Raw genomic sequence first — 57,274 nt, forward strand, 5'->3', positions numbered from 1 at the left:
CAGCCGCCGGTCACATACCGACAGCTGGCTGCTTAAAGGTGTTTTGATCCCTGTCTCAAAAACGGGGGTCAGTCCCGAATGGCTCTGCGTTTTTTTTCATCATACCGTTGCGTTTTCATGCCGGATTAAATCGTAGGTTAAGCAGACCGGTTTGTTCGTGCGCGGATCTTTTACAATCTGTGCGTCAATTTGGAAAACGTCTTCCAATATGCCGGGAGTCATGACTTCCTCCGCCGTTCCTTCCTTGATGACGCGCCCTTTTTTCAGGGCGATCATGTAATGGGAAAAACGGGCGGCATGGTTCAGATCATGAATGACCATTAAAATGGTGCGGCCCTGCTCCTTGTTTAATTTGTCCAGCAGCTGCAAAATTTCAAGCTGATGGGCGAGATCTAAATAAGTGGTCGGCTCATCAAGAAGCAGCAGCTCCGTTTCTTGAGCGAGCGCCATGGCGATCCACACACGCTGCCGCTGCCCCCCGGAAAGCGCTTCGATCGGCCGGTCGTAAAATTCGGCCATCCCCGTCTCTTCCAGCGCCCATTTGATCATGTCACGGTCTTTATCACTCAAACGGCCCATTCCGGACTGATGCGGAAACCTGCCGTAAGAAACAAGTTCGTACACCGTCAGCCCGCTCGGCGCTTCAGGCGTCTGCGGAAGAATTGCCATTTCCTTGGCGATGTCCTTCGTGGATTTTTGCATGATCGCCTGTCCGTTTAAATAGACGGCGCCGGATTTCGGTTTCATGATTCTTGACATCGTTTTGAGAACCGTCGATTTTCCGCAGCCGTTCGGACCGATCAGCGTTGTAATTTTTCCTTTCGGGATGGCGATATCCAATTCTTTCGCTATCAAACGGTCGCCATAACCGACAGTAAGCTGTTCCGCCGATAATGAGTTCATCGCGGCAGTCTCCTTCCTCTATTTCGTTTTCATCAGCAAATATACAAAATACGGCGCTCCGAGCACGGAAATCACCAGGCCGACGGGAACTTCCGACGGTGCAAGCACATTTCTCGCCAGCGTATCGGCAAGCAGAAATAAAAATGCTCCGATTAAAGCCGAAACCGGGATTAGCGTCTGGTGGCGCGGTCCGGTAAGCCTTCTGGCCAAATGCGGCGCAATGAGTCCGAGAAAAGCGATTCCGCCGGCTGCCGCAACACATGACGCGGTCAGGGCAACGGCGCACATCAGCAGAACGCGCCGCTCCTTTTCAACCCGGGTGCCAAGCCCCGCCGCCAGCTGATCACCGAGCTGGAGCACATTTAAATACCTGGCTTTATAGAGGCTGAACGGTAAAAGAACCAGCAGCCACGGCAAAATGGACAGCACCATTTTCCAATTGGCGTTCCAAATCGAACCGGAAATCCATACAAGCGCCTGCATGAAATCCCGCGGGTCCATTTTCAGCTGAAAAATCAAGAGAAGCGCATTAAACCCCGCATTGACGCCGATCCCGACCAAAACGAGCCGGACAGGTGAAACGCCTTTTTTCCAAGCCAGCACATAGATGAGCAGCGCAGCCAGAAAAGCCCCCGCCAAAGCGCTCACCGGAAGCAGCCATGTACCGGCCATGCTTAAATCAACAGCTGATCCTTGGAAAAAGAAGATAAACAGAACGACCGCCAAAGACGCCCCGGCGTTAATACCGAGAATGCCCGGCTCCGCCAAGTCATTTTGAGACACGCTTTGAAAAATCGCGCCTGAAACCGCGATTCCGGCGCCGACCAGCAATGACAGCACCATGCGCGGCAGTCTGAATTCAAATAAAACGAGCTGATCCCGGGCATCCCCTTGTCCGAAAAAGACACGTAGCGTATCAAGAGGCGCAATCCGGATCACGCCCATGTTTAAGCTGATAAAAAAGACGATGCATATGAGCAAAAACGTAACGGCCATGACCGCCAGCGGTTTTTTCGATTTTACATTCATTACAGCCCTCTCCTTTCCCTGCGCGCCAAATAAAAGAAAAAGGGAACGCCGATAAGGGCGGTTAAAGCGCCGACCGGTGTTTCAAACGGCGCATTGACGAGTCTTGCGGCAATATCACTGAAGACTAACAGAACGGCGCCGAATACCGCCGAACAGGGAATGATCCACCTGTAATCTACCCCGACTAAAAATCGGGTGATATGCGGAATCACCAAGCCGATAAAAGAAATGGCTCCGGCGACTGAGACTGAAGCCCCCGTCAAGAGGACAACGACAAACATTCCGATTACTTTCACAAGCGATGTGTACTGCCCGAGCCCTTTGGCCAGCTCCTCACCCAAGCTCAGCACCGTCACTGAGCGCGCAATCAGAAATGCCAGCAAAAGTCCGATAACCCCGACCGCCAACAGCAGCTGCACGCCTTCCCATTTCACGGAAGCAACTCCTCCGGCATACCAGAACTTCACATCCTGGGCGACATCAAAACGGATCGCAATCGCGCTTGAAAGCCCCGTTAAGAAATAGCCGACTGCCGTACCGGCCAGCGCGAGCTTCACCGGTGTCAGACCGCCTTTAGAAAACAGGCCGATGCCAAACACAATAAGCGCTCCGATTCCCGCTCCCGCGAAGGACCACAAAACAAGTCCCGCCGCAGACAGGCCCGGAAAAAAAGCAAACGCCAATGCGATCGCAAATCCTGACCCCGACGTCACGCCCATAATGGAAGGCTCAGCAAGCGGGTTCCGCGTCAGCCCCTGCATAATCGCCCCGGACACAGCTAAAAAAGCCCCGACGAGCGCGGCGGCGGCGGTTCTCGGCAGCCTCAGATCGCGTATGATTTGATGAGATGTATTTTGCGGCTGAAAGTGAAAGAGAGCATCCCACACCGTCCGCAGATGAATATCGGCAGCTCCGATGGAAACAGACAGGGCCGCGCCGATCAATAAAACCGCAATCCCGGCACACAGCAGCACAGCCGCTCTGAATGAACGCGCCGTCCACTGGATTTCACTCCCTGATGCCCCTAGAGCCGTCATTGTCTGTTTCTTTTTCAATAGACCCAACACTCGTTCTTCCTTTCTCAAAACAAGAATGGTAATGATAATGATTATCAATGACTTGTTTCAGTATAGCACTTTTATCTTCTCTTTTAATAGACCTAATTTCATATAAAAAAAGAAAGTTTTTCTTAAAAAAGAGCGTGCTTCTCTATGAAAGCAGTGATATAATCACACTGATAATGATTCTCTTTATCACTAATACTCATGAAAGAAGGAATGTCAGATGTTCCATACATACAAGAAAATCGGCGCAGCGCTGATTGCCATGCTGCTCATCGCCGCTTTGGCCGCATGCGGCAATTCTTCAGACACGAAAGGTTCTTCTGAAAAAGAAGAAACCATCACGTATAAAGCCGAAAACGGCAATATTAAAATTCCGAAGCACCCGAAACGGGTCGTCGTCATGGCTGACGGCTACTACGGCGACTTTAAACAGCTCGGCATCAATGTTGTCGGCGCGCCGCAAAACGTATTTAAAAACCCTTATTACAAAGGGAAAACAAAAGGTGTGACAAACATCGGCGACGGCACGTCCGTTGAAAAAATCATTGACTTAAAGCCGGATTTAATCGTTGTCTGGACGACACAAGGCGCCGATATTGAAAAACTGGAAAAAATCGCGCCGACCATCGCCATTAAATATGACAAGCTCAGCAACATTGATCAATTCAAAGAGTTTGCGAAAATGACAGGCACTGAAGATAAAGCAGACAAATGGCTGGCTGAATGGGACAAGAAAACCGCTGCCGCTAAAACAAAGGTTCAAAAAGCGGTCGGCTCAAAAACCATCTCCATCATGCAGACAAACGGAAAAGACATCTATGTATTCGGTAAAGACTTCGGCCGCGGCGGAAGCATCATTTATGACAAACTCGGGCTGAAGGCCACAAAACTGACGCAGGAAAAAGCCATTAATCAAGGACCGGGCTACGCCAGCATTTCACTCGAGAAACTGCCTGACTTCGCGGGAGACTACATCTTTATGGGGCCATGGCAGGCCGGCGGTGACGACAAAGGCGTGCTTGACAGCTCAATCTGGAAGAACCTCGATGCCGTCAAACAAAACCATGTCTACCGCATTGATCCGATCGGCTTCTATTTCTCAGACCCGATCTCACTTGAAGGCCAGCTTGACTACATCACAAAAAGCTTAACGAAGTAATCCCGAAGCCGCTGTCACAGCGGCTTTTTATTACGCTTTACACTTGACCGTTTTTTCAGCGGACGCACTGACCATTTAACCGCATTCGAGACCATTCATTATATACACGCCGTCAAAACGTAACCCGCCGCCGCAAATAAAAAAGACATCTCACAGACGTGAGATGTCTTTTTGTCATACCGATTGTCTGTTGTTTGCAAATTTCTTTGAGACGAAAGGATATAACAGCAAACCGACGAAGAACAGCCCGATACCGAGAATAAAGGTCGTTAAATCGGCCGTTCCGGTAATAATGACATAAAAAGAATAAATGCAGGCAAGGATGGCGATGATACCGTCTCTTACTCTTGAACCCTTTATCTCGTCATACGTTTCACCCGTAAAAATGAGCTTCAGGCTGTAAAACGCTGACACGAGATACGGAATCAGATAAGCGAGCGTCGCCGCCGTCGTTAAAAACGTAAACGCGTCACTGATCGTCCGGGAAATAACCGAAAAGATAAAGATCTGTGACATCACGTTCGTTACGATTAACGACACAACCGGGCTTCCCTGTTTATTCGTTTTTGCAAAAGCAGCGGGAAAGTCTCCTGATTTCGCCGCTTGATACGGAACTTCAGAGCCGAGAAGAATCCAGCCGAGCATCGTTCCGAACAGACACAAAATCGCCAGAATCGCCATGATGACGCTTCCCGCATTGCCGACGATCGCGTACAATACGTCAACAAACGGTTTTTCCGAGCCGACAAGCTTACCATGCGGAAGCACGCCCATCGTAATCAATGTTACGATGATATAGATGCTGAGCGCGATCAATAATCCGGTAATGGTGGCGCGTTTCACGTCGCGCTGCGAACGGGCGCGCCCGGATAAGATGACTGCCGATTCAATTCCGACGAACGCCCATAATGTTGAAATCGCCGCATTGTGGATCTGTCCGCCGATTCCCTCAACTGTGTGAGGACCTGTTTGAACCGGAAAATAAAAATGATCGAAAAACGACGTTTGAAACACAAATAAACCTGCAATGATAAAGAAGATAAATCCTAATACTTTTGAAAACGTCGTGACAAAATTTAATTTACTCGCACCGTTAATGCTGGTGACGAGAATCGTGTGAGTGCCCCATAATAAAACCGTACATACGGCAAACGTCAGCAGCTGGCCGAGCGTAACCGCCTGACCGCCGATCGAAAACATTTCACGCTTATCCGTTAAAATCGGGAAAAATGATGTTAAATATCCGGCAAGGCTCGTGATGATCGCCACGTTGCTGATCCAGCTCGCCACCCAGTAGCCCCAGACCATCGTGAAGCCCGCTGCATTCCCTTTTTTCCGATCGCTGAACAGCGCACGCGCATAGCTTTGCGGCCCCGCCGTCAGCTCAGGCTTGCGGATGGATAAGTGGCCGAAGACCAGCGCGATCATTAACACACCGGCTCCCGTTAAAAGCCATGCCGATGTGGCGCCGAACGGGCTCGCGATTTTTGCGAGCGTACTCGGAAGCGAAAAGATGCCCGAGCCTACCATATTTCCTACGACAAACGCCGTTAATAACCAAAAACCCCATTTTTTCGTCTGTTCCATTCCTGTACCTCCTGGTTGTTCATTCGTACGGACCAGACCCCGAGACCATATTTACACGCAAAAAAAGCCTGAACAAAAGTCCATGCTTAAAGAAACACACACCCTTGATCTCCGGATAGCCCTCCGCGAAAAAGCACGCGGCAGTCCTGCACTTATTCAGATACAGTCCCAGCATAAAGAAGGATCGGCTTTCTTTACACTTCGGCGCTGATGCCTTTAACACATGTTTTGCGGCCCCCTATCAGCCTGGCATGTGCGACTCATCATCAAGCGCAACCTCTACCTCACCGAGAAAGAGTGAGGATTTTTATCATTCAATTCTACTCAGAGGTTATCAGAGATAAAAAGATCTGTCAAAGGGAAAAATTAGATGGAAAACGGATAGAGCGTTCGCCCTACCCGTCTTATATGGTCAGCGGTTGTTTTTTTTCTTTTGAACAGCTTCTTGAAGCGGATCGTCTTTCAGAGCTGCACCGGCGTCTTCAAGCGCGCCTTGAATGACGTTTTTGTTTTTATCGCTGTTTTTTCCTTTTTCTTTGTTAAAGAAAGCCATCTGTATCACCTCTTTATCAAATATAGGTACACCTATAATGTGTCTTTTTCCGCGGCAGAATATGCGGAATCCGCGTCTCCTTCCTTTTGGCGGAACAGGTAAAGTTTGTTGATCAAACATGCATTCTCTTGATATATTTGTAATTCAGGGGATTTTGGCAAAAATAAAAAGGAGAAGCGAAAAATGACAGGAAAAACACACATCATGGGAGGCATCGCTTCTTGTTCCGCAATTGCGTATTATTACGGGTATGATCCGGTCCTTATGACCTCAGCGGGTGCCCTCGGGGCGCTGATTCCCGACATATGCCATACGAAAAGCAAAATCGGCAGGACGCTGCCCGTTCTGTCCAAAATCGTAAGCACGGTGTTCGGCCACAGAACGTTTACACACAGCCTGCTGTTTATGCTTATTATGTTTTTCATTACGGCAACCTATATTCCGAATCCGAGCATTTCCGCCGGACTGATGATCGGAATGGCGAGCCATCTTGTGCTTGACGCATGGACCGTCAACGGCATTAAACTGCTGTTTCCGTCCGCCATCCGCTTCCGTCTTCCCCTTTATATGAGAACGGGGAGTTTTTCGGAGCAGCTTGTGCTGGCCGGCTTAACGATTGTATCCTGCTATTATTTATACGAACTGGTTCACAGCCGCATCTCTTAAACAAAAAGCATCTTTCGCTTTTAGGGTGAGGAGTCATACATATGAAGAAAACCTTTTTCAGCAATCATCGGTTTTTATGCCTGTCCATCCTGTTCATGTGGATGAAAACCTATGCCGTTTATAAGCTCGGTTTTGATCTGCAGAACAATTCGGTTCTTGAGGAATGTCTGCTTCTCATTAATCCGCTGAGCTTCATTGTGCCGCTGTTCGGCATCGCCCTGCTGCTGACAGAAAAAAAACAGCGGATCTTTCTGCTTTCGGCAAATGTGATGCTGACGGGAATTTTAATCGCGAATACGGTGTTTTACGGGTTTTATATTGATTTTATCACCATACCAGTTTTGTTTCAGGCGAGCAATATGGGTGATATGGGAAGCAGCGTCCAAGAGCTGTTTCACCCGCTTTATATCGCTTTATTTTTGGATATTGCGGTTTTGTTTTATCTTGGTAAAAGGCATAAAGCTGGTAAAGGTAAAGCCAGCACCCGTACCGTTAAAGCGTATGCGTGGGCATCAGCCGGCCTCATGCTGTGCAACCTTGCGCTGTCTGAGGCTGAGCAGCCGAAGCTGTTCAAGCACCCTTTTGATCGTGAAGCGCTCGTAAAAGGAATCGGCCTGTTCCACTTTCATTTGTATGACACCATTTCGCAGACGCTGAATGCAGGGGCTAAAGCGTTTGCCGACGAAGACAGCCTTGCGGCGGTCGCGAATTACACTCAAGCCGACTACAGCAGGCCGTCCGAATCAAAGTTCGGGCTCGCAAAGGGGCGCAATGTGATTTTTGTTACGCTCGAATCAACACAGCGTTTTGTAATGGATGAGCGGGTCAACGGGCGGGAGATTACCCCGTTTTTAAATAAACTGCGGAAAAAAAGTTATGACTTCACTCATTTTTATCAGCAGACTGAACAGGGAAAAACCTCAGATTCAGAATTCATTACTGCGAATTCGCTGTATCCGTCTTCAAGCGGCGCCGTTTTTTTCACAAAAAGCGGCCACCGGTTCAATACGATGTACCATATGTTAAAAGACCGTCAATACTATTCAGCCGTTCTGCATGCCAATCATAAGGCCTTTTGGAACCGGGATGAGATGTACGGGGCATTCGGAATCGACCGTTTTTTCGACGCGGATGAATTTAAGGTGACACAGGAAAATTCAACAGGCTGGGGCCTGAAGGATAAGGAATTTCTCGAACAGTCAGCGGAAAAATTAAAGAAGCTTCCGCAGCCGTTTTACGCGAGCCTGCTGACTTTGACCAACCATTTTCCTTTTGAAATTGATAAACAGGATCAGCTCATTGAGGAACCGGACACAAGCAGCGAGTTATTAAACCGCTACGTGACGACGGTCCGCTATGAAGATGAGGCCCTGAAACACTTTTTCAAGAAGCTGAAAAAAGAAGGACTGTATGACAACGCGATGATCGTCCTGATGGGAGATCATTACGGTATATCCGAAGCCCATAATCAAGGACTTGCCGAATTCTTAGGGAAAGAGGAAATCACTCCGTTTGATACGGTTCAGCTTCAGCGCGTGCCGTTTATCATTCATATTCCCGGGGTGACCGACCGTGAGCCGGAAACGATTGCTTCCGCCGCGGGACAGGTTGATGTAAGGCCGACGCTGCTTCACCTGCTCGGCATTGAAACGAAAGGCAGCATTCAGTTCGGCAATGATCTGTTTTCCGGAGAGCGGACCCCGTTTGCGGTGCTGAGAAACGGCAGCTTTATCACGGATGATCATATTTATACGAAAAATACGTGTTACAGCCGTAAAACGGGTGAACCGCTTTCTGACATGAGCGCGTGCAGCGATGAGAAAGAAAAAGCGGAACAAGAGCTGATGCTTTCCGATAAAATATTAAACGGCGACCTGCTGCGGTTTTATAAGCAATAAAAAAATCCCTCCGTTATATGGAGGGATTTTTCATGTTTCATATATAAGCCGTCCGGTCATTTTCGTATCATATCCGGATAATTGAGAAAGCTGAGACTTGAATTCCTCAGAATTAAGAATGTCCTGCACGCTTTGAACAAGCTCCCGGTTTTGTTTTAAGACGACCACATCGTACTGCTCACTGATCACCGGGATAAAGTCCGTGCCCGCCATATGCGCCGCATGCTGCGACCCGACTCCGATATCCGCCTTTCCGCTTGATACTTGTGAAGCCGCTGACAGATGATCCGTGACAATGTCATGATAGCCGACGACATCAGACGGCGTAATGCCGAAAGATCTGAGCTGTTCATCCAGCAGCACCCTCGCGCCTGATCCTTTTTCGCGATTGACGATGCGGACATCTTTTCGGCTCATGTCCTGAAAACCCTGAATGTTCAGCGGATTACCTTTTTTCACATATAATCCGGCCTGCCGAAGCACGACATGAAAAAGCGCAAACGGCTCCCCTGAAAGAATGCGCTTCACGTACGGGATGTTATACTGCCCCGTCTCCCCATCGTATAAATGCAGACTGACGATGTCACAGGCCCCGCGGTACATCTCGATCAGGCTGTTCAAACTGCCGCTGTACTTGCGGAGCGGAGCCGCCTGTATTGTTTGTTCCAGCTGTTTGCTGAGGAGGTCCATCGACACATCCTGCCCGCTGATGATAACGGACTGCCTTTTTTCCGACTCCCGCCCGCGGGACGGGTCAGGCGCTTCTGCTGCGGATGGCTTTTTTGACATTCTCATGTTTGCTTTATATTGTTTTAAGTCCTCTTCATCGACCCTCATCTGTCTTCCGACCCTGTACGCCGGAATGAGTCCTTTTTTTATCAAATCATATACTGTCAGTTTGGAGACCTTCAAAAGGCCCGCAACTTCTTCTATTGTATAGGAAGTGGCTTCTGTCATATTATCACGCTCCGTTTTTATTATAACTGTTCAGATATTGAAAAAAAACCGCACCATCACGTTCAATTGCGTTATAATTAGTTTGATCTAATGATATTTAGCTATAAGGGGTGCACAATGTTGAAAAAGAAAGCGACACTACTCACAACTGCGGCTATGGCCGTTTTCCTGGCAACTGCGGGCTGCTCATCCGGACAATCGTCCAAAGGCGGACAAAACGAAAAAGTCACGCTGACCGTTTCTGCGGCAGCCAGCGCTCAGGATGCACTTGAAGAAATCCAGACCAACTACGAAAAATCACATTCAAACGTAACCATTCAAGACAACTTCGGATCATCAGGCACATTGCAAAAACAAATTTCACAAGGCGCGGGAGCTGATTTATTCTTCTCGGCAGCCGAAGATAAATTCGAAAAGCTCGTTCATGACGGAGATATCGACAAAAAGGACAGCACGGATCTTTTGAAAAATGATCTCGTCATGATCGTACCTGAGAAAAACAGCGCACACCTGACACATCTGAATGACCTGAAAAAAGACAGCGCGGAAAAAATCGCGCTCGGCACGCCTGAATCCGTTCCGGCCGGACAATACGCCAAACAGTCATTGACGGCATTATCCCTGTGGGACAAGGTAAAAGATAAAGTCGTCTATGCAAAAGACGTTCGCCAGGTGCTTTCTTATGTTGAAACCGGAAATGTCGATGCCGGGCTTGTCTATAAAACAGACGCGCTGATTTCGAAAAAGGTGAAAATCACCGATGAAGCGCCGGCGAAAACGCACGATCAGATCGTTTATCCGCTCGGCATCGTCAAGGATACAAAGCACCGTAAAGAAGCAGAAGCGTTTTATCAGTATCTGCAGTCAGATAAAGCGATGAAAGTGTTTAAGAAATATGGATTTACTGCCAAGTAACATTACGGCTTCGGAGTTTTTCACTCCCGTCGTACTGTCGTTTCAGGTGGCTTTGACATCAGGCATCGCCGTCATCATTCTCGGGACGCTTGCCGGCGCCTGGATGGCGAAAGCGCGATTTCCCGGAAAAACGGCTGTGGAGACCCTGTTTATGCTCCCGCTCGTTCTTCCGCCTACCGTTGTCGGCTTCATTCTCATTATTATTTTCGGGAAACACAGCTTTATCGGCCGGGCGATTGAGCGGATTTTTCACCAGCCCGTCATTTTCACGTGGTCGGCCGCGGTGATCGCTTCGGCCATTGTCGCCTTCCCGCTTATGTATCAGTCCGCTAAAACGGGCTTCGCCGCGGTTGATGCCGACATTGAGGGAGCGGCGAAAGTAGACGGAGCCGGCAGGTGGCAGGTGTTCACCCGTATTTCCGTCCCGCTTGCCTTTCCCTCCCTCTTGACCGGAAGCATTCTCAGTATTGCAAGGGCGCTAGGTGAATTCGGGGCGACTTTAATGTTTGCGGGAAATATTCCCGGCGTCACCCAAACGCTGCCGACAGCGATTTACGTCGCGATGGACTCCGGCAATGAAACACTCGCCTGGGTGTGGGTGATCTGTATTGTGATCATTTCTTTCCTGATGCTGTTTTTCATTCAATTGAAAAAACCCGCTTGACCGATCCGCCTTCCGCGCACCTTTCGCCGGAAGGCTTTTTGATTTAAAATCGGATGGTATATAATGAAACAAAAAACACACAAAGGGTGCGGCCATGAAGATTAATGTCATTATCGCGGATGATAATTCTTTCATCAGAGAAGGAATGAAAATCATTTTGCATACATATGAGGAATTTACTGTATCGGCAACGTTGGAAAACGGACTCGAGGCGGCAGAGTATTGTAAACACAATCCCGTCGATATCGCCTTGCTGGACGTCCGCATGCCGGTGATGAACGGTGTCGAAGCCGCAAAACGGATCGCGGAGGAAACGGATACGAAGCCGATGATCCTGACGACATTTGACGACGATGAGTATATTTTAGAAGCGATTAAAAACGGCGCGAAAGGATATTTATTAAAAAACACCGAACCGGAACGGATACGCGATGCGATCAAAAGCGTTTTCAACGGACACAGCATTCTTCAGGACACCGTGCTGGATAAAATAAAAGACAGCCTTTTCCGGCCGGCGGAAGCCGCGCATCAGATTGATGAAAGCCAGTTTACTGAAAGAGAGCTCAGCATCATGTCGCTTATTGCGAAAGGACTGTCGAACAGGGAAATTTCAAAACAGCTTTTCATTTCTGAAGGGACGACGGCCAATTATATTTCATCTATTTTAGGGAAAACGGGGCTTGAGCACAGAACGCAGATCGCGATTTATTATATCACCGGGAAGGTGGATAACGGGCGTTGAACGGTATGGATTTTTGGATGCTGATGAGCAGACTGATCGCCATTTTTTATACGGCTTTTTTGTTCGTATCGGCAGACCGCCCTTACACGCCGTACGCCGTCTTGTTTCTGCTCGCTTATCTGTCTTTGGGCATTGCGGTCTGCATGATCAGGCCGCCCGCTTGGAGGCGCGGGATCACCCTGCTTTCGCTTGCATTGACTGCCTGGCTTTCCGCCTTAGGCCATCCGGCGTTTCTATTTCTTTTGCCGCCCGCCATTTTTGCCGTTCTTGCCGAATATCCGGTTCACCGCTATGTGTTCTGCCTGCTCGTGTTTTTGCCGTTTTTATTTATCCCGTACGGCGACCTTCCGACTTATATCGTCATGACCTTGTTCTGCTTGGCGATATTCGTTTTGGCCGCCCGGTCCAGCGACCGGCTGAAAAAATATGAAGAGCAGTCAGACAATATGCGCTCAAGCATTGAAAAACTGACGAAACAGCTGCACAGCAGCACGGAATATATCAAACAATCGGAGTATACCGGCAAACTCGAAGAAAGAAACAGATTGTCCCAAGCCATCCATGACAAAATCGGCCATTCCATGACAGGCGCGCTCATTCAGATGGAAGCGGCGAAGCGGATGCTCGGCTCCCATCCGGACAAAGCGGCTGAACTGCTCCAAAACGCCATTACCATTTCCAAAGAGGGCATTGAGGATATCCGCATAACGCTGAAAAATATGAAACCGCCCGCTGAACAAATGGGCATTCACAGATTAAGAACGTTTATTGATGAATTTTCGGCCAAAAACGGGATGCCGGTTCCGTTTACGCATCAAGGCGATTTGGACAGGCTGACGCAAATGCATTGGAGAGTCATTCAGGAAAACGTAACCGAAGCCTTGACCAATGCAATGAAATACGCCGATGCCACGCAGATTTTCATTGATATCCATGTGCTGAATAAAGCCGTGAAAGCGGAAGTGAAAGATAACGGAAACGGCGCCGTCCGCTTTAAAAAAGGCCTCGGCATGCTCGGTATGGAAGAACGGGCAGCCGTCCTGCACGGAACCGTTATTTTTGACGGCACGGCCGGTTTTTCCGTCACGACATTGCTTCCGGTTGAATAAGTGAATGTTTTCATGTGAAAAATATGAAGATTCTCATGTCAAAGGAATGAACAGCTGCACTAACGGCCGTTCATTCTTTTTTTTATAATAAGAGCATCATAAGACATAGAGGTGGAAACATGAACATTTTGGAGCTCAAACAGCTGAGTAAGAAATTCGGTGATTATGCCGCCGTTGACCAGATGTCGCTTGCCGTAAAAGAAGGTGAGATTTTCGGGTTTCTCGGCGCAAACGGAGCCGGAAAAAGCACGACGATCAATATGATCTCAGGCCTTTTAAAACCTTCAGGCGGAGACATTCTGTTTCTCGGAAAAGATATTTTCAAATATAGCAAAGCAACGAAAATGAATATCGGCATCGTCCCTCAGGACCTCGCGATTTACGAAGAATTAAACGCCTATGAAAATGTGAAGTTCTTCGCCGGGCTGTACGGCCTGAGAGGGGCGGCTCTGAAAGAACGGGTCGAGGAGGCCCTGACATTCGTCGGCTTGAGCGATAAACACAAATATTTGCCGAAGCATTTTTCCGGCGGAATGAAACGCCGGCTCAATATCGCCTGCGCCCTTGCCCACCGGCCGAAACTGATCATCATGGATGAACCGACGGTCGGCATTGACCCGCAATCAAGAAATTATATTCTGCAATCAGTGAAAAAGCTGAATGAAATGGGCTGCACGATCATCTACACGAGCCACTACATGGAGGAAGTGGAAGAAATATGCACACGCATCGCCATCATCGACCACGGAAAGGTCATCGCAGAAGGCACAAAAGAACAGCTGACCTCCATCATTACCGACACGAAGGACGTCGTGATTGAGCTGTCATCCGGAAACGGCATCAGCCTCGGCGATATTCAGGAGCTGCCCGGCGTCAGAGCCGCCACACTGGAAGAAAACAGCGTAAAAATCAGCTCTGACACAGGGGTCAACAATTTAAACCGCCTGATCCGGTACTTCATGGACAAAGGAATTGAAATCCGCTCCTTGCAGGAACAGGCCCCTGACTTAGAAACGGTATTTCTCACGCTGACAGGCAGAAGCCTGCGCGACTGACCTCACTGAAAGGAGGATTGCAAATGAATATTCTGCACATCGCCGGGAAAGAAATCAAAATCAGCTTCCGCGACAGACGGACTTTTATTTTCATGCTTGCTTTTCCGATCGTCTTCATGCTGATTTTTACTGCGGCATTATCAAACGCCTTTGATTCAGAGGTGACGGTCGGGAACATCGAGGTCGTATATACGGACCAGTCAAACGGCCCTCTTTCTCATGATTTTACTGAGTTTATGAAAGCCGCAAAAAAAGAGCATGTCTATTTTCAAAAAGCGGCCACGGAGGCAAAAGGCAAAAACGAGGTTAGAGAAAATCAGGCGGATGCTTTCGTCACTGTTAAAAACACCGGTTTTCAAGTCTTTACAAATGACCGGAGCGGCATAAACGGCACGATCGTCCAAGGCATGCTGACCGCTTTTACCAATCAATACAAAGCAGGCGCCGCCGCTTACAAGGCGCATAAGGCGCCTTCCGCCGGACAAATCAAAAGCGATTATATGAAGCAGACGTCTTTACACAAAGCGAAAGAACCGAAAGCGAAAGATTTTTATGCGATATCCATGACGACGATGATCGGGCTGTACGCCTCGATTTTTGCAAGCACCTTATTCCGCGGGGAAAGAATACGGCACACCGCAGATCGCCTGATCGCCGCCCCGCTCCGGAAAAGCGATATCTTTCTCGGAAAGATGCTCGGCATTTTGGCTGTGAATGTTCTGACGATTCTTGCCGTTGTCGCCTTCAGCAAATTTATCTTAAAAGCGAATTGGGGCAGCCACATGGGACTTGTGCTTTTGATTCTCGTTTCTGAAATTCTTTTGGCCGTCAGCTTCGGGCTCAGCCTGAGCTATTTGACCAGAAAACCCGAAAGCGCCAGATTAATCACCGTCATCATCGTTCAGGTGATGTCCATTATCGGCGGCGCCTATTACAAATATGAAGGCGGAGGAATTTCCGCTCTGTCGCCCTTATCCTGGATCAATAAGGCGATTAACAACATCATTTACGCAAATGATGTATCAGCGGCATGGCCTGCACTCGGTTTAAATACAGCATTAGCGGCACTCTTTTTGCTGATCGCCGCATTTACGTTTCAAAGACGGGAGGGACTGTAATATGAAAAACTTCTGGTGGCTGTTTGCACACACTCTCAAAGGGATTACAAAAAGCAAAAAACAGCTCATTCTTTATATCGGGGCTCCGCTGATCGGCGTCTTCCTCTCCTTCATGACCAATGCCAACGGCGGAGCCGAAACGCTCAATATCGGCATTCTCAATCAAGACGGCGGAGAAGTGGCACAGGATACGGCCGCGTTTTTAAAAGGACTGGATCATGTGAGGATTTCAGAGGAAACGGCTGCGTCCGCCACATCCAAGATCGCTTCAGGAAAAATGGAGGCGCTCATCACGTTTGAAAAAGGCTTCTCCCAAAGCGTAAAAGACGGGAAACCGTCTCACATCGGCATGACCTCGCTGAAAGGCGCCCAGGTCACCGGATATGTCAGCTCTTATTTGTACAATTATATGAACAGCGTCGCCTCAATCGGCAAATCCTCCGGCGGAGACGCAAAGGCCTTTCAGGAGATGTACGCCGATTTCAAGCATTCTCCCATTCAAACGGAGTCCGCTGTTTTACAAGATACATCGAACCATAAAGAAATGACTTACTCAGTCATCGGGTATCTCATTATCATTATGCTCTATTCCGCCGGCAACCTGACGGAACTAATGATTAAAGAGAGAGAAAACAGGACATACTACAGGCTTCTGTCAACGCCGATCACATCAAAGCAGTATGTATTGGCGAACGCGGCGGTGAATATCATTATCATGGCCGTCCAAATTCTATTCGCCGTTCTCTTTATGGGCGCCGCTTTTCATATTCATCCGTCATTCCCGCTGTGGCAGCTGTTCGTCCTGATGATGCTGTTTGCATTAAGCGCGATCGGGGTCGCCTTTATTGCCGTCGGTTTTTCCAACAGCAGCGCTTCGGCATCGGCGCTTTTGAATTTGATCGTCGTGCCGACATGCTTGCTGGCCGGCTGCTTCTTTCCGGGCAATATTATGCCGAAAACGGTGCAGACAATCGCCGAATTTCTGCCTCAGCGCTGGGTGCTCGATACGGTGGATCAATTGCAGCAAGGCCGCACGTTCCAAAGCCTGATGCTGAACATCATCATTTTGGGAGCCTTTGCCGCCGCCCTGTTATTAATAGCCGCATACAGGTTCAGCGTAAAACGTCAGACACAGACATTTATGTAAAGAAAAACAGCCCCGTAAAGGGCTGTTTTTTCTTAGAACAGAAGCTCGTCCGGATTCGGGCCGACACGCTCGTCTTTGTTCAATGCGCTGATCTTTTCCATTTCTTCCTGTGACAGTTCGAAATCAAAAATATCGGCATTTTCTATGATGCGGTGCTCTTTAATCGATTTCGGAATGGTAACGACTTCGTTTTGAAGATCCCAGCGCAAAATCACTTGAGCAACCGATTTGTTATGTTTTTCCGCAATTTGTGACAGCACTTCGTTATCGAGAAGCTGTCCCTGCATCAATGGAGACCATGCTTCCACTTGAATGCCCTGCGCTTTGCAGAAATCTCTTACTTCTTTTTGAGTCAGGCGCGGGTGGAATTCAATCTGGTTGACCATCGGCTTGATTTCAGCATCTTTCAGCAGTTCTTCTAAATGATGCACTTGGAAGTTGCTGACGCCGATTGCGCGGATTTTGCCGTCTTTGTACAGCTTTTCAAGAGCGCGCCATGTGTCTTTATATTTATCCTTGCCCGGCCAGTGAATCAGGTAAAGGTCGAGGTAATCAAGGCCGAGGCGCTCAAGGCTTTTCTCAAACGCGTCAAGTGTCGTTTCGTATCCTTGATCTTCATTCCACACTTTTGACGTGATGAACAGCTCTTCTCTTGCAACGCCCGCAGCTCTGATGCCTTCGCCGACACCCTCTTCATTTTTGTAAATAGCCGCCGTATCAATGCTGCGGTAGCCGTTTCTGATTGCCGCTTCGACGGAGTCCGCCGCTACGCTTCCGTTTTCCACCTTGAAGACGCCAAGGCCGAACCACGGCATTTCAACGCCATTATGAAGCTTTACAGTATCTTTTAAGCTTTTTGCCACGTTGAACCATCCTTTCTAGTCATTATGTAAACGGTTATTATTATCTCACATTTCCGCCGTAAGAAACCAATTATACGCTCATCGTCATCACAAAAACCATCTTTAGTGCCCAAGCACCACTACCGTTATTATTTTCCTATTTTTCAAAAATCATGGTTAACTGGATAACTGTCCGGGTAAATCGCTACTGTAGCCACCACACAATTGAAGGAGGAAATCATATGAAACGTATGCGTATTCCGATGTCCGTTGCCCTTGGCGCCGCTTTGTCTCTGACTCCTCTGTCCTTTGTATCCGCAAAAGAAACCCCGGTCCTTCAAAACATGGCACAGCAATCATCAGATGTCTCAGCAAAAGATGTCGGATTAAACATTGACGTTGACCTGCTCGGCATCGGCAATTCGATTGCTGACGCGATTAAGTCGGCGCAAAACCGTGACGGCTTCGTCAAAAACTTAATGGAATCTTCATTCTACGCTTCCGGACAAAAATATAACGTCATGGTGTTTAATTTAAGCCAGGAATATGAAGATCATTTTAACGGTGTTCAGTTTTACGGTTCCGCCGTTTATGACGGCATCACGTACGGCATTTGGGTGTTTGAAGACGGAAGCTTCACCAATAAAGGTGATGGCGGCTGGATCAACTGGGCCTTCAGAGGCTGGTTTGACCGCGACGGCAATTCAGTTGAATTCCATCGGCCGTAATATGCAAAAAAAGCCGGCGCCTTGTGCGCCGGACTTTTTTTATTCTCCTCCGTCAAGCATGGCCGCTTCCACATCATTGATGTATTGGCGAAGCTCATGTGACATATCGCGGGAAATTTCCCGCTCTTCGAATAATGTTTGGATTTCATTGCGGATGGCCTGCACGGCCCGCAGTTTGATTTCGAGTTTTTGATTTTCAAAACGGCGGCTCGGATTCTGTTCGTGATACGAGTGCCCCAGCCTGAAAATCAGGTGATTGTAAAAGGAAATGACGGCAAGCGTCACATCTTTATTTTCTTCGGTCATGTGTTTTTTCAGGCTTTCAATGGCCGCTTTTGCCGTTTTAACCCTTGTGGCGCGGATGAGGCCTTCTTCATTTAAAATCGTCATTTCCGGCTTTTTATGTTCACCGAAAAAGATCCAGTACATCAGGCGTTTCAGCTTTTTCTTAGATAAGCCGACTTTAAACGGATTCGTATACAGCACTTCCAGTTCATCAAACCGTTCCTGAAGGCTGTCAGCCGTTTCTTCCGGTATGTCGCCCCGCTCAATCAGCCGCAGCAATTCTTCCTGTTCAGCCTGTATCCCTTGGGCGCGGACTTTCCGCTCATCTTTTTTCGTGCGGTTTTTGACGGTGAACTGCTGAAATCTGAGATTTTTCATTTTCTCATTGTATTCGGCAATGACCGCAAAAGAAGCCGTTTTGTTTGTCTCATTCATATTTTCTTTAATGGCGGTTAAGGCAGCTTTTATCAGCTTCCGTCTCGCTGTCAGCAATTTGACTTTCTTCTCTTTCACATTATCTTCGGGCTTATCTGTCAAAATCGGCAGTACGATTGTCGCCAGCACCAATGTGCACATAATAACACCCGCGGCTAAAAAGAGAATCAAATTCCGTTCAGGAAACGGTGAGCCGTCAGAGAGCACGTAAGGAATGGAAAAGGAACCCGCAAGCGTGACCGCTCCCCTGACGCCTGAAACCGAAATCAGCAGGGTCGAGCGCAGGCCGGGTTTATAAATGCTCTGATCCTTGTTAAAAAACCACTTGCCGTTCCAAAAAAACAGCACCCACAAAAACCTGAGAATCATTAACGTCAGCGTAATGACGATAATGTACCCGATGACCATCATATTGTTAAACGCGGTATCATTAAATATGACAGAAACCACATCCGGTATTTGCGCCCCTAAAATAACGAAAACAAGACCGTTCAGAATGAACAAAATAATATTCCACGTACTTGAAGAGACGATTTGCAGTTTGACCATCGTTGATTCAAGACGGTCCTGCTCCACCGCATGCGTGATGCCGCCGGCCACAACAGCTAAAATGCCGGAAACGCCGATTTCTTCAGCCGCGAGATAGATGACGAACGGCGTCAGAATTTGAATCAGCATATGCATCGTGACATCCTGCATGCCGAGGCGGCGCAAAAACAGCCGGAAACGGATAATCAAAAAAGAAATGACGACACCGCTGAGTAAACCGCCGGCTGAAATCAGAACGAAACTGAAGGCGGCCTGCGCCAGCGAAAATGCGCCCGTCACGGCAGCCGCAATCGCAAATTTAAAAGCGACCAGGCCGGATGCGTCATTCATCAGTCCTTCTCCTTCAAGGAGACGCAGAATGCCTTTTGGCATCTTCACTCGCCCTGACAGCGCGCTGACCGCGACAACGTCAGTCGGTGACAGTATCGCCGCCAGCCCGAACGCGGCAGCCAGCGGGATGCTCGGAATCATCCAATGAATCGTGTAACCGCCGACAATCACCGTGGCAAACACGAGCCCGAGCGCAAGCAGCAGAATCGGCGCTCTTAAATTCCAAAGTTCCGCACGCGGCGTCCGTTTTCCATCGTTAAAAAGCAGCGGAGCGATAAACAAAACAAAAAACAATTCGGTATTCAGTTCAAAATGAAGCCCCTGCGGAAATGACGCCGCAATGATACCGAGCGCCACCTGAATCAGAGGCACTGGGATAAAGGGGACAAACCGATTTACGATATTTGAGATCGCGATGATGGTTAAAAGTACGAGTACGACTAAAAATATGTCCAAAGCATGACCTCCTTCATCTGCTGCATCATATCATTATTGCCTGTTCTCTGCCTTTGCCAAAGGCCGGAGCCGATGATCGGGCAGATTCAATATATTTTCCGCACGCAACCATTCTTCTTTTATTTTACCCGTTTTTATTTAAAATTTCTCATAACGTGCTCACGGCGAACTTTTTTTGCCTTCAGCTACATTTTTTCTAGAAAAAGAAAAAGCCTGTTTTCTCTGAAAACAGGCTTTTTCGCAAGCTGCGTCATCTGTTTCATGACGCGGTGCAGCGTTTATGCTGCTTAGTAAAGGATAGAGAACGCACCGTCAGTGTGTCTCTATCCTTGGTTTTAAGTGCTCATCTTATTCGTGAAAATTCGTGCCGTCTGTCGTCGCTTTAATGATGCCGGCGCGGATGACGAAATCGCCGAAGTGTTCGCCTTCCTCACGCTCTTTCGCGTAGCGCGGGAGAATGGTGCGAAGCTCATTCAGAATTTCCTCTTCACCGATATTTTCCCGGTACATTTTGCTCAAACGGCTGCCGTCAAACGCCGCTCCTAAATACATATTATATTTTCCGGGTGCCTTTCCGATAAATCCGATTTCGCCGAGCGCATGGCGGGCGCAGCCATTCGGGCATCCGGTCATACGGATGGTGATTTCTTCATCCCGCAGCCCGTTTTCGTCAACAATGTCTTCAATCTTATCAATCAATTTCGGCAGATAGCGCTCGGCTTCGGCCATGGCGAGCCCGCATGTCGGAAGCGCGACGCAAGCCATTGAACTGCGGCGGAGGGCGGAATGCTGCCGGCCGTCTGTCAGACCGTATTGTTCGATTAATGCGCTGATTTGTTTCTTTTTCTGGCTCGAGACATTGCCGATAATCAGGTTTTGATTAGAGGTGAGACGGAAATCTCCCGTATGGACTTTGGCGATTTCACGTAATCCCGTCATCAGCTTATAATTCTCATAGTCCGTGACGCGGCCGCCTTCGATAAACATCGTAAAGTGCCATTTACCTTTTACACCCTTCACCCATCCGTAACGGTCGCCGTTATGGTCAAAATGATAAGGTTTCGCTTCATCCAGCTGCCAGCCGAGGCGGTTTTCCAGCTCGGCTTTTACGTTTTCCAGCCCGAGACGGTCAACGGTGTACTTGAATCTGGCATTCTTTCTGACGGAACGGTTTCCGTAATCGCGCTGAATCGTAATGGTTTTTTCCGCTACATCATACAGCTGCTCCGGTTTGCAGAAGCCGATGACTTTTGAAAGCTGCGGATAAGTGGCCGTATCGCCGTGCGTCATTCCCATACCGCCGCCGATTGCAACGTTGAATCCGATAAGACGGCCTTCCTCCACGATGGCAATGAAGCCGAGATCTTGAGAAAAGACATCGATATCATTGGACGGAGGCACGGCGATTCCGATTTTGAATTTCCGCGGCAGGTACAGCGGCCCGTACATCGGTTCCGTTTCCGTGTCAGGAGTGCCCGCTACACGTTCCTCATCAAGCCAGATTTCATGATAGGCTCTCGTGCGCGGAAGAAGGTCATCGCTCAATTTCTTCGACCATTCGTATACTTCCGCATGAATTTCAGACTGGTGCGGATTTGAAGCGCACATGACGTTTCGGTTGACATCTCCGCAGGCCGCAATGGTATCAAGCAGCGCCGCATTGATTTTCTGAATCGTTTTTTTCATGTTCCATTTTAAAATTCCGTGCATTTGGAACGTTTCACGCGTTGTCAGCTTCAATGTATTGTTTCCGTATTTTTGCGCCAGTTCATCCATGACAAGCCATTGTTCCGGAGTTGACACGCCGCCTGGCATCCGAACGCGCAGCATGAACTGATAAGCCGGTTCAAGCTTTTGTTTTTGACGTTCATTACGGAGATCGCGGTCATCCTGCAAGTAGCTTCCGTGATGCTTCATCAGCCGGTTGTCATCGTCCGGGATGCCGGCTGAAATCCGGTCGAGCATGACTTCTTTCAATGTGCCGCGCAAATAATCACTTTTTTCTTTAATTTCCTCAACATCACTTGGAGGGCCTTCCGGCGCTTTTAAAATGTTGTTCACCATGCTGAATATGCTCCTTTCAAACCAAAATCAATATACGTCACGCTGATAGCGTTTTTTCTGCTGCATGTCTGCCAGGAAGCTTTCCGCTTTTTCACTGCTCATGCCGCCTTCTTCCTGAATGATATCGAGAAGCGCCTGGTGCACGTCATGCGCCATATGCTGTTCATCACCGCAGATGTATACGGCGGCTCCCTGCTGCAGCCATTCATAAAGCTCTTTGCTTTGTTCTTTCATGCGGTGCTGCACATATACTTTTTCCTCCGAATCCCGGGAAAAAGCGACGTCCATTTTTGTGAGAACACCGTTTTGCAGCCATTTTTGCCATTCCGTCTGGTACAGAAAATCAGTGACAAAGTGCTGATCCCCGAAAAACAGCCATGTTTTCCCTTCAGCTCCGGTTTCTTCACGCTCCTGCATAAAGGAACGGAACGGCGCGATGCCTGTCCCCGGCCCGACCATAATGACCGGTGTATCCGGATTGTCCGGCAGCTTGAAGTTTTGGTTGTGCTGAATGTAAATCGGAAGCGTATCTCCCGGCTGGAGTCTTTCCGCACACAGAATGCTGCAGACGCCTTTTCGTTCTCTGCCGTGCGCGTCATATCTGACCGCTCCGATTGTCAGATGCACCTCTTCCGGATTCGCTTCTAAACTGCTTGCGATCGAATAGAGCCGGGCCGGCATTTTACGCAGGATGGAAAGAAAGTCTTCCGCTGTCGCTTCCCACGGCCCGAAATCCCGGACGAGATCAAGCAGATCACGGCCGTTGATGTACGCTTTCAGCTGCTCTTCGTTTCCTTCGGCCAGAAGTTCACTCAGCTTTTGGTCAGCCGTAAACTGTGCGGCCTTTTGCAGGAACGGTTTTGTTAAGACGGTTATTTCAAAATGAGAAGTAAGCGCATCTTTCAGCGGGAGGCGCTCTCCTTGTTTATTCACCGCCACTTCCTGTTTTGGGTCCCATTTCAGCTCATTGATCAGCTCATCCACGAGCGCCGGATCATTTTCCGGATAGATGCCGAGGCTGTCTCCGGGCTGATACGCGAGGCCCGACCCTTCAAGCGAAAGCTCGAGATGGCGTGTTTCTTTATTCGAACCGCGTCCGTTCAGATTGATGTTCTCAAGAACCTCCGCCCGAAACGGGTTCGTTCTGGAATAAACGGATTCACCGAGAGCCGGCGTCTCGGCAGGCGCTTCGGCTGTTTGATTTCCCGCTCCTTCGTTCAAACCGCCGATGACCGCGTCAAGCCATTCAGAAAACGGCTCATCATAATCAAGATCGCAATCAACCCGCGGCGCAAGCTGGGTGCCGCCGAGCTCTTGAAGACGCTCGTCAAACTCTTTGCCGGTCTGGCAGAAAAATTCATACGAGCTGTCCCCGAGCGCCAAAACGGAGTAACGGAGCGCTTCAAGCTTCGGCGCGCGTCTGCCGTGAAGAAATTCATGAAAGGCCAGCGCGTTATCCGGCGGATCGCCTTCTCCGTGCGTGCTCACCACGATCAGTAAATTGTTTACTTTTTTCAGATTATTCGGCTTAAAATCGTTCATTGACGCGACGGTGACCTGGAATCCCCGTTCCTCAAGCGTCTTTACCGTCTGTTTCGCAAGACCTTCCGCATTTCCCGTTTGCGATCCGTATAATACGGTCACTTCTTTCGAGACTGCCGGGCTTTCTGCAGGAGCCGGAGCAGCGGGTGCGGTTGTTTCACCGGATTCGGACCGGGCCGCAGCCAAATAACCGCTCAGCCAGATTTTCTGTGATTCTGTCAAGGTCGGCAGAAGGCGGTTAAGGAGCTCTGCCTGCTCCTGATTAAACGGACTGTTCATGACCTGAAGTTGCAACGATATCCACCTCACAAGGAATTAAACGTAACGTACGTTATTTCTATAGGAATTGTCAAAATAATATTCTAATTGAAACTTTACCGAAAGTTTGTATGTAAGTAAAATATATAATCATGATGACAATGATTAAGATTACTAATGATAAAAAGCCCTTTGCACTTGGCAAAGGGCTTACACGAATAAGCCGGCGGGCACTTCTTTAATAAAAGGAGAGGGTTCTCCCGGAGACAATACGGTCAGATCATGCATCGCCCGTGTACAGGCCGTATATAACAGCTTACGGTCATGTTCGCTTTTGTACTGGACAGCAGAGGCGTCAGCAGCAATGACGGCGTCAAACTCAATGCCTTTTGCCAAATAAACGGGAATGACGCATACCCCTTTTTGAAAAGGCTGGTTTTCTTTATTGATCAAGCGGACACCGCTCTCGGCGCTGACTGTCTGAAACACTTTTTTGGCTTCCGCGGCCGTTTTGCAGATGACGGCGACCGTCTCCCAGCCTTTTTGTCTGAGCTCCCGGATTGTATCCGCCAATTGTTCCTGCCGCGCATTTTCTGTATCCGTCCGCAAAACACGCGGTTTTTCCCCGTTCCGGTTAAAAGGCTCAATGTCATCGCCGTCAGCCAGCAGCGCTTTCGTAAATTCAACAATCTGCCGCGTCGATCTGTAAGTCCGCTTCAGGCTGACATACTTTTCTGCACCATTGCGAAAGCAGCCGGCGAGGGAAGAAGGGCCCGTAATGGTGTGGGCATAAATCGACTGGCTGACATCACCGAGCACCGTCATCTTTGCCGCTGGGAAGATGCTTTGAATATACGTGAGCTGAAATGGGGAATAATCCTGCGCTTCATCAATGAAGACGTGCTTCATTTGTGTGTTTTTTCTTTTTCCTTCTAACAGATCCTGCAAATACAGATACGGAGCGGCATCTTCATACGGAAGTGACCGTTCTGCAAATGCGTTTCTGGTCAAAGCGCCGATGCTCTGCCAATGATCGGGCTTTTCATCAGCTCCCCAGTCTGAAAACAGCCGGAGATACATCCGTTTTATATCGAGAAAGCCGAGCCGTCTGACGGCCTGCTTAATCGGTTTAAAGGCTTTGCCGACAATAATGGCGCCAAGCAGCCGCTGTTCGCGCTGATGGTCGTCAAATGCAGGTTCATCATCTGCCGCCTGCTTCTTGAGTGTTTGATAAACCTCAGCATAGTCTTCCTTATCAAGCAGCTCGCTCTCCTGCAAGACCCATTCCTTCTTACGCTCCTTTTTTTCGAGAGCGCTGATTTCCGCGAGAAGCCATTCCGCTGTCAGCTCCGCTCTGTTCGGAATCGGCAGCTGCTGATCAAGCGAATAAAAATAGTCTTCAATCCGTTCTTTTGAAATCAGGATGTCTCCCCGGAAGCTGATCTGTTTACACATCAGACCCGAGCCGGAAAGCGAGCAGGCATAGCGGTCAATCATGGCCTGGAAAGCTGATGACGCTTTGTAAGCAACGGCTGCGAGCCTTACGGAAAGTGCGTCCTGATTTTGTTCAGTCAGGCAATATTCAAGCTGCTCGTACGGGCTTTCACAATCAAACTTTCGTCCGAGCCGGCGGATGATATATTCCTGAAAGGTAGCCTGCTCCATATTCTCTTCTCCCAATTCCGGCAATACGGCGGAAACATAACTGTTGAACAAAATGTTCGGGGAAAACAATACAATCTGACGGGCATCAAGCACCCCGCGCCCGCGGTACAGCAAGTAAGCGGCCCGCTGAAGCGCCGCGGATGTTTTCCCGCTTCCGGCGGCTCCCTGAACGATGAGATATTTGCTTTTTTCATCCCGGATGATTTCGTTCTGTTCTTTTTGGATGGTTGACACGATGTTTTTCATATGCTGTCCGGAATGGCCGCTCAGCACCTCTTGCAGCATTTCGTCACCAATCGTCATATCCGTGTTAAACATCGCTTTAAGCGTACCGTTTTTAATGATGAACTGCCGCTTCAGTGTGATGTCTCCTTCTATCGTTTCTTCGGGAACTTCATAGCGGGCTTTTCCCGGGGAATATTGATAGTAAAGAGATGAGATGGGCGCGCGCCAATCATAAATGAGAAATTGCTCGTTGTTTTCATCCATCAAAGAAGTCAGCCCGATATAAATCCGCTCGGAAGAAGACTCCCCTTTTTCCGTAAAATCGACACGGCCGAAGTAAGGAGAGGTTTTCAGCTTTTGGATTTTTTGAAGCTGCCGGTATTGAAGCAGATGCGTCCGTTCACGTTCTGAAAGCATTTCTGCCTGCTGTTTAATGCTTGAAAATGTCTCAGCCGCTTCATGGGCGTCATCCATATTCACGGTGACATCATCCCAAAACGTTTTTCTCAGCCCGACAATATCCTGCTTCAATCCGCCCGATGAGGCTTCAAGATGAGTTTGTTTCTGTTCCAGTTCCTTCATGACAAAATTGATTCTTTCCTGCTCTTCTTTCCACTCTTTATCACGTTTTGCCATCAGCGGCACCTCCGACATCAAGCTGACAAATCCGGCTTTCATCATACAAACATATATGCAACATATTATTCAGCATTATGGTCAAATACCCTTTTTCTTATCATATCGGGCGTCTTTTTTTATCAGAAGCCGTTATGCAAAAAAACCGAATTCGTTTGTGAAATCGGTTTTTTTACTGATCTATATGATAGGAACGATTCGGCAGGCGCCACCTGAACACATAACTGCAGATGCGGCATGCCACAAGCACAAGAAACAGCACATACAAACCGGCGGCATCCCCGGCCCAGCCGAGGCCCACGATTAACCCTCCGAGCGCGGCCCAGACTGCATAAATTTCCGCCTTGAGCACAAGCGGCTTTCTGCCCGCGAGCAGATCCCGTATGATGCCGCCCCCGCTGCCGGTCAGGACCGCTGCCGCAATCACCGCACTGAGCGGATGGCCCATTTTCACGGCATATAAAGCACCTTGGATGGCAAACGCCGAAAGCCCGATGGCATCGGATAGGTTGCCCCATTTACTCCAATGCCTTAACAGCAGCTTCGGAAACAAAAAGACAATCGTAACTGATGCGAGAGCGATTTGAAAAAACGCGCCTTGCTCCCACAAGGCGGAGACCGGAACACCGATCAGCAGATTTCGGATCGCTCCTCCGCCGAACGCCGTTACAATCCCCAAGATATACACGCCTAAAATATCATACTCCTCTTCCATCGCAACAATCGCTCCGCTGACCGCAAACGCAATGATGCCGATTACACTAAGCAGCTCCCAGGCCATTCCATATGCTCCTTTTTATTTGTTAAATTTTCTGACGACCATTAGATTTTATAATCGCTTTCTCTTAAAATCAACCTTATTTTTGAAAGATTCTGATTCCTAATCCGGGACAACCTCACCCTCAACGGCTGGGAACAAGAACATTTTCCTATTTTATACTTTAATGGAAGGTTTATTGGAAGTTTCATTGAATACTTTCTCTAACAAAAAGGGGGTTATGAGATGAAAATCAGTTCACTTGTTTTTCCTGTTTTATTGGCCGCCGGATTAATTCCCGGCCTGCCGTCAGCCGAAAGCCATACGCATTCGCACACTCATGCGGAGCCGGCGAAAACGGTGTATACGGACCCGCTTCCGAAAGCCGATCATTTTAAAGATCTGAAGGGCCCGGTCCAAGTCGAACAGACGGTTGACACAAAAATTCTGGATGAAAACGGCAAGCAGGTCGGCACGAAACGATTCAATGCCAATGTCAGTCAGGATAAAGCCTCAACTAAAGCCAGCACGGGCAGCCAGAAGGTCAGAGTGCTGGCGGTGGCGGACGCTGAATACCGCGCCAAATACAGCGACTGGCAAACGCGAATCGTCCAGATCGTGGAGCAGGCGGATGTTGCTTTTAACCGTGATCACAACATTGATTTCGTCGTACAGGCCGTGCAGGCTTGGAATTCCTCCGGCTCAAACAGTTCTCAGATTTTATCGAATCTCCAAGGCAGCTTCAGAAATCAAAATTATCATTTTGTCGTCGGTTTTACCGCAAAATCAAGTTTTGACGCCGGCGGTATCGCGTATGTATATAACGGCAAACCGAGCGGCCCGGCTTTCAGCGTGAACCTTGATCAAGGAACGGCCAACACGGCGAAAGCGGCACAGCACGAGTTTTCCCATAACTTCGGACTTCAGCATGACGCCCAAGGCAGCGGCATTCGCTGCGTCATGAATTATGATTATGCCTATTCCGTGGATATTTGGGACAGCTCCCATAACAGACAGATTGCAACAAACAAAGCTTGGTACAAATAATAGAAAAAGAGCCGCTCCCAAGGAGCAGGCTCTTTATTTTGCCGCGCGTTCCGTTTTGACAAAACACATGCAGATAATAATGAGAATAAATGCCGTCAATGCCAGGAAAGGAATGGTAATGAAACCGAACCAGTTAATATATTCAGATGAGCAAGGCACGCCGTAGACACACGGCTTGATGCCGCTGAAACCGGGCACCTTCTGCTCAAGGTAATGCATGATCGATATAAACGCGCCGATGACGGCCATCGGCAGCACGTATTTTTTCACGCGCGTGTCACCCTGGAAGGTGGCGATTCCTAAAATCAGAACAAGCGGGTACATGAGAATTCTTTGATACCAGCACAGCTCGCACGGTATGAATTTTCTGATCTCGCTGAAATATAGGCTGCCGAGCATGGCAGCAAGAGCTATCACCCAAGAAGCATATAAAAATACGATTCTATTTTTCATTTTTCAGCTCTTTCTTAATCGTTTTTGAAATCTCATCATATTTAGAGAAGTCATTAATCACTTTGTCATTTACGTAAATCGTCGGTGTCGCCGTAATGTTTAATTTATCATTCAGGTCAGTGTCAGCTTTCAGCTCTTTTGCAAATGTCTCTTTATCAAGGTTTTCCTTCAGCTTGTCAGGATCAACCTTTTTCGCGGTGCTTTTGACCGTTTTTTCAAGCAATGCAGGCGTGACCCATTCCTGTTCGCTTGACGGCTGCTGTTCAAACAGCTTTTCATGGAATGCCCAGAATGATGCCGGGTCTTCTTTCCACACTTCTTCTGAAGCAAGAGCCGCCAGACGCGAGCCGCTTCCGTGGTACATGACGTTCACAAATGAAAATTTCACGTCGCCTTTATCGATAAAATCTTTTTTGATTTTCGGAAAGATATCGCTGTTAAATACTTTGCATGACGGACACTTGTAATCTCCGAATTCAACTACCGTAACAGGGGCGCTGTCTTTGCCGAGCACGGGCTGTCCTTTAATGGAAGGCTGTTCGGCGACTGTTTCGCCCGCTTTTTCCGTTTGGTTGTTAATAATTACGATGGCCGCAAATAAAACGACAACGATTAACGTCAGAATCACCGCAAATTTCGCAGACGATTGTTTCTTTTTCACTCAGACACCTCATTGTTTTTAAAATAAAAAAGAAGCGGATGCCGGATGGCCCGCTTCTCTATTTTACCAAGACAACCTTGTTTAAGAAAACCCTGAAAAACGAATTATCTTTGACAATTATTCCGCTTTCACTCTCATGACGCGCATCGCGTTGGCAACGGCGATCAGCGTGACGCCTACATCTGAAAAGACCGCTTCCCACATGGTGGCGAATCCGAATGCGCCAAGCAGGAGAAAAATGATTTTTACGCCTAAAGCAAATCCGATGTTCTGCCAGACGATCCGGCGTGTTCGGCGTGCAATCCGGATGGCTTCGGCTGCTTTTGACGGCTGGTCTGTCATCAGGACGACATCGGCCGCTTCGACGGCGGCATCAGAGCCGAGAGCCCCCATGGCAGCTCCGATGTCAGCTCTGGCAAGCACAGGCGTATCATTAATCCCATCGCCGACAAACATCAGTTTTTCATTCGGTAAAAGCGCCGCTTCAAGTTCTTCGACGCGGTCTACCTTGTCACCCGGCAAAAGCTCTGTGTACACGTCATCAATACCGAGCTCTCGGCCGACAGCTTCTCCGGTCTGCTTTGAATCACCCGTCAGCATCACTGTCCGCTTCACGCCGAGCGCTTTTAAATTGGCAATGGCCTGTTTGGCGTCCTCTTTGATTTCATCGGCGATCACGATCGCCCCCGCATACTGCTGATCAACGGCGACATAGACGACGGTTCCGTTGTTTTCAGCTGTGCCGGAAGCGATTTGTTCTTTTGCCATCAGTTTTTGATTTCCGGCTAAAATCGTTGATCCGCCGGTTTTCACCCGAATGCCGTGTCCGGGTATTTCTTCATATTCTTCAATCTCCTCAGCCGAGAGCGGTTGATTGTAAGCTTCACGGATGGAAGAAGCAATCGGATGATTGGAATGGGCTTCCGCAAGCGCGGCCGCATGAAGCAGGCTGTCTTTTGTAAACCCTGCCGCCGGTTTGATATCAGTAACGGCGAAATTCCCTTTCGTTAAGGTTCCCGTTTTATCAAACACGGCGTATGCCACCTGATTGAGCGCTTCTAAATAGTTGCTTCCTTTCACGAGCACCCCTGCTTTAGACGCAGCTCCGATACCGCCGAAAAACCCGAGCGGAATGGAGACGACGAGTGCGCACGGACAAGAAATCACAAGGAAAATCAGCGCGCGGTACACCCAGTCGGATAGCGCGGCTGAAGGCACGAGAAGCGGCGGTAAAAAGGCGAGAAGCACCGCAACAATGACAACGGCCGGTGTATAATACTTGGCAAACTTCGTAATAAAGTTTTCCGTTTTCGCTTTGCGTCCGGCCGCATTTTCGACCAGATCCAATATTTTTGACACGGCAGAGTCTTCATATCCTTTAGAGGTTTCAATATGAAGCACGCCGTTCTGATTCATAAATCCGGCCATCACATCTTGCCCCGGCTCCGCTTTTCTCGGCACGGATTCGCCCGTTAAAGCGGATGTATCAACCATCGAAGAACCGCTCAGCACCTTTCCGTCCAGCGGAATCCGTTCTCCGGGATTCACGACGATGACCTGTCCGACTTTGACGTCCTGCGGCGGAACGGCAGTCATGCCGTTTTCCGTTTTCACATTGGCGTACTCAGGACGGATGTCCAATAACGCGCTGATCGATTTTCTGGATCGGCTGACGGCCGCTCCCTGAAACAGTTCACCGATTTGGTAGAACAGCATGACCGCGACGCCTTCCGGATACTGATGAATCATAAATGCGCCGATCGTGGCAAGCGCCATCAGAAAATGCTCATCAAATACCTGGCCGCGGACAATGTTTTTTCCCGCTCTGGCTACGATATCGCCGCCGATAATCAAATACGAAGCAAAAAAGAGCAGAAACTCAAGGACGGCGCCCGTGCGCGCGAAGTAAGCGATGACGGCCAAAACGGCGCCCGCCGCCAGCCTCACTAACATCAGCTGCAGCTTTTTGCGGTATTCATCCTCGCCGGGTTTGTCTTCGTGCTTCGAACGAACGGTCACATGAGGATCAATGGACTTTACTTTTTTCGCAACCTCATCTTTCATCCATTGCTCGTTTTTGCCGCCGGCTGAGACCGTGATGGTGCTTGCCGCAAAATTGACAGCACAGCCGTCTATGCCGTCAATGGCTTTTACGCCGTTTTCTATTTTTTTTGCACAGTTGCTGCAATCAAGTCCGTCTAATACAAATTCACCTTTGGCTGCTTTCATTTTCGACTCACCCTACTTTCCGTAATAGGATTCCCATAACATCAATACAGCTAAACGAATTTATATATATGAACATATACTCATATATGTGTTTTCTATTATATGCAGGCTTTGAATAAAGTGTCAATAAAAAAGACAAAACAGGCCTCAGCCCATTTTGTCTTTTTTTACCTTCTGTAAACGCAAAGCATTAAGGACGACCGATACTGAGCTGAACGCCATGGCAGCGCCTGCCACCCACGGGGCCAGAAAGCCGGCCGCCGCAATCGGAATGCCGATGCTGTTGTATCCCAATGCCCAGCCTAAATTCTGCTTGATGTTTCTCATGGTCAGCCTGCTCATGCCGATGGCGTCGGCAATGCCGTTCAGGTCACCGCGGATCAGCGTAATATCGGCCGCTTCCATTGCGATATCTGTGCCGGTGCCGATGGCCATTCCGATATCGGCCACAGCCAGCGCCGGAGCATCATTGATGCCGTCACCGACCATCGCCACGCGCCGGCCTTCTTTTTGCAGCCGGGAAATTTCCGCCGCCTTTTGTTCGGGAAGCACTTCGGCGATCACGCTGCCGATGCCCGCGGCTTTTGCAATGGCTTCCGCGGTCTTTTTGTTGTCACCGGTCATCATGATGACGTCAAGCCCCATATCATTCAGGCGTTTCACCGCGGCCGGAGATGTGTCTTTGATTGTATCGGCGACTGCGATAAGCCCCGCCGCTTTGCCGTCTGCCGCAATAAGCATCACCGTTTTTCCTTCCGCCTCCAAGCGGGCCATGTGAGGAAGCAGCGCCTCATGTTCGATGTGTTCCGATTCCATCAGCCGTCTTGATCCGGCTAGAATCGTTCTGCCGTCAGCCTCGGCGTATATTCCGGAACCGATCCGGGCTTGGAACCGGGTGATTTTCGGGATGGCAATCCCCCGTTTTTCGGCTCCTGACACGATGGCTTCTCCAAGCGGGTGCTCTGATCCCGTTTCGGCGGCCGCCGCCAGCCGCAGGAGTTCCTCTTCGTTCATTCCCGCTGCCGGTACGGCATCTGTCAGAACCGGTCTGCCGTTTGTCACCGTTCCTGTTTTATCCAGTACGATTGTCGTCAGACGCTGTGTTTTTTCTAAATGCTCTCCGCCTTTAAAAAGAATGCCGAATTCAGCTGCGCGGCCGGAGCCCGCCATAATGCTCGTCGGAGTGGCAAGCCCGAGTGCGCACGGACAGGCAATGACAAGCACGGCGATGAATTTGCCGATCGCTTCAGAAAACTGTCCCGGCGCCGCCCATACATACCAAATGAGAAAATTCAGCACGGCCAGCCCCAGCACAATCGGGACGAAAATGCCTGAAATGTGATCTGCGAGCCGCTGAATGGGGGCTTTTGATCCTTGGGCTTCTTCCACGATTTTAATAATGTGTGCAAGCGCGGTATCTTTCCCGACATTCACCGCTCTGATTTTGAGAAAGCCGTTTGCATTGATCGTCGCCCCGGTGACGGTGCTTCCGGGAGACTTATCGACAGGCATGCTCTCCCCCGTAATCATCGATTCATCAATTGCGGAATGGCCTTCAATCACTTCGCCATCGACAGGAACACGTTCTCCCGGTTTCACATATACGATATCCCCCGTCCGGACCTCGTCAATCGGAATCACCTGTACCTTCCCTTCCCGCTCAACCGCCGCCGTCTTCGCCTGAAGCTTCATTAACTTTTTAATCGCTTCTGATGAGCGGCCTTTCGCTTTCATCTCTAAAAGCTTTCCAAGCAAAATCAAAGTCAGCAAAATGGCGCTCGTTTCATAATAAAGCCCCTCTACATGTCCGTCTCGTCCGAGAGACGCAATCGTCATGTACAGGCTGTATGCGTAAGCGGCCGTCGTTCCGAGCGCAACGAGAACATCCATATTGGCGCTTTTGTTTCTCAGCGCCTTATACGCTCCCATATAAAAAGGCCAGCCGATGACGAGCTGCACCGGGGTGGCAAGCGCGAATTGCAGCCACGGATTCATCAGGATATCCGGCATCCAGATAAAAGAAGTAAAAGAAAAATGGCTGACCATCGACCATAGAAGCGGAAATGAGAGAACGGCAGAAAATATCAGCCTGATCAGCTGTTTTCGCTGCTCTTTCTCCTTTTGGGATAATCCGCCGCCTCCATCAACCGCTTGCTTCTCGTCTAATCTGTAGCCGAGTTTTGCCACGGTCTCTTTCAGCTCTTTCGGTGTCACCTCTTTCGGATTGTATTCAACGGTGACCGTTTCAAGGGCGAAATTCACCGGCGCGCCCACAACGCCCTCTGTTTTGTTCAGGCGCTTTTCAATCCGATTGGCGCAAGCGGCGCACGTCATGCCTTCAATCTGAAACTCGGCTTTTTCCGTCACAACATGGTAGCCGAGTTTTTCAATTTTATCCTTTATGGCGCCAGCTTCGATTTTGTCAGGCTGATAGGAAATATTTGAGGTCTCAAGCGCAAGATTGACGGAAGCGTCATTGACGCCGTCCATCCGTTTCAGTCCTTTTTCAATTCTAGAAGCGCAGGCGGCGCATGTCATGCCCCCCACTTGAATGGTCATTTCTTTCGGTTCACTCAATGTCCTCATCTCTCTTCATAAACCCCATGGGGGTATAAGTATGATAAAAGAAAACCGCGCCCGTTTCCGCAGCGCGATAAATCCTATACGACGTCATAACCTTGATCTTCAATCGCGTCTTTTATATCTGATACGGAGACTTTGTTCTCATCAAACGTCACATCCACCTGTCCGGCTTCCAATTTCACCTGAACCGCCGTCACTCCGTTCAGTTCTCCTACTCCGGTCTCTACTGCTTTGACGCAGTGCTGACAGGACATGCCTTCGACTTGCAGTGTTTTTTGTTCCATGATGATTCCCTCCACGTCTTGTTTTTTCTTCTTCATGTTACCATACCCCTGTAGGGTATTTCAAAACATTTTATTTTACGATTTTGCGATTTTTTTCACAACAGCAAGCAGCTCGGCAATCGCCTGCTCCCCGTTTCCGCTCTCAATGGCGCCGGCTACGCAGTGATGGGCGTGATCTTCCAGCAGATGAAACGCGACTTTCTGCATGGCCGCCTGTACGGCTGAAATCTGCACGAGAATATCCACGCAGTATCGTTCGTTATCCACCATATTCTGAATGCCCCTGACTTGGCCTTCAATCCGTTTCAGCCGGTTCAGGATCTGGTCTTTTTCTTTGGCGCTTTTATGATTTAACGATTGATGCTCGGTATGTTTGTCCATTTTCCACCTCGGTTTTTTTCTTCGTTATCTTCATTATACAGACTTGAAAATCCAGTGTAAAAAATTTTCAACACACAAGTTTTACCAGTACACCCGCGGGGTATATAATGTTATCACATATCAAGAGGGGGAAATTCATTGAAAACGATACAAGTCGGCATATTGGGGTATGGTTTGTCGGGTAAAGTCTTTCATGCGCCGCTTTTGGACGTCCTTGATGATTATCAGATCAAAAAAGTCATGACGTCCAGAACGGAGGAGGTCAAACGTGATCTGCCGGGGGCTGAAGCCGTGCGCGCGATTGAAGACATTACCGGTGATCCTGACATTGATCTCGTCATCGTCACGACACCGAGCGGAATGCATTATGAATCAGCGATGAAATGTCTCCTGGCGGGAAAACACACCGTCGTGGAAAAACCGATGACGGCGACTTCAGCAGAAGCGGAGGAACTGAGAAGAACGGCTGAAAATAAAGGCGTCTTACTGAGCGTGTACCACAACCGGCGCTGGGACAATGACTTTTTAACGATACAAAAGCTGATTCGGGACGGGGCGCTTCAAGACATTCATACATATCAAGTCAGCTACGATCTATACAACCCGGTTGTACAGGAAAAATGGCGCGAAAAGAACGGACCCGCCACGGGAACGCTGTATGATCTCGGTTCACATATTATTGACCAGACACTTCTGCTTTTCGGAATGCCGGAATCCGTCACCGCACATGTGATGAAACAGCGGGACAACAGTGAAACCGTTGATAATTTTCTGGCCGCGCTCCATTACGGCAAACTTCAGGTCATTCTTCAATCCGGCTCCATGAATGCGGCAAGCGGCCCGCGCTATCAGATTCACGGTCGGAATGCAAGCTTTATCAAATACGGAATGGATGGACAGGAAGATGCGCTTTCAGCGGGCAAAAAGCCGATTGACGACAGCTGGGGCGCCGATGATCCTGACAACTTCGGAGAGCTGACAATCGCAGCGGATGAAAAACGGCATACAGAAACAATCCCCTCTGAGAACGGCTCTTACCTTACGTACTACAAACTGCTGGCAGACAGCATCTTAAACGGAAAACCGCTTCCCGTTACGGCAAAAGAAGGCATCGATGTCATCCGTGTCATTGAAGCGGCGATGAAAAGCAGCAAACAAAAACGGACGATTGCCCTTTAATATGAAAAACCTCCCAGCCGTACGGCGGGGAGGTTTTTTTAAGATCAGAATGATTTTCCGGCTTCTTTCGCGCGGGCAATCGCATCTTCTTTAATTTGCTGTGCTTTATTCGGTTCAGCATTATGGCCTTCAACGATTAATCCGTCAAAAGAAGGAACGCCGAAGAAGTTCATCATGATGCCGATGTAACGGTGGCCCATTTCCATATCAGCCGCCGGTCCTTCAGAGTAATAGCCTCCGCGCGCCTGAATATGGAGCGCTTTTTTGTCTGTCAACAGACCGATCGGGCCTTGCTCTGTATATTTGAATGATTTTCCGGCTACAGCCACAGAATCAAGGTACGCTTTCATAACAGGCGGGAATGAGAAGTTCCAAAGCGGTGTGACGAATACGTATTTGTCAGCTGCCGCGAATTGATCGCTCAGCTCGTTCAGACGGCCGACTTTCGCTTTTTCGTTCTCAGAAAGCTCTTCAAAACCTGTGCCGGATTGAAGTTTTCCCCAGCCGCTGAATACATCCGCGTCGATATGAGGAATGTTCTCTTTGTAAAGGTCGATATGTACAACCTCATCATTCGGGTTTGATTCTTTATAAGAATCGATAAACGCTTTTCCTGTCGCCATGCTGTAAGATGTCTTTTCATCATGAGGATGAGCAGTGATATAAAGTACTTTTGCCATTGTAAACAGCCCTTTCGTTTTCAGATTACACACACATTTATTATGAAATATGAATGTTTTTTTATACTGATCAGTTCTGTAATAATTATAGTTACAAAAAAATCATTTAGCAACAATAATATCTTGAAATCAGTGTATTTTTTTGAAAAGGCTGTAATGACGGGAATGGCAAGCAGCAGAAAAAGCAGAAACATTTAGTTTCTGCTCAACATCGGATTTGATTTACAGACCGGAATATCCAACCCGAGATTCCCCCGCAGTGTATCGGCCGGATAGCTTTTTCGGTACAGCCCCTTTTCCTGGAGGATCGGTATGACTTGATCCACAAAGGCTTCAAGCATGCCCGGGATGTCAGAGTGAATGATAAACCCGTCCGCCGCTTCCCGCTGAAACCATGTTTCAATTAATGACGCCACACGTTCCGGTGTCCCGATAAAGTTGGTTCGCGGAAACGCGGCTTCGCGCGCCACTTGACGCAGCGTAAGATTCCGGGCTTTCGCCTCCCTTTTGATACGGTCTGTCGTGCTTTGAAACGCGTTTTTCCCGACGTCGCCCAAATCAGGAAACGGCTCATCCAATGGAAACTGGCTCAGATCATAATCGTCAAAAAATCTGGCCACATACTTAACGGCGTTCTCTATCGGAATCAGCTCGGCGAATTCTTGGTATTTCGCTTCCGCTTCTTCTTGTGAACCGGCTATAACCGGGCTGATTCCCGGAAAGATCCGCAGCTTGGAAGCGTCCCGGCCGTAATCCGCCGCCCGCTTCTTCACATCATCATAAAAAGCTTTCGTTTCCTCAAGTGAATTGGAGTGCGTAAAGACTGCATCTGCATTCCTCGCGGCAAACGACCGGCCGGTTTCTGAAGACCCTGCTTGGAATACGACCGGCTCTCCCTGTTTGGACCGGCCGATATTCAGCGGGCCCTCCACTTGAAAATACTCGCCTTTGTGATACAGGCGATGCAGTTTGTCAGGGTCAAAAAACTGCCCGGTTTCTTTGTTGCGGACGAAGGCATCTTCTTCCCAGGAATTCCACAGACCGCGCACCACGTCCACATGTTCCTGGGCGATGGCATAGCGCCGGCTGTGGTCGGGAAGGCTTTCTTTGCTGTGATTGCGCGCGGCTCCCGCCTGCGGAGAGGTGACGAGATTCCAGCCCGCCCGGCCGCCGCTGATATGGTCAAGAGACATCAGCTGTCTTGCGATGGTGAACGGCTCAGTGAACGATGTGGAAAATGTGCCGATTAAACCAAGATGGGTTGTAGAGGCGGCAAGCGCCGATAAGATAGTGATCGGCTCAAACCGATTTAAGAAATGCGGGATGGACTTTTCAGAAATGAACAAGCCGTCCGCAATAAAAGCAAAGCTGAACAGCCCTCTTTCAGCAGTCTGCGCTTTTTGCCTGTAAAACGCCGCATTCGTGCTTGCTGTCGGATCGGCGTCGGGATGACGCCAGCCGTCCGTTGTGCCGCCGACACCGTGAATCATGGCTCCGAATTGAATAAGATCCGTCCGGCTCATTTTCTCCCCCCCTTTTTCCCCTCGTAATCAGCAAGCGCCCGTTCTACATGTTCAATGCCGACTTGAGTAACGGCCTGATACACACGGCTGTCACCGCTGCCGATTTCAACGACGGGAACATGACGGATGCCGTACTTCGTCTGCAGCACGTCACGCAATTCGTCCCGCTCTGTCACATCAATTGTTTCGTATGCAACGGCTTTTTCCCGCAAATATCCTTTCACTTCATCGCAATAGGAGCAGCCCTGTTTGCTCCAGACCACTACGTTTACTTCATGACTCATGTTCATCCCTCCTATAATTGTGGGGCCGGCTGCACCGCTTTGCTTAACAGCCGGTAAGACAATCGTTTTTCCTCAGCGTTTTTGATAGGCGACAAAATCACAAAATCAGTAATGCTGTATTGAACGGATAATCGTCGCAGCTCGGCGGCAGTCTCTTCTTTTGTCCCGGCAATCACACCCGTCTTTTGTGTAATCAGCTTATACGGCTGCGTGACTTGTTCAAGAAACGCTTCCGCTTGTTCCCGGGAACCGACATTCACCTTTTTGCCGTCTTCGAGAATGATTTTGACCGACTCACGCGATACCACGTGTTTTTCCGCTTCTGCTTTTGTATGCGCGGTAAAGACCATCGGCGCAAGGTGAAATTCCGCCTTAGACCCTTTCGGCAGATGCTCGTCAAAGGCGTGGCGCGCTTTTTCTAACGCAGCCTCTTCACCGTTTATGAAATAGGCGAAAACGAAGGAAATGCCGAGTTTGGCCGCGGATATCGCGCTTTCCGCGCTGCCGCCGAGCAAAAAGAGGTCAGGCGCATACTCAGTATGCGGCGCCGGTCGCAATGACGCGTAGCGGTGCGAGTCCGGAAAATCATTTCGGATGAAATGAGTCAGCTCCTCAAGCTTTTCTTCAAATAAACGGGCGGGCTGGATAAGCTCCCGCTGCAGCGCATCGGTTGACAGCTGAAATCCGCCGGGCGCTTTGCCGACACCAAGCGCCACACGGCCGGGAGCAAGAGCGGACAGAACCTGGAACTGCTCTGCCACTTTATAAGGACTGTAATGCTGCAGCATCACCCCGCCGGATGCGAGACGGATTTTTTTCGTGCTTGCGGCAAGATACCCCAGAACAATTTCCGGCGCTGATCCCGCTATCTCTTCATTGTTATGATGCTCCGCCGCCCAGAAACGGTCATATCCGTATTGTTCGGCCTCCTGAGCCAATCTCACCGTTTGCCGCAAGGCTTCTTCTGCGGTTTGGTTTTCCGCGGTGACACTTTGGTCTAAAATGCTTAAACGAATCATACGACAGGCTCCTTTATGCGCTCTTTTATGTCATAACCGTAATCAGGCAGCACGCGGCGGAGGAACTTCTTCGTTCTTTCTTTTTTCGTCTTGTAAAAGACTTCCTCAGGCGTTCCTTGTTCCACGATTGCTCCTTCATCCATAAACACAATTCGGTCGGACACTCTTCTGGCGAATTCCATTTCATGAGTAACAATGATCATGGTGGCGCCGGTCCGCACAATGTTAAGCATCACCTCGAGCACCTCGCCGACAAGCTCCGGATCGAGGGCTGCGGTCGGTTCATCAAACAGCATGACATCAGGATGAATGGCAAGCGCCCTGGCAATTCCGACCCGCTGCTTTTGTCCTCCCGACAGCTGATTCGGATAGGCGTGCAATTTATCCTGAAGCCCCACCTTGGCCAGTTCCCGCTCGGCAATGGCGTACGCATCTGTTTTTTTCATTTTCCTTGCGATCGTCAGGCCTTCCATAACATTTTGAATCGCCGTTTTATGCGAAAACAAATGATATTGCTGAAAAACCATCGCCGTCTGTTTCCTCAGTCTGAGAATGTCTTTTTTGGCAGGCTTTTTGCAGTTAATGACTTCACCGTGCAGCGAAATGGCGCCTTCATCCGGCCGCTCAAGTAAATTAAGGCAGCGCAGAAAAGTGGTTTTCCCGGAACCGCTTGGGCCGATGATGGTCACGACTTCTCCTTTCCGGACACTTAAATTGATCCCCTTTAGCACGTGATGACTGCCAAAATGTTTCTGAATGTTTCGGATTTCGATCATAATGCGCCTCCTTGATATCTGGCTGCCCTTTTTTCCGCCAGACTGTTTACAGCTTCGAGAATCAGCGTTAATCCCCAATAAATCACGGCAGCCCCGATAAATGCTTCCAGAAATGCATAGTTATCGGATGCCGCAATCGTCGCCGTTCCTGTAATTTCAGGCACCGCAACAATGGCCGCGATGGAAGTGGTATGCAAAAAGCCGATGCCTATGTTGGTGAAGTTCGGCAGCGATATCATGAACGCCTGCGGCAGAACCACACGCCGAATCATCTGGCCCCGCGTCAAGCCGATTGAATATGCCGCCTCCGCCTGCCCCGTATCGACGGCCATGATCCCGGATCGGAGAATTTCCGTCATATAAGCGCCTGCCGTTAATGACAGTGCCATGATGACAAACACGGCGACCGGAATCTGATTGGCCGACCAGCCGAGATGAAACGCGCGGCTGAATTGATCGGCAATCAGCGGAACCCCTAAATAAATCAGCATAATATGGAGAATCGCCGGGGTGCTGCGGAAAAAAGACACGTAAAACGCTGAGCAGGCCAGCAGCCATTTGATGCGGAATATACGCACCGTGATATTGCCGAGGGCTATGAAAAATCCGGCAATAATCGGAATGACCGTCATCGCCAATGTAAGCGGAACGGTTTTCATCATTTGTTTTATCGCAGTGCCGATAAATGGAATGTCCAGCTCCACTGTTCTCCCTCCTTTTCAGCCGTGCGTGCTCATGTCAAAAACCGTCACAAGGCGCGTCTCATCTTTCTTGATTCGTTTTTCGGCCCATCTGAAGACACATTCAAATAAAAGGGCGGCCGCGTAATACAGAACAGAAAGCGAGATATACACTTCTAAAGAATGATTGCTCGATGTAATCAAGGTCTGTCCTCTGCCCGACATATCCATCACCCCGATCGAAAAAGCGAGTGATGTATCTTTTAAGAAACCGATCACCATATTCCCGATGTTGGGAAAGGCCTGCACAAGCGCCTGCGGCAGAATGATGCGCCGGAATGTCTGCCCCCCGTTCAGCCCGATGCTGAAAGCCGCCTCCGCCTGCCCGCGGTCGACGCTGTTCACACCTCCCCTGATGATTTCGGCCGCTCTTGCCGCGCTGCTCAGCGCGTACGTGGCGATGGCCGCATACAAAGGGTCCATTTTGGAGGTATCAATTCCGGCGAGCGCCGTGAGCGCCGGAATACCGTAAAACACAATAAACAGCTGCACCATGATGGGCGTTCCTCTGAAAAAAGAGATATACAGCTTCGCAAACTGATTCAAAACGGGAATGCGATAGATGCGGGGCAGCGCCAAAAGCAGCCCCAATAGAAAGCCGAACAGCAGAGACACCGCCAATATATACAGCGTGACGGGCAAATACCCGAGCAATGTCGGCACAAAGGACGCGATCATACTGATATCAAACGCTTTTTCCATTGCCGATCCCTCTCTTTTTCACTTAATATTGCTCCTTTGAATAATCCGCGCCGAGCCACTTTTCACTCAGCTTTTTAAGCGTGCCGTCATCAATGATTTCCTGCAGGGCTTTATCAATGTCATCGCTCAGCGTTTGTTCATTTTTGTTAAACATAAAGAACACTTTGGCATTTGACAGCACCCCGCCGACCGTTTTTTCTTTGATCGCGCTCGTTTTGTTTTGGAAATCGACGGCAAACGGCGTAGAAATCGTCGCATCGGCGCGGCCGGATTTCAGCTGATTGGCCGTATCGTTGGAGCCTTGGCCGGCATAAGCGATTTCAAACGGACTGCCGTGTTTTTTATTCCATTTTTTCAGCACAAGCGCGCCGTTTGACGTCGGACTTGTAATGACCCGCTTTCCTTTCAAGTCATCAATGCCGTGAATGTTCCCGTTTTCTTGAAGCACCGTGATTTTCAGCGGGAAGTTGTTATACGCGACTTGATTGAACAGAAATTTTTTCTCCCGTTCGGCGCTTTTTTCCATTTGATGGGCTACGATATCGACTTTATGCTGGCCGAGACTGACAAGCAGGTTGGAGAAATCCATCGTTTTAAAAGTGAAACGATAGTCCGGCAGGCGCCTGTCAAGCTCTTTCACCAGCTCAACGTCGTAGCCCGTCAATTTGCCTTTATCATCAATAAAGCAAATATTCGGAAATTGAGTTCCCGTGCCGACCGTGATGTTCTTCACGTTTTTCTGATTGCCTGATGCCGCCTCCCCGCCCGCGCCGCAGGCTGATAACGCCGCCGTTGCGGCAATTGTTAATGACATGACCGCCAATCTTATTTTCATGTGATCGCCCCGTTTTCTGCTTCAATTATTTCGTGAAACTTGATTTTGAATAATCCGCGCCGAGCCATTTTTCACTCAGTCTTTTCAATGTGCCGTCCTTCTCAAGCTTTTGAATCGCCCGATCCGTATCGTCGGCCAGGGTTTGGCTGTTTTTATTGAACATAAAATACACCTCGGTATCCAGCAGCACATCACCGACCGTCTTTTGTTTGAACGCGTGCGTCTTATTTTGAAAATCGACGGCAAACGGCGTGGATACGGTGGCGTCAGCACGTCCCGTCTCCATTTGGTTTGCTGTATCATTGCCGCCCTGCCCGGCGTATTTCAAATGTATCGGGCTGCCGTGGGTTTTGTTGTATGCCGTCATATAATCCGCCGCGTTTGACGTCGCGCCGACGATGACGGTTTTCCCTTTTAAATCCCGGAGCGTGTGTATCGCGTCATTATCCGCCTTCACCGTGATGTACATCGGCGAGTAGTTATACGGGATCTTGTGATACAAAAAGCGTTTCTCCCGTTCCTTATTTTTCGCCATATTGTGCGCGATCACGTCAATTTTCCGGTTTCCGAGACTTGTAAGCAGATTCGAAAAATCCATCGTCTTAAAGACAAATTTGTATTGCGGCAGCTGTTTATCAATGGCTTTCATCACTTCAATGTCATAGCCGGTCAGCTCGCCTTTTTCATCCATAAAAGCAATGTTCGGAAAATCAGTTCCCGTGCCGACAATGACGGTCTGCACGCCGCTCCCCGCTTTTGTGCTTTCTCCTTGCCCGCACCCGGCCAGCACGCCGAGCAGCAGAAGCAGACAGCCGGCTCTGATCCGTTTTTTTATCATTGCGCCCAGCTCGGTGTGCCTAACAGCGACGCGTCAAACCGCTCCGGTATGAGCACCTTTCTCATCATGACTCCGATGTCTCCGTCTTTCTCCTGCTCAAAATACACTTCATAGCCCCTCCGTCTGTACATATCTACAAGCCAGGGATGCTTGCGCGCCGAAGTGCCGAGCGTGATGGCCGGGGCCTTCAGCGTATCCCGCAGCACGTGTTCCTCCACATAAGTCAAAAGTTTGCTGCCGATGCCCTGCCCCTTCAGCTCAGGAAGCGTTGCAAACCACCAGACAAACGGATATTTTGACGGAGGCGTGTCACTCTCCCACGGAAAACGGATCGTAATGGTTGAAAGAAGCCGTCCGTCCCGTTCGAGCACGACGGCTGAATGATTTTCAATATTTTCTGTTACCATATCGATGTCGGCCCGCGCCGACGGCCAGTCAATCTCCAAATTGCGGATCGGCTGAAACGCGCTGTACAGCAGCTCTAAAAACTCCGGCGCATCCTTTTTCTCAGCCAATCGAAATATGTCTTCACTCATTCCGGTCACTCTCCCCGCCAAAATATATAATTCCAATTTGTTTACTAAGCTTTGATTGTTTATACTATAAAGCAAACTGATTTATTTGACTAATCAAAAAAAGTAAAGGAAAGGTTCAAGAAAATTAATGAACAGCCGGGAGGGGATTTCGTTGGAATTACGCACCATTAAAACGTTTCATACGATCGTACAGTCAGGCAGCTTTTATAAGGCCGCCGAAATTCTGAACTACTCACAGCCGACGATTTCAATGCGGATTAAACAGCTGGAACAGGATGTAGGCGCGCAGCTGTTTGAACGGGGAAAGAAGCTGAAGCTGACAAGGGCGGGGCGGCTGTTTCATGAGCGGGCCGGGCAGCTTCTCGCGCAATACGAGGTGCTTGACCATACTCTGGCCGATATCAGACAGGGCCAGGCCGGCCTTATTCAGATCGGCATATCCGAACCGACGGCAAGCCTGATCTTCCCTGCCGTGCTGCGGGGGTTTTTAGATGATTATCCTGACATGTCGGTCAATGTCAGCGTGGATGACGCCAATACATGCAGCCGCAAACTGCTGGAGGGCGCCATTGATTTTGCCGTATGCGGCGAGCCGGAGCTGATTCTGGAGAATTATTTCGATCCGTTTTTTCATGACTCGCTCAATGTCATCGTGTCAGACAGACATCCCCTTGCCGCCAAAGCAAGCGTCAATCTCGAGGATTTAGAAAATGAATGCCTGATTTTTACGCCCGCCAATTGCCCGATCCGGATTCAAATTGAACAGCACCTGCAGCGGTCCATCGGCAGCCGCTATCGAAAAATGGAGCTGACCAGCAGCATGGCTCACCAATACTATGTCAGGGAAAATATCGGCGTCTCAATCTTTACGGCGACGGCGCATTCAGAACCGATCGAGGGCACGAAGGTCATTCCGATCCATAACTTAACAATTTCACCGCCGGTCGGGCTGTTGACAAACCAAAAAGAAGAGCATTTTGACTCCGCCACAAAAGATTTAATCAGCAGGATCATCAGCCGGTTTCAGCGTGATCCACATTAAAAAAACCCCCGCTTTACGGGGGTTTTTGTACGTTCATCTTATATAATGCTCCGCACCAAGCCGCCGTCGATCCGCAATGCAGATCCGTTAATGGCAGACGACAGCGGGCTGCTTAAAAAGGCGACAAAGTGGGCGATTTCTTCCGGACGGATCAACCGCTGAATGATGGACGTCGGACGATTCTCCTTCATAAATCGTTTCTCCGCCTCCGCCGCGGTCAGGTTTTCACCGGGGTAAAGCGACTCGAGCATTGTTTCGACGCCCTCTGTTTTCGTGGAGCCGGGCATGACCGTATTCACCGTCACATTCGTCCCTTCCGTGAGCTCGGCCAGACTGCGTGACAGCGACAGCTGCGTCGTTTTCGTGGCGCTGTAGTGGGCCATTTCCTGAGAAGGCATGACGGCCGCTTCACTCGCGATAAAAATCACCCGCCCTTCCTTCCGTTCAATCATCCGCTTTGTATACCGGCGTGTCAGCCTCACGCCGCTCATGATATTCACCTCGAAAAACCGGAGCCACTCTTCGTCAGGAATATCAAAGTATTCCGCAGGTTCAAAGATTCCTAAATTGTTGACGAGAATGTCCACATCAGGGTACTGCTGAAAAATCGCGCCGCATCCTTCCGCCGTGCCTAAATCAAATGCGGCCGGATAGAGACGGGCATCCGGCGTCTGTTTCTCTAGTTCCCGGATCGTTTCGTTCACCTTTTCTTCACGGCGGCCGTTAATGATCACGGCCGCACCTTCTGCAATCAGCGAAGCCGCAATCGCCTTCCCGATGCCTGACGTAGATCCCGTCACAAGCGCCGTCTTCCCTTTCAACTGCAAATCCATCATCCATTCCTCCCTATCGCAAGTCTCTTCTTATATATGGACTGAAATCGAAAGCCTGAAACCCTCCGTCCCTATTATCGGATAGAAAAATAGATGAGGGGAAGTACGCACTTTTTAGTGCCTGTCCGTTGTCCCGGCTGACGGCTGATCGATTTGAATGACAAACCGATTCCCTAACTCTTCTTGAGCCTCTTGAAACAGCTCCAAGACATCATCAGCATCCGAGCCCAATGCCTTTTGACTGGCCTCAAAATTCTTCCACACCAAAGTCAGCGGAAGTTCGATCCAGCCTGTCAGACAATCCCATAAGGCATTCAGATTTTCACCATAAAAGTCCGGGAAATCTAATTGATCTTTTAAGATTCGGTGTAAAGCTTCTGTGCTTGTAACATCTTTTCCGTCTATGATGACGATTTCCATTTACATTCACTCCTTGATTTTTCGGCATGAAAAAACCGCAGTGCGGTCAAGTGACGGCACTGCGGTTCCTCTGTTATGTATGGAGACGGTGGGAGTCGAACCCACGTCCAGAAACATCGATTACTTAAGCGTCTACGAGCGTAGCCTGCATATTTCGTGTTTCACTCGTCTTCGTGCCTGCGGGCGGGCCTTCCGAGAGCTAGTCTGTCAGTCTCTTCTTACGTTCTCAGACGGGAACGCAAGCGTAGCCTACTTGGATGTGCTCTTCACGGACACATAGGCAATGTCAGGAAGAGCTCGCTGCGTTTATTAGGCAGCTAGTGCTAAGTTTTGGTTAAAACTTTTAGTTTTGCCAGTTATATTTAGGTGCGTGTTAACGAGATCGCCTCTCGGCTCGCAGCTCAAGCTCGATCCATCCCTGTCGAATCCGTAACGTCCCCTTGTTAAGGGTATACGGGAGATCTATCAAGCTCTTGCTCAACTGGCTGTACTGTTATTATATCATGATCACAGACAAATTCAATTGGGAATGTCTTCAATAAACAGCCTGTGAATTTGATGTGTGAACAGTATAGCATACGGCAGTTATCACATCAAGGCTCAGGCATCAGAAGCCTTTTTGTCTGTCTCTGAACGCTCTTTCGATTTCCCTTTTGGCGTCTTTTCGTTTTAAATCTTCGCGTTTATCGTATGTTTTCTTCCCTTTTCCGAGGCCGATTAACACTTTGGCAAAGCCGTTTTTCAAGTACAGCTTCAGCGGCACGAGAGAATAACCTTTCTCTTTCGTCAGGCCGATCAGCTTATTGATTTCTTTCCTGTGCATCAAAAGCTTTCTCGTCCGGAGCGGGTCGTGGTTATAGCGGTTTCCCTGCTCGTACGGGCTGATGTGCATATTGTGGAGGAACACTTCGCCGCGCTCGATTTTCGCAAAGGAATCCTTCATGTTTACGCGGCCGGCGCGGATGGACTTAATCTCCGTCCCCTGCAGCACGATGCCTGTTTCATAGGTTTCTTCTATAAAGTAATCATGGTTTGCTTTTTTGTTTTGTGATAATACTTTGCCTGATCCTTTTGGCATGCCTTATCCTCCTCTCTCCGCAAAAACCGTTCATGTGTGCGATACGCTTTATTTTAGCAAATGGAGCGTTCCGCGACAATGAAAATGCGGCTTGCGAAAGAAAGCAAACAGAGCATTTTGCCCCATTTGCTTTTCGCATTTACTTCTTCTTTTTGCGTTTTTGTTTCGGCGCGTTTTGGAAACCGCGTTTTTTCTTTTTCTTCTTCGGTTTTGTAAACCATTCCCCTTTTTCCTCCGATTTCGGCGGTGAAGCCGGGGTATTGCTGTTTAACACGCGTTTCCGCGCCGGTCTGCCGCGTTTTCTGCGGTCGCCTGTCGTTTCTCTCGGACGGCGGGTGCCTTTCATGCCGACAATTTCAAAGTCGATGTTTCTCTCATCTTTATTGACGTCGACGACTTTGACCGTGATTTCGTCTCCGATCCGGTAAACGTTGCCCGTGCGTTCGCCGATCATGGCGAAATGCTGCTCGTCAAAACGATAATAATCATCCGTCATAAAGCTGACGTGCACAAGCCCTTCAATCGTATTCGGCAGCTCGACAAACATTCCGAAATTCGTGACGGAACTGATCATGCCGTCAAATTCCTCGCCGATTTTATCAAGCATATATTCCGCTTTTTTCAGATCGTCCGTTTCCCGCTCTGCATCAACGGCGCGACGTTCCATCGTTGACGTATGGTCAGCGATTTCCGGAAGGCGTTCGGCCCACTTTTCTTGAGTCGCTTCGTCCGATTGTCCGTTGATCAAATACGTTCTGATCAGCCTGTGAACGATTAAGTCAGGATAGCGGCGGATCGGCGATGTGAAGTGCGTATAAAATTCAGTCGCCAGCCCGAAATGGCCCAGGCTTTGCGGGTCGTATTTCGCCTGCTTCATGGAACGGAGCATGACGGTTGAAATCACCGTTTCTTCCGGACGGTCCCGCACTTCGTCAAGAATGCTTTGCAGCGCGCGCGGATGAATGTCTCCGGCTTTTCCTTTGACGATATAACCGAATGTCGTGACGAACTCCAGAAACTTTTGCAGTTTTTCGGCGTTCGGCTCTTCGTGAATCCGGTAAATAAACGGCACGTTCATCCAATGGAAGTGCTCGGCCACCGTTTCGTTTGCCACAAGCATGAATTCTTCAATCAGCTTTTCCGCTACTGAGCGCTCTCTGATGACGACGTCTTTAACGGCGCCTTCCTCATCGACGAGCACCTTCGCCTCTTTGAAATCAAAATCCACGGCGCCGCGGTCCATCCGTTTCGCCCGGAGAATTTCGGCCAGACGTTCCATGTCTTTAAACATCGGGACGAGCGGCTCATATCTTTCTTTCAGCTCGGCGTCGTCTTCTGTGAGGATCTGGTTGACATCTGAATAGGTCATTCTTTCCGTCGTTTTAATGACGCTTTGGAAGATCTCGTGCTCTGTCACCTGGCCCTGCTGGTTGATTGTCATTTCGCAGGAAAGCGTCAGCCGGTCGACCTTCGGATTTAAAGAACAGATTCCGTTAGACAGTCTGTGCGGAATCATCGGAATGACCCGGTCAACCAAGTACACGCTTGTCCCTCTTTCCAGCGCTTCTTTGTCAATCGGGGAATTCTCCGTGACGTAATGGCTGACGTCGGCAATATGGACGCCGAGCTTGTAGCTGCCGTTATCAAGCTTTGTCACGGTGACGGCGTCATCCAGATCCTTCGCATCCGCGCCGTCAATGGTGACAATGACCTGATCGCGGAGATCACGGCGGTCTTTGATGTCTTTTTCATCGATGGTATCCGGCGTGCTTGTTGCCTGCTCCATCGCTTCAGCCGGAAAATCTCCCGGCAGGCCGTGCTTATGGATAATTGATAAAATATCGATGCCCGGATCATTTTTATGGCCGAGTATTTCAACGATTTCTCCTTCGGCGTTCATTCTGCCTTCAGGGTAGCTTGTCAGTTTGACGACGACTTTATGGCCTTCCGCAGCGCCGTTATTGGCATGTTTCGGAATAAAAATATCACTCGTAATTTTCTTATCATCCGGGATGACAAAACCGAAGCTTTTCGTTTCTGTGTATGTGCCCACGACGCGGTCGATGCTTCTTTCCAAGATGCGGATGACCGTGCCTTCCTGTCTCGATCCGCTTGACTGGGAATTGAGCCGCACCATGACGATATCGCCGTTCATGGCCGTATTCAGCTCATTCGGCGGAATAAACACGTCGCTTAAAGAGGTATCCTCCGGCAATAGAAACGCGAATCCTTTCGCATGCGCGGAAATTTTTCCTTTTACTAAATTCATTTTTTCCGGAAGCCCGTAGCGGTTGCTTCTGGTGCGGACGATCTGTCCCGTCTCCTCGAGCGCCACCAGCGCTTTTACCAGCTCTTTAAATTCATCTGCTTCCGTGATGTTCAGCATCTCCTCGAGTTCCTGAACGGTAAGGGGCTTGTACGCCTCTTCCTTCATAAACGCGAGAAGACGGTCCATAAACGCTTCTTTTTCCATTATTCGACCTCCTGTTTGTTACCAATCGAGTTTCTCTAAAAATTCGTACACATCCTGATGAACGAGGTCCCGTTCTTTATCGAGCGTAATGACATGACCTGATTCTTCATACCATTTCAGCTGTTTGTCGTCCGTTTCCACCTCGTTGTAAATGATGTTCGCACTTTCTGTATTAATCATATGGTCATGCCGTGCCTGAACCACAAATGTCGGGGAATAGATCATGTCGACGTTTTTGCGCACATCGGCAATCAGCTCCTGAAGCGATTTGAGCGTATTCATCGGTGTTTTTTCAAACTCCTTCATTTCCTTTTCAATCTGCTCCGGCTGTTTTCCTTCGAATTTTTTATAATTGCGCGCGTAGGAGAGAACTCCTTCGTACATAACCTCTTCACTTTTAATGTGCATCGGCGCACACATAGGAACAATTCCCTTTATGGGTACAGTGTAACCCAATTTCAATGAAAAAACCCCGCCAAGCGACAGTCCGCAGGCCGCAATGTTTTCATAGCCTTCAGACCGTAAATATTCATAACCGTCCATGACGTCTTTCCACCAATCTTCAGGCCCCGTATGTACCAGCTCTTCCGGCGGAACGCCGTGCCCTTTATATTGAGGCGCGTGACAAGTGTAGCCGCGCTCATTCAAGTAGCGGCCGAGCATTCTGACGTCTGCCGTATTTCCCGTAAATCCGTGCAGCAGAAGCACCGCTTTGTCTCCGCCTTTAAATGTAAATGGTTTTGGTGTCACAATTTTCATGCTCATAACCCCTTTTTTGCACATTCAATTTAGTTTTCCACAGTTTTGCGAGAAACAAACGCCGTCTCTCAACAAGAAAAAGGCCTGATATTAAATCAGACCTTATACAAACATTGCCTTATACGATATACGCCAGCGAAATCGTCAACACGAAAAACAAGACTGCCAGCACAACGGTTGTGCGGTGAAGAATCAGATCAAGGCCCCTTGCTTTCTGTTTTCCGAAAAGCTGCTCCGCCCCGCCTGAAATTGCACCCGATAAACCGGCGCTTTTGCTGGTTTGAAGCAATACGACAATAATAAGTGCAATACTGACGATGACCAATAAGGTAATCAATAATGTGTGCATCCCATACACCTCCAGACTGACTGGCCTACATTGCTTCTATTTTACATGAAAAACAAAGGCATGTCACGCCGTATCGGTGCACATCATGTCAGAAAAACGGAAATGCGTTTGAATCTTCCATCACCATTGACTTTTGTCAACAAAGTCGTAGTAAAAAAGATCTTCAAATTTCATGTCAAAGTAATAGAGCATTTTTCCGATGACCAGCTGGCCCGGCCTCCGCTCTCCATTCAGTACACGGCTCAGTGTGGCGGGAGATATTCCGATCTCCAGGGCGAGCTGGTTTAACGAGTAGTCATTATTGACCATATACTGCAGCACATAATCTCTTCTGATCTGTATCTTTTCGACCACTTTCTTCACCTTCCGTTCTGTCAAATACTTTCTTTCTTATACATAAGATACGGCTTTTGTTAACTTTTGTCAATACTTTTCCAGCCTGGCTATTCCCTTTAGTCAATAAACATACTAGAATATAAATAGACCGCGGGAGGGGGAGAGACTGTGGAAAGCTTCGGGAAACAATTGCGGACATTGCGGGAAAAAAGGCATCTGACAGTGAACCAGCTGGCAACGTATTCAGGCGTCAGCGCCGCGGGAATCTCGCGGATTGAAAACGGCAAACGCGGGGTGCCGAAACCTGCAACCATTAAAAAGCTCGCAGATGCGTTAAAAATCCCGTATGAGGAACTGATGCAGACGGCGGGATACATAGAGACCGTCCAGGAAACGAGAGCCCCGTACGACACGGGCTGCACCTTGCTGGAAAAAGCCGAAACGTATGAGCTGCATGATTTATCCCTATTGGAGCGGGAGAACTGGCGGCACCTGTCGAAAGAAGACTTGGTTCTGCTTGATAAATACTTTGCGTTCTTATCGGCTGAAGCCAAAAAAAGAACAAATGAAGACTCATGACTTTGCACATGTGAGGCGATCTTATTGAACACATTCGGAAAGCAATTAAGAGAGCTGCGCCGCGCCCGGAAGCTTACCGTCAATCAGCTTGCCGTCTATTCCGGCGTCAGCTCGGCGACCATTTCCAGAATTGAAAACGGGCACCGCGGCATTCCTAAACCCGCGACCATCCGAAAATTGGCGGACACATTAAAAATTCCGTACGAGGAGTTAATGGCGCGGGCCGGACACATCAAGGCATTTCAGGAAGAAATCCGCGAAACCTCCGAAAGCTATCAATCCATCTGCGCCATCTATCAGACCGCCGTTGACAGAGGCGCGGAGCATCTGCCGCTGTTTGACAGCAAAAAGTGGCAGCACTTCACAAAAGAAGATATTGAAAGCGTCAGCAAATACTTTGATTTTATTGCGGCTGAAGCGAAAAAACGCTCCCCGGATTCCTCATCCTCTTTTTGATCCTCTCCTCAACTTAACAAGCGCCAGACGTACGTTCCCTCCGATTTTGCGGTATAATAGCAGAAGACGAGGTGAAAAAGCATGAACCAATCAGAAATGTGCCCCAGATTCGAAAAAGCGGTCGACATCCTAAGTAAACGCTGGGTGGCTCTAATCGTCTTTCAGTTATTGAACGGACAGCAGCGATTTAGCGAAATTGAAGCGGCGCTTCCGAATTTAAGCGGAAGAGTCTTGTCAGAACGTCTGAAAGAACTTGAAACAGAAGGTGTCATCAAACGGGATGTTATCCCCGAAACGCCTGTCCGCATTGAGTATTCTTTAACGGAAAAAGGCTGCGCATTAGCCCCTATTTTAGAGGAAATTTCCAAGTGGTCTTCAACATGGATTGATCCTTCCTGATAAACTCTTTTCCGCATAAGCGGCTGATCTCTCAAACGGACAGCCGTTTTTATTTTTGCTTTTCTTAAACAGAAAAACAAGCCCTCAGGCGTGCAGGGCTTGTTTTTGTCTGACGCCTTCCAGCGGAATTCGAATCTCCGCCCGGGCTCCTCCAGACTCCTGATTTTCAAGTATTAATTCGCCGTGGTGAAGATGTACGACATGATGGGCGAATGTAAGCCCCATGCCGTGATGCCCCGCCGAATGTCTGCTTTTATCCTCCGTGTAAAAAAGCTGTGTCGCTCTTTTCAGCGCTTCCGGCGAGAACCCGCTTCCGCTGTCGGATACGGCGAGATGGAGGGCGGAATCGGTGCACAGGACGTCCACACGGATTTCCCCTCCTTCCGGCGTATAGTCGACGGCATTTGCCGCGATATTCATGACCGCCCTGTGGAGCAGCTCATGATCGATCGGCGCTTCTTTTCTGTCAATTCCCCGTTCGCTGAGGACGAGATCAATCTGTTTCGGGCCCGCAAGCGCCGCCGCGTCACGATATATGTTTTGAATCCACTCTTTGAGGTCGGTATATTCCACATGAACGGCAACTGCCTCCTCCGCTTTAGAAAGCTGGATCAGCTGTCCGACATAATGCTCGATTTTGTTTCCGGCATCCAGAATATACTGCGCATATTCCGCCTGCTCCTCATCAGGCTTTGTTAACTGAAGCAGTTCGGCATTTCCTTTAATGATCGTTGCCGGAATTTTAATATCATGCGCAAGCGCGCCGATTTGTTCTTTCTTTATCCGCTCCGCCTCCCATTGCGCCGCCAGAGATGCCTGAAGCGCGTCTTTCATTTTCAGCAGAGAGTCAATGACATCGTCAAATTCTTTTATACGCGACCTTTTTGGATTGATATTTAAATTCTGTTTTTGAATGCTTGCCGTAATGGAGCTGAGTGTGCTGAAATGCCGTCTCAGCTGATTGGCGAAACGCGTCGTCACAATAAAAACGGTCAAAAGAAGCAAAGTGATCAGAATCGTAAGACCCGTCCATTCATAATTCGGCAGATAGCGCCTTAACAGCAGCGACTGAAATTCCGACCTGAGTGAATATTGGAGAACGCCGTATTCATCTTTCCGATTTATCACCATGAATCCTTTTTGAGCATAATTAAAATACGGCTGATGCTGAATCTTTTTTCTCGCGTTGGCCGCATCTTGTTCCGTCATCGTTCCTTTTGTCATCCGCTTTGTTTTTTTATCAAAAACGGCGTATGTCATACCTGCGGGGATCATGTCTTCTGTTATCTTTTCCGCTGATTTCAGGCGGGGTTTGATCTGTTCCGCCTCATGCTCGCTGTAGTTTGCGGGCAGGATCGCTCCGGCATTCATAGCAATGGCATTTAAGGCGACACATAATGCCGCCACCCCCATCGTGCTCAGACACAGTGTGATCGTAAATTTGACAAGCTCTTTGCGGATGCTGGATTTTCCTTTTGCTATTCCCATTTGTATCCGACACCCCACACCGTTTTGATCGGATCAGCCCCGTGTTCTTTACATTTTTTCCGGATGGTTCTGATAAACTCCGTAATGGTTGAATAGAGCGCATCGCCGTCCAAGCCGTACACTTCCTCGTAAATCTGCTCCCGTGAGAATGTTCTGTTTTTATGCTGTGCCAGACATTCAACGATTTTATATTCGTTTTTCGTAAGAGGCAGTTTCCGGTCATCAATCCATACTTCTTTATTGTCAAAATCAAACATGAAGCCTGATATCAGCCGTTTCGTCTGATGCTTTTCCCGCCGTTCCCTTCTGACATGCGCGTTTACCCTTGCCATCAATTCCTGTACGCCGAACGGCTTTGTGATGTAATCATCAGCGCCTGTCATGAGGCCTTTCACAATGGATTCTTCGTCAGACTTTGCCGTTAAAAACAGGATCGGGCTGTCCACCAGCGGCCGAATCCGCCGGCAGAGTTCAATCCCGTCCGTTCCGGGCATCATGATATCAAGAAGAATCAAATCATAGCCTTGAAAAAAATCCAATGACTGATCCTCCGCTTTTTCCAGAATCGTTACTGTATGCTGATCACGCTGTAAAATGTTTCTGATCAGAACGAGAATATCTTTTTCATCATCAATTGCTAAAATGTTTGCCACCGGCCGAATCGCTCCTTGCCTTTATTCATATGAACGCCGCCCTTCCCATCTTCTGCACCAATAGAGGCCGGCCAGACATAATATCACTATAGAAAAATATAACATTATTTCTCCGAATCTCATATCGTATCTTACATAAGGGAGGAACTCTTTTTTGACTTTGTCAAAATGCAGCAGTCCTGCAAGGCCTGAAAGCCGTACGCTCCATGCCCACGGGAAAAAACGCCAGATGGTATCGCCAAGTCCCGTATTCATGAGCGCCGCCATTAATAAACCCGCTCCCCCTAAAAGCCCGGACGGTCCCATGCCGTACTTTATGCCGACAAAAAAAGACATCATATAAAGCGGAATACTGCCGGCAATCAGCCACGCCCCTCCTTTTAAAAAGAGAAGATACGGGAGATCATTGATGTGAAGAACAAATTTCATCCCCGCCAAATAAAGACAGATGGCGAGACCTACCGATAACACATTCAATAGGAGCAGCAAAAGCAGCTTGCCCGCAAAACTGATGATTTTAGAATGCGGGACCGCCAGCATCATCTGAAAATGGCCCGCCTGTTCCTCAACCGAGGCAGACATGCCGCAGACAATACTGATGATTAAAGGGTATAAAACGGCAATCGCGCTGAAAAACACACTGTACAGCATATAAGGCTCCTGAACCCTTCCATACATATACAACAGGAAAAATCCCGCGCATAAAACCGGCGCCGCAGCATGCATCCATATGAGCGGCGTGCGCTTCATTTTTAATACATCGGCCCACATATATCGTAAAAGCACGGTCATGACCGGTTTCCCCCTTTTGAAAAAGACACGGCGGAAACAAAACTTACCGCGATAAAAGAAAGAATAGAAAGAATAATAGCCGGAATGATCACGTTTCCGTTTAATAAGCCGCTGTTTGCAGGAAGCGGAATTCCGTTCGGATGGATCCCGAGAATCGGTGACATCACCCGGACTGACCAGCTCCATGGACTCAGCCACCACAATGAACCTGACGCCGGCACAATGCCTAAAACAAAGGCGGCGATCATATTCATGAGGATCACTGCCGTAAACCCGAACTGTCTGGCAATCCATAAGCAGAACGGAATTTCCCAAAGCGTAGACAGCCACAGAAGGGAGCTTGCTTCAATACCTTTCAGCTGAACCGCAGCAATTGCCGGAAACATAAGGCCAAGCAAAAACATGATGACTAAAAAGACGATTTGCGACAGGAGTGAATACAGCGCGATCAAGCTTATTTTTGAGAACCATATGCTCTTCAAGTCAGCCGGCAGTGAGTACACCGCACGGTCATTCGCTGATTTTTTCTCTTTTTTAACAGATAAACCGCACATTAGAGCAATCATGAGCGGCATGAAAATAACCGCCCACCAATTGAACGTGCCCGTCATAAAATAGGCGGCATTCAGCAGAAAAGAAAAAGCCGTGTTCAGAAGCGGGATAAGAATGATCAGCTTTCTGATAAATGTTCTTTTAGATGTAAGATGTTCCGCCTGCATGTACTGAATCATTTCCCAGTCCCCGCTTTCTCCCGTGTTGATTTGACAACCTCCAGAAACAGCCGCTCCAGATCGTCTTCCCGGCTGATTTCTCCCTGATATCCTAAAACGCCGTCACTGATGATTCCGATATGGTCTGCGATCTGCTCGACTTCTGATAACAGGTGGCTAGATAAAATAACCGTCATTCCCTGTCCGGGCAGAGAGCGGATAAATTCCCGCAAATCCTGAATTCCCATCGGGTCCAATCCGTTTGTCGGCTCATCAAGAATTAAGAGCGACGGACGGTTTAATAATGCTAACGCAATGCCGAGACGCTGCTTCATTCCCATAGAAAATTGTCCGGCGCGCTTTTTTCCAGTTCCCGTTAATCCCGTGATTTCCAGCACTTCCGCAATTCTTGAATCAGGCAGTCCGAGCATCACGCAGCGGACTTTCAGATTTTCAGCGGCTGTCAGGTTGCTGTAAAGCGGCGGCGCTTCAATCAGGGAACCGATGCTTTTCAAATCTTCGCGCTTCCATGTATGTCCGTCGAACAGAACCTCGCCGGATGTTTGCTGCAGCATGCCGGTCAATATTTTAAGTGTCGTTGATTTTCCCGCGCCGTTCGGACCGAGCAGGCCGTATATACTGTTGCGTTTTACTGATAGAGACACATCAGCCACTGCCTGTTGTCTGCCGAATGATTTTTGCAGCTGTCTCGTTTCTATGATGTTGCTCATTTGATTACCCCTCTGCTTTGTTATTTGATAAGTAAGACTTTACAGCGCAGTTATCAAAATTTAATCAAGAAATCAAAAAAAAGCATCC

57 protein-coding genes, 1 other RNA gene and 1 riboswitch are annotated in these 57,274 nt (G+C 48.9%); of the genes, 17 read left to right on the top strand and 41 right to left on the bottom strand.

The window, feature by feature from the left end; translation table 11 throughout:
- Positions 1-99 precede the first annotated feature (99 nt).
- Genes AC3WTF_RS07555 through AC3WTF_RS07565 form a run of 3 tightly spaced genes read right to left on the bottom strand, consistent with a single transcriptional unit; the run spans position 100 to position 2,969 of the window.
- Entirely contained in the window at positions 100-903 is an 804-nt protein-coding gene (locus AC3WTF_RS07555; RefSeq protein WP_007613715.1) for an ABC transporter ATP-binding protein, read from the bottom strand.
- 18 nt (positions 904-921) lie between these two features.
- Positions 922-1,932: a FecCD family ABC transporter permease gene (locus AC3WTF_RS07560; protein WP_020956329.1), complete on the bottom strand. Its 1,011-nt coding sequence runs from the start codon at positions 1,930-1,932 to the stop codon at positions 922-924.
- Positions 1,932-2,969, bottom strand: coding sequence for a FecCD family ABC transporter permease (locus AC3WTF_RS07565; RefSeq protein WP_031378357.1), 1,038 nt, complete (start codon positions 2,967-2,969; stop codon positions 1,932-1,934). Before AC3WTF_RS07565 ends, AC3WTF_RS07560 begins: the two co-directional genes overlap by 1 nt.
- Positions 2,970-3,216: 247 nt before the next feature.
- On the opposite strand from AC3WTF_RS07565, the gene AC3WTF_RS07570 reads away from it, so the two are divergent.
- On the top strand, positions 3,217-4,155 hold the full coding sequence (locus AC3WTF_RS07570) for an iron-hydroxamate ABC transporter substrate-binding protein (RefSeq protein WP_012118425.1): 939 nt from the start codon (positions 3,217-3,219) through the stop codon (positions 4,153-4,155).
- A 174-nt stretch (positions 4,156-4,329) separates the two neighbouring features.
- On the opposite strand, the gene AC3WTF_RS07575 is transcribed toward AC3WTF_RS07570, so the two are convergent.
- Together AC3WTF_RS07575 and sspJ are read right to left on the bottom strand one after the other, a co-directional pair.
- Positions 4,330-5,742: an amino acid permease gene (locus AC3WTF_RS07575; RefSeq protein ID WP_014418866.1), complete on the bottom strand. Its 1,413-nt coding sequence runs from the start codon at positions 5,740-5,742 to the stop codon at positions 4,330-4,332.
- Between the two features lie 108 nt (positions 5,743-5,850).
- Positions 5,851-6,032: riboswitch (Lysine riboswitch) on the bottom strand.
- 122 nt (positions 6,033-6,154) lie between these two features.
- Positions 6,155-6,295, bottom strand: coding sequence for a small acid-soluble spore protein SspJ (gene sspJ / locus AC3WTF_RS07580; RefSeq protein ID WP_007410034.1), 141 nt, complete (start codon positions 6,293-6,295; stop codon positions 6,155-6,157).
- 183 nt (positions 6,296-6,478) lie between these two features.
- Here sspJ and AC3WTF_RS07585 point away from each other — a divergent pair, with 183 nt between their 5' ends.
- Together AC3WTF_RS07585 and AC3WTF_RS07590 are read left to right on the top strand one after the other, a co-directional pair.
- A complete protein-coding gene (locus AC3WTF_RS07585) occupies positions 6,479-6,961 on the top strand; it encodes a metal-dependent hydrolase (RefSeq protein WP_007410033.1) in 483 nt (160 codons plus the stop codon).
- A gap of 41 nt (positions 6,962-7,002) precedes the next feature.
- A complete protein-coding gene (locus AC3WTF_RS07590) occupies positions 7,003-8,859 on the top strand; it encodes an LTA synthase family protein (RefSeq protein WP_007410032.1) in 1,857 nt (618 codons plus the stop codon).
- Between the two features lie 30 nt (positions 8,860-8,889).
- On the opposite strand, the gene AC3WTF_RS07595 is transcribed toward AC3WTF_RS07590, so the two are convergent.
- Positions 8,890-9,816, bottom strand: coding sequence for a substrate-binding domain-containing protein (locus AC3WTF_RS07595; RefSeq protein ID WP_042635480.1), 927 nt, complete (start codon positions 9,814-9,816; stop codon positions 8,890-8,892).
- Positions 9,817-9,933: 117 nt separating this feature from the next.
- On the opposite strand from AC3WTF_RS07595, the gene modA reads away from it, so the two are divergent.
- The 7 genes from modA to AC3WTF_RS07630 all read left to right on the top strand — a co-directional run bounded on the left by modA (position 9,934) and on the right by AC3WTF_RS07630 (position 16,566).
- Positions 9,934-10,731, top strand: coding sequence for a molybdate ABC transporter substrate-binding protein (gene modA / locus AC3WTF_RS07600; RefSeq protein WP_007410030.1), 798 nt, complete (start codon positions 9,934-9,936; stop codon positions 10,729-10,731).
- Entirely contained in the window at positions 10,712-11,395 is a 684-nt protein-coding gene (modB, locus tag AC3WTF_RS07605) for a molybdate ABC transporter permease subunit (RefSeq protein WP_020956333.1), read from the top strand. The genes modA and modB overlap by 20 nt, the downstream gene beginning before the upstream one ends.
- A gap of 94 nt (positions 11,396-11,489) precedes the next feature.
- Positions 11,490-12,137, top strand: a complete 648-nt coding sequence (locus AC3WTF_RS07610; RefSeq protein ID WP_007410028.1) for a response regulator transcription factor — start codon at positions 11,490-11,492, stop codon at positions 12,135-12,137.
- A 5-nt stretch (positions 12,138-12,142) separates the two neighbouring features.
- A complete protein-coding gene (locus tag AC3WTF_RS07615; protein ID WP_047936429.1) occupies positions 12,143-13,246 on the top strand; it encodes a sensor histidine kinase in 1,104 nt (367 codons plus the stop codon).
- A gap of 119 nt (positions 13,247-13,365) precedes the next feature.
- A complete protein-coding gene (locus AC3WTF_RS07620) occupies positions 13,366-14,301 on the top strand; it encodes an ABC transporter ATP-binding protein (protein WP_020956334.1) in 936 nt (311 codons plus the stop codon).
- Between the two features lie 23 nt (positions 14,302-14,324).
- Positions 14,325-15,419 (top strand): ABC transporter permease, encoded by a 1,095-nt coding sequence (locus tag AC3WTF_RS07625; protein WP_277507289.1) that lies wholly within the window; start codon positions 14,325-14,327, stop codon positions 15,417-15,419.
- A 1-nt stretch (position 15,420) separates the two neighbouring features.
- Positions 15,421-16,566, top strand: coding sequence for an ABC transporter permease (locus AC3WTF_RS07630; RefSeq protein WP_129003602.1), 1,146 nt, complete (start codon positions 15,421-15,423; stop codon positions 16,564-16,566).
- Positions 16,567-16,598: 32 nt separating this feature from the next.
- Here the strand turns inward: AC3WTF_RS07630 and AC3WTF_RS07635 are convergent, their stop codons facing one another.
- The gene (locus tag AC3WTF_RS07635) at positions 16,599-17,429 is read right to left on the bottom strand and encodes an aldo/keto reductase (protein ID WP_007410023.1); all 831 of its coding nucleotides are present in this window, start codon (positions 17,427-17,429) and stop codon (positions 16,599-16,601) included.
- 221 nt (positions 17,430-17,650) lie between these two features.
- Here AC3WTF_RS07635 and AC3WTF_RS07640 point away from each other — a divergent pair, with 221 nt between their 5' ends.
- Positions 17,651-18,136 carry a stress protein gene (locus tag AC3WTF_RS07640; RefSeq protein ID WP_129003598.1) on the top strand — a complete coding sequence of 162 codons (486 nt, stop codon included), beginning with the start codon at positions 17,651-17,653 and terminating at the stop codon, positions 18,134-18,136.
- Positions 18,137-18,175: 39 nt separating this feature from the next.
- On the opposite strand, the gene AC3WTF_RS07645 is transcribed toward AC3WTF_RS07640, so the two are convergent.
- The 5 genes from AC3WTF_RS07645 to AC3WTF_RS07665 form a co-directional block, all read right to left on the bottom strand.
- A complete protein-coding gene (locus AC3WTF_RS07645) occupies positions 18,176-20,191 on the bottom strand; it encodes a Na+/H+ antiporter (protein WP_129003596.1) in 2,016 nt (671 codons plus the stop codon).
- A 348-nt stretch (positions 20,192-20,539) separates the two neighbouring features.
- Positions 20,540-22,255, bottom strand: coding sequence for an assimilatory sulfite reductase (NADPH) hemoprotein subunit (cysI, locus tag AC3WTF_RS07650; RefSeq protein ID WP_003151735.1), 1,716 nt, complete (start codon positions 22,253-22,255; stop codon positions 20,540-20,542).
- A 27-nt stretch (positions 22,256-22,282) separates the two neighbouring features.
- On the bottom strand, positions 22,283-24,091 hold the full coding sequence (locus AC3WTF_RS07655; protein ID WP_326245765.1) for an assimilatory sulfite reductase (NADPH) flavoprotein subunit: 1,809 nt from the start codon (positions 24,089-24,091) through the stop codon (positions 22,283-22,285).
- A gap of 174 nt (positions 24,092-24,265) precedes the next feature.
- Positions 24,266-26,581, bottom strand: coding sequence for an RNA polymerase recycling motor HelD (gene helD / locus AC3WTF_RS07660; RefSeq protein WP_492314225.1), 2,316 nt, complete (start codon positions 26,579-26,581; stop codon positions 24,266-24,268).
- Positions 26,582-26,753: 172 nt separating this feature from the next.
- Positions 26,754-27,362, bottom strand: a complete 609-nt coding sequence (locus AC3WTF_RS07665) for a trimeric intracellular cation channel family protein (RefSeq protein WP_007410017.1) — start codon at positions 27,360-27,362, stop codon at positions 26,754-26,756.
- Positions 27,363-27,584: 222 nt separating this feature from the next.
- Between AC3WTF_RS07665 and AC3WTF_RS07670 the strand changes: the two genes are divergently transcribed.
- The gene (locus AC3WTF_RS07670; RefSeq protein ID WP_007410016.1) at positions 27,585-28,385 is read left to right on the top strand and encodes a zinc-dependent metalloprotease; all 801 of its coding nucleotides are present in this window, start codon (positions 27,585-27,587) and stop codon (positions 28,383-28,385) included.
- A gap of 33 nt (positions 28,386-28,418) precedes the next feature.
- Here the strand turns inward: AC3WTF_RS07670 and AC3WTF_RS07675 are convergent, their stop codons facing one another.
- From AC3WTF_RS07675 to csoR, 6 genes are all read right to left on the bottom strand, one after another.
- Positions 28,419-28,838 (bottom strand): disulfide oxidoreductase, encoded by a 420-nt coding sequence (locus tag AC3WTF_RS07675; protein ID WP_012118443.1) that lies wholly within the window; start codon positions 28,836-28,838, stop codon positions 28,419-28,421.
- Positions 28,828-29,499, bottom strand: coding sequence for a disulfide bond formation protein BdbD (gene bdbD, locus AC3WTF_RS07680; RefSeq protein ID WP_012118444.1), 672 nt, complete (start codon positions 29,497-29,499; stop codon positions 28,828-28,830). Before bdbD ends, AC3WTF_RS07675 begins: the two co-directional genes overlap by 11 nt.
- A gap of 117 nt (positions 29,500-29,616) precedes the next feature.
- The gene (locus tag AC3WTF_RS07685; protein WP_492314226.1) at positions 29,617-31,728 is read right to left on the bottom strand and encodes a heavy metal translocating P-type ATPase; all 2,112 of its coding nucleotides are present in this window, start codon (positions 31,726-31,728) and stop codon (positions 29,617-29,619) included.
- Positions 31,729-31,875: 147 nt separating this feature from the next.
- A complete protein-coding gene (locus AC3WTF_RS07690) occupies positions 31,876-34,305 on the bottom strand; it encodes a heavy metal translocating P-type ATPase (protein WP_492314227.1) in 2,430 nt (809 codons plus the stop codon).
- Positions 34,306-34,388: 83 nt separating this feature from the next.
- The gene (copZ, locus tag AC3WTF_RS07695; protein ID WP_015240581.1) at positions 34,389-34,595 is read right to left on the bottom strand and encodes a copper chaperone CopZ; all 207 of its coding nucleotides are present in this window, start codon (positions 34,593-34,595) and stop codon (positions 34,389-34,391) included.
- A gap of 75 nt (positions 34,596-34,670) precedes the next feature.
- The gene (csoR, locus tag AC3WTF_RS07700) at positions 34,671-34,976 is read right to left on the bottom strand and encodes a copper-sensing transcriptional repressor CsoR (RefSeq protein WP_106079958.1); all 306 of its coding nucleotides are present in this window, start codon (positions 34,974-34,976) and stop codon (positions 34,671-34,673) included.
- 138 nt (positions 34,977-35,114) lie between these two features.
- On the opposite strand from csoR, the gene AC3WTF_RS07705 reads away from it, so the two are divergent.
- Entirely contained in the window at positions 35,115-36,155 is a 1,041-nt protein-coding gene (locus AC3WTF_RS07705) for an oxidoreductase (protein ID WP_492314228.1), read from the top strand.
- A gap of 44 nt (positions 36,156-36,199) precedes the next feature.
- On the opposite strand, the gene AC3WTF_RS07710 is transcribed toward AC3WTF_RS07705, so the two are convergent.
- From AC3WTF_RS07710 to AC3WTF_RS07755, 10 genes are all read right to left on the bottom strand, one after another.
- Entirely contained in the window at positions 36,200-36,835 is a 636-nt protein-coding gene (locus tag AC3WTF_RS07710; protein WP_012118449.1) for an FMN-dependent NADH-azoreductase, read from the bottom strand.
- Between the two features lie 194 nt (positions 36,836-37,029).
- Positions 37,030-38,358 (bottom strand): LLM class flavin-dependent oxidoreductase, encoded by a 1,329-nt coding sequence (locus tag AC3WTF_RS07715; RefSeq protein ID WP_277507282.1) that lies wholly within the window; start codon positions 38,356-38,358, stop codon positions 37,030-37,032.
- Positions 38,355-38,642: a glutaredoxin family protein gene (locus AC3WTF_RS07720; RefSeq protein ID WP_098081754.1), complete on the bottom strand. Its 288-nt coding sequence runs from the start codon at positions 38,640-38,642 to the stop codon at positions 38,355-38,357. The genes AC3WTF_RS07715 and AC3WTF_RS07720 overlap by 4 nt, the downstream gene beginning before the upstream one ends.
- A gap of 11 nt (positions 38,643-38,653) precedes the next feature.
- The gene (locus tag AC3WTF_RS07725) at positions 38,654-39,661 is read right to left on the bottom strand and encodes an LLM class flavin-dependent oxidoreductase (protein WP_277507280.1); all 1,008 of its coding nucleotides are present in this window, start codon (positions 39,659-39,661) and stop codon (positions 38,654-38,656) included.
- Positions 39,658-40,437 (bottom strand): amino acid ABC transporter ATP-binding protein, encoded by a 780-nt coding sequence (locus AC3WTF_RS07730; protein WP_015418222.1) that lies wholly within the window; start codon positions 40,435-40,437, stop codon positions 39,658-39,660. Before AC3WTF_RS07730 ends, AC3WTF_RS07725 begins: the two co-directional genes overlap by 4 nt.
- Complete coding sequence (locus AC3WTF_RS07735; protein ID WP_020956345.1) at positions 40,434-41,141, bottom strand: amino acid ABC transporter permease; 708 nt, start codon at positions 41,139-41,141, stop codon at positions 40,434-40,436. The genes AC3WTF_RS07730 and AC3WTF_RS07735 overlap by 4 nt, the downstream gene beginning before the upstream one ends.
- A 15-nt stretch (positions 41,142-41,156) precedes the next feature.
- The gene (locus tag AC3WTF_RS07740) at positions 41,157-41,879 is read right to left on the bottom strand and encodes an amino acid ABC transporter permease (protein ID WP_190664566.1); all 723 of its coding nucleotides are present in this window, start codon (positions 41,877-41,879) and stop codon (positions 41,157-41,159) included.
- A 22-nt stretch (positions 41,880-41,901) separates the two neighbouring features.
- On the bottom strand, positions 41,902-42,714 hold the full coding sequence (locus AC3WTF_RS07745; protein WP_277507279.1) for an amino acid ABC transporter substrate-binding protein: 813 nt from the start codon (positions 42,712-42,714) through the stop codon (positions 41,902-41,904).
- A gap of 25 nt (positions 42,715-42,739) precedes the next feature.
- The gene (locus tag AC3WTF_RS07750; protein ID WP_020956347.1) at positions 42,740-43,552 is read right to left on the bottom strand and encodes an amino acid ABC transporter substrate-binding protein; all 813 of its coding nucleotides are present in this window, start codon (positions 43,550-43,552) and stop codon (positions 42,740-42,742) included.
- Positions 43,549-44,088 carry a GNAT family N-acetyltransferase gene (locus tag AC3WTF_RS07755; protein WP_003151702.1) on the bottom strand — a complete coding sequence of 180 codons (540 nt, stop codon included), beginning with the start codon at positions 44,086-44,088 and terminating at the stop codon, positions 43,549-43,551. Before AC3WTF_RS07755 ends, AC3WTF_RS07750 begins: the two co-directional genes overlap by 4 nt.
- A gap of 151 nt (positions 44,089-44,239) precedes the next feature.
- On the opposite strand from AC3WTF_RS07755, the gene AC3WTF_RS07760 reads away from it, so the two are divergent.
- Positions 44,240-45,130 (top strand): LysR family transcriptional regulator, encoded by an 891-nt coding sequence (locus AC3WTF_RS07760; protein ID WP_277507277.1) that lies wholly within the window; start codon positions 44,240-44,242, stop codon positions 45,128-45,130.
- Between the two features lie 38 nt (positions 45,131-45,168).
- Here the strand turns inward: AC3WTF_RS07760 and AC3WTF_RS07765 are convergent, their stop codons facing one another.
- From AC3WTF_RS07765 to AC3WTF_RS07800, 8 genes are all read right to left on the bottom strand, one after another.
- The gene (locus tag AC3WTF_RS07765) at positions 45,169-45,963 is read right to left on the bottom strand and encodes an SDR family NAD(P)-dependent oxidoreductase (protein ID WP_277507275.1); all 795 of its coding nucleotides are present in this window, start codon (positions 45,961-45,963) and stop codon (positions 45,169-45,171) included.
- Positions 45,964-46,077: 114 nt separating this feature from the next.
- Complete coding sequence (locus tag AC3WTF_RS07770; protein ID WP_015240594.1) at positions 46,078-46,383, bottom strand: barstar family protein; 306 nt, start codon at positions 46,381-46,383, stop codon at positions 46,078-46,080.
- Between the two features lie 77 nt (positions 46,384-46,460).
- Positions 46,461-46,823, bottom strand: a transfer-messenger RNA (tmRNA) gene (gene ssrA / locus AC3WTF_RS07775).
- 167 nt (positions 46,824-46,990) lie between these two features.
- On the bottom strand, positions 46,991-47,461 hold the full coding sequence (gene smpB, locus AC3WTF_RS07780; protein WP_003151688.1) for an SsrA-binding protein: 471 nt from the start codon (positions 47,459-47,461) through the stop codon (positions 46,991-46,993).
- A 139-nt stretch (positions 47,462-47,600) separates the two neighbouring features.
- Entirely contained in the window at positions 47,601-49,934 is a 2,334-nt protein-coding gene (gene rnr / locus AC3WTF_RS07785) for a ribonuclease R (RefSeq protein ID WP_031378334.1), read from the bottom strand.
- Between the two features lie 18 nt (positions 49,935-49,952).
- Positions 49,953-50,693, bottom strand: coding sequence for an alpha/beta hydrolase (locus tag AC3WTF_RS07790; protein ID WP_007409986.1), 741 nt, complete (start codon positions 50,691-50,693; stop codon positions 49,953-49,955).
- 118 nt (positions 50,694-50,811) lie between these two features.
- The gene (secG, locus tag AC3WTF_RS07795) at positions 50,812-51,042 is read right to left on the bottom strand and encodes a preprotein translocase subunit SecG (protein WP_003151681.1); all 231 of its coding nucleotides are present in this window, start codon (positions 51,040-51,042) and stop codon (positions 50,812-50,814) included.
- 120 nt (positions 51,043-51,162) lie between these two features.
- The gene (locus AC3WTF_RS07800; protein WP_486501067.1) at positions 51,163-51,351 is read right to left on the bottom strand and encodes a helix-turn-helix domain-containing protein; all 189 of its coding nucleotides are present in this window, start codon (positions 51,349-51,351) and stop codon (positions 51,163-51,165) included.
- A gap of 195 nt (positions 51,352-51,546) precedes the next feature.
- Between AC3WTF_RS07800 and rghR the strand changes: the two genes are divergently transcribed.
- The 3 genes from rghR to catR all read left to right on the top strand — a co-directional run bounded on the left by rghR (position 51,547) and on the right by catR (position 52,812).
- Positions 51,547-51,957 (top strand): transcriptional repressor RghR, encoded by a 411-nt coding sequence (gene rghR / locus AC3WTF_RS07805; protein WP_003151677.1) that lies wholly within the window; start codon positions 51,547-51,549, stop codon positions 51,955-51,957.
- 24 nt (positions 51,958-51,981) lie between these two features.
- Positions 51,982-52,413 carry a helix-turn-helix domain-containing protein gene (locus AC3WTF_RS07810; RefSeq protein WP_003151674.1) on the top strand — a complete coding sequence of 144 codons (432 nt, stop codon included), beginning with the start codon at positions 51,982-51,984 and terminating at the stop codon, positions 52,411-52,413.
- 81 nt (positions 52,414-52,494) lie between these two features.
- Positions 52,495-52,812, top strand: coding sequence for a catDE operon transcriptional regulator CatR (gene catR / locus AC3WTF_RS07815; RefSeq protein WP_003151672.1), 318 nt, complete (start codon positions 52,495-52,497; stop codon positions 52,810-52,812).
- Between the two features lie 84 nt (positions 52,813-52,896).
- On the opposite strand, the gene AC3WTF_RS07820 is transcribed toward catR, so the two are convergent.
- The 5 genes from AC3WTF_RS07820 to AC3WTF_RS07840 are packed head-to-tail and all read right to left on the bottom strand — an operon-like array spanning position 52,897 to position 57,186.
- Positions 52,897-54,300, bottom strand: coding sequence for a sensor histidine kinase (locus AC3WTF_RS07820; RefSeq protein ID WP_032869659.1), 1,404 nt, complete (start codon positions 54,298-54,300; stop codon positions 52,897-52,899).
- Positions 54,291-54,953: a response regulator transcription factor gene (locus AC3WTF_RS07825; protein WP_007409983.1), complete on the bottom strand. Its 663-nt coding sequence runs from the start codon at positions 54,951-54,953 to the stop codon at positions 54,291-54,293. Before AC3WTF_RS07825 ends, AC3WTF_RS07820 begins: the two co-directional genes overlap by 10 nt.
- A gap of 21 nt (positions 54,954-54,974) precedes the next feature.
- Positions 54,975-55,745, bottom strand: a complete 771-nt coding sequence (locus AC3WTF_RS07830) for a lantibiotic immunity ABC transporter MutG family permease subunit (protein ID WP_015240598.1) — start codon at positions 55,743-55,745, stop codon at positions 54,975-54,977.
- On the bottom strand, positions 55,742-56,476 hold the full coding sequence (locus AC3WTF_RS07835) for a lantibiotic immunity ABC transporter MutE/EpiE family permease subunit (RefSeq protein ID WP_007409981.1): 735 nt from the start codon (positions 56,474-56,476) through the stop codon (positions 55,742-55,744). The genes AC3WTF_RS07830 and AC3WTF_RS07835 overlap by 4 nt, the downstream gene beginning before the upstream one ends.
- Positions 56,473-57,186 carry a lantibiotic protection ABC transporter ATP-binding protein gene (locus tag AC3WTF_RS07840; RefSeq protein ID WP_003151665.1) on the bottom strand — a complete coding sequence of 238 codons (714 nt, stop codon included), beginning with the start codon at positions 57,184-57,186 and terminating at the stop codon, positions 56,473-56,475. The genes AC3WTF_RS07835 and AC3WTF_RS07840 overlap by 4 nt, the downstream gene beginning before the upstream one ends.
- Positions 57,187-57,274: the final 88 nt, after the last annotated feature.

Source organism: Bacillus sp. EB106-06-01-XG163, assembly GCF_058791615.1.

Excerpts from the sequence above, each read along its gene's own strand:
- AC3WTF_RS07685 (WP_492314226.1), bottom strand. The coding sequence starts at position 31,728 with ATGAAAGCAGCCAAAGGTGAATTTGTATTAGACGGACTTGATTGCAGC.
- AC3WTF_RS07590 (WP_007410032.1), top strand. The coding sequence starts at position 7,003 with ATGAAGAAAACCTTTTTCAGCAATCATCGGTTTTTATGCCTGTCCATC.
- AC3WTF_RS07770 (WP_015240594.1), bottom strand. The coding sequence starts at position 46,383 with ATGGAAATCGTCATCATAGACGGAAAAGATGTTACAAGCACAGAAGCT.
- AC3WTF_RS07630 (WP_129003602.1), top strand. The coding sequence starts at position 15,421 with ATGAAAAACTTCTGGTGGCTGTTTGCACACACTCTCAAAGGGATTACA.
- AC3WTF_RS07840 (WP_003151665.1), bottom strand. The coding sequence starts at position 57,186 with ATGAGCAACATCATAGAAACGAGACAGCTGCAAAAATCATTCGGCAGA.
- helD (WP_492314225.1), bottom strand. The coding sequence starts at position 26,581 with ATGGCAAAACGTGATAAAGAGTGGAAAGAAGAGCAGGAAAGAATCAAT.
- AC3WTF_RS07585 (WP_007410033.1), top strand. The coding sequence starts at position 6,479 with ATGACAGGAAAAACACACATCATGGGAGGCATCGCTTCTTGTTCCGCA.
- AC3WTF_RS07725 (WP_277507280.1), bottom strand. The coding sequence starts at position 39,661 with ATGATTCGTTTAAGCATTTTAGACCAAAGTGTCACCGCGGAAAACCAA.
- AC3WTF_RS07750 (WP_020956347.1), bottom strand. The coding sequence starts at position 43,552 with ATGATAAAAAAACGGATCAGAGCCGGCTGTCTGCTTCTGCTGCTCGGC.
- AC3WTF_RS07740 (WP_190664566.1), bottom strand. The coding sequence starts at position 41,879 with ATGGAAAAAGCGTTTGATATCAGTATGATCGCGTCCTTTGTGCCGACA.
- sspJ (WP_007410034.1), bottom strand. The coding sequence starts at position 6,295 with ATGGCTTTCTTTAACAAAGAAAAAGGAAAAAACAGCGATAAAAACAAA.
- rnr (WP_031378334.1), bottom strand. The coding sequence starts at position 49,934 with ATGGAAAAAGAAGCGTTTATGGACCGTCTTCTCGCGTTTATGAAGGAA.
- AC3WTF_RS07615 (WP_047936429.1), top strand. The coding sequence starts at position 12,143 with ATGGATTTTTGGATGCTGATGAGCAGACTGATCGCCATTTTTTATACG.
- AC3WTF_RS07665 (WP_007410017.1), bottom strand. The coding sequence starts at position 27,362 with ATGGCCTGGGAGCTGCTTAGTGTAATCGGCATCATTGCGTTTGCGGTC.
- AC3WTF_RS07560 (WP_020956329.1), bottom strand. The coding sequence starts at position 1,932 with ATGAATGTAAAATCGAAAAAACCGCTGGCGGTCATGGCCGTTACGTTT.
- AC3WTF_RS07570 (WP_012118425.1), top strand. The coding sequence starts at position 3,217 with ATGTTCCATACATACAAGAAAATCGGCGCAGCGCTGATTGCCATGCTG.
- AC3WTF_RS07835 (WP_007409981.1), bottom strand. The coding sequence starts at position 56,476 with ATGATTCAGTACATGCAGGCGGAACATCTTACATCTAAAAGAACATTT.
- smpB (WP_003151688.1), bottom strand. The coding sequence starts at position 47,461 with ATGCCAAAAGGATCAGGCAAAGTATTATCACAAAACAAAAAAGCAAAC.
- AC3WTF_RS07620 (WP_020956334.1), top strand. The coding sequence starts at position 13,366 with ATGAACATTTTGGAGCTCAAACAGCTGAGTAAGAAATTCGGTGATTAT.
- AC3WTF_RS07625 (WP_277507289.1), top strand. The coding sequence starts at position 14,325 with ATGAATATTCTGCACATCGCCGGGAAAGAAATCAAAATCAGCTTCCGC.
- AC3WTF_RS07800 (WP_486501067.1), bottom strand. The coding sequence starts at position 51,351 with ATGGTCAATAATGACTACTCGTTAAACCAGCTCGCCCTGGAGATCGGA.
- modB (WP_020956333.1), top strand. The coding sequence starts at position 10,712 with ATGGATTTACTGCCAAGTAACATTACGGCTTCGGAGTTTTTCACTCCC.
- csoR (WP_106079958.1), bottom strand. The coding sequence starts at position 34,976 with ATGGACAAACATACCGAGCATCAATCGTTAAATCATAAAAGCGCCAAA.
- AC3WTF_RS07820 (WP_032869659.1), bottom strand. The coding sequence starts at position 54,300 with ATGGGAATAGCAAAAGGAAAATCCAGCATCCGCAAAGAGCTTGTCAAA.
- AC3WTF_RS07670 (WP_007410016.1), top strand. The coding sequence starts at position 27,585 with ATGAAAATCAGTTCACTTGTTTTTCCTGTTTTATTGGCCGCCGGATTA.
- AC3WTF_RS07595 (WP_042635480.1), bottom strand. The coding sequence starts at position 9,816 with ATGACAGAAGCCACTTCCTATACAATAGAAGAAGTTGCGGGCCTTTTG.
- cysI (WP_003151735.1), bottom strand. The coding sequence starts at position 22,255 with ATGGTGAACAACATTTTAAAAGCGCCGGAAGGCCCTCCAAGTGATGTT.
- AC3WTF_RS07720 (WP_098081754.1), bottom strand. The coding sequence starts at position 38,642 with ATGAGTCATGAAGTAAACGTAGTGGTCTGGAGCAAACAGGGCTGCTCC.
- AC3WTF_RS07675 (WP_012118443.1), bottom strand. The coding sequence starts at position 28,838 with ATGAAAAATAGAATCGTATTTTTATATGCTTCTTGGGTGATAGCTCTT.
- AC3WTF_RS07640 (WP_129003598.1), top strand. The coding sequence starts at position 17,651 with ATGAAACGTATGCGTATTCCGATGTCCGTTGCCCTTGGCGCCGCTTTG.
- AC3WTF_RS07715 (WP_277507282.1), bottom strand. The coding sequence starts at position 38,358 with ATGAGCCGGACGGATCTTATTCAATTCGGAGCCATGATTCACGGTGTC.
- AC3WTF_RS07730 (WP_015418222.1), bottom strand. The coding sequence starts at position 40,437 with ATGATCGAAATCCGAAACATTCAGAAACATTTTGGCAGTCATCACGTG.
- AC3WTF_RS07575 (WP_014418866.1), bottom strand. The coding sequence starts at position 5,742 with ATGGAACAGACGAAAAAATGGGGTTTTTGGTTATTAACGGCGTTTGTC.
- modA (WP_007410030.1), top strand. The coding sequence starts at position 9,934 with ATGTTGAAAAAGAAAGCGACACTACTCACAACTGCGGCTATGGCCGTT.
- AC3WTF_RS07710 (WP_012118449.1), bottom strand. The coding sequence starts at position 36,835 with ATGGCAAAAGTACTTTATATCACTGCTCATCCTCATGATGAAAAGACA.
- AC3WTF_RS07755 (WP_003151702.1), bottom strand. The coding sequence starts at position 44,088 with ATGAGTGAAGACATATTTCGATTGGCTGAGAAAAAGGATGCGCCGGAG.
- copZ (WP_015240581.1), bottom strand. The coding sequence starts at position 34,595 with ATGGAACAAAAAACACTGCAAGTCGAAGGCATGTCCTGTCAGCACTGC.
- AC3WTF_RS07745 (WP_277507279.1), bottom strand. The coding sequence starts at position 42,714 with ATGAAAATAAGATTGGCGGTCATGTCATTAACAATTGCCGCAACGGCG.
- catR (WP_003151672.1), top strand. The coding sequence starts at position 52,495 with ATGAACCAATCAGAAATGTGCCCCAGATTCGAAAAAGCGGTCGACATC.
- AC3WTF_RS07765 (WP_277507275.1), bottom strand. The coding sequence starts at position 45,963 with ATGGATTTGCAGTTGAAAGGGAAGACGGCGCTTGTGACGGGATCTACG.
- AC3WTF_RS07830 (WP_015240598.1), bottom strand. The coding sequence starts at position 55,745 with ATGACCGTGCTTTTACGATATATGTGGGCCGATGTATTAAAAATGAAG.
- AC3WTF_RS07610 (WP_007410028.1), top strand. The coding sequence starts at position 11,490 with ATGAAGATTAATGTCATTATCGCGGATGATAATTCTTTCATCAGAGAA.
- AC3WTF_RS07555 (WP_007613715.1), bottom strand. The coding sequence starts at position 903 with ATGAACTCATTATCGGCGGAACAGCTTACTGTCGGTTATGGCGACCGT.
- AC3WTF_RS07565 (WP_031378357.1), bottom strand. The coding sequence starts at position 2,969 with ATGACGGCTCTAGGGGCATCAGGGAGTGAAATCCAGTGGACGGCGCGT.
- AC3WTF_RS07790 (WP_007409986.1), bottom strand. The coding sequence starts at position 50,693 with ATGAAAATTGTGACACCAAAACCATTTACATTTAAAGGCGGAGACAAA.
- secG (WP_003151681.1), bottom strand. The coding sequence starts at position 51,042 with ATGCACACATTATTGATTACCTTATTGGTCATCGTCAGTATTGCACTT.